This window comes from Dasania sp. GY-MA-18, from assembly GCF_024734385.1.
GTDB lineage: Bacteria > Pseudomonadota > Gammaproteobacteria > Pseudomonadales > Dasaniaceae > Dasania > Dasania phycosphaerae.
Window position 1 is genome coordinate 55,755 of sequence record NZ_JANHAP010000013.1, and the last position, 40,745, is coordinate 96,499.

The window sequence follows — 40,745 nt, forward strand, 5'->3', positions numbered from 1 at the left end:
TTGATTATGGTCTTGCGTTGTTACGTCTTGATGACGCTAGTGCCTCTACGGGCGGCAAGGGGGGCGATTGTACGCACTTTGCTTTAAATTGAAACGGTAATATTCACAATATGAAAAATAATTCTAATAGCGCTTATTCCCATTCCCAGCGCAAAGGTTCGCCAAAATCGTCATAAATCATTTTTTTGCGGGGGCGGCGGTTGGTTTTGGGTTTGGCGCTGCTGCTTTTGGCTTTTTTGCGCTCTTCCAGGGCTGCCACCACTTCCGGCACATAGGTGCGTTCGGCTTTAGGTTCTTGGAAGGGGGCGTTGTCAGGTTTAAGAGGGCCATAGCTGGAAGGGCGGCCACTGATGCCAGAGGCTATCTCAGCCACTTCTCCGCCTTCGCGTAAAAAGTTACTGATCTGCTTTTCCATTTCACTGCGTATATGGGCTTTGCTAACGGGCTTTTTCACTACGGTTGCCAGAGTTGTTTGCGGGCCAGCCACACAGTGTAATAGCTGGCTGAGGCAAGGTACAGTGCTATCAGCGCAGAAACCAGCCAAGCTGGGCTGGAATATTGTTGGCAGTGGCTTATAGGCTGGGCTCTGGGCTGTTTTCACGTTGCTGCACAGCCCACAGGGCGGCGTAGTGGCCCTGCAGCTTAAGCAATTGCTGATGCTGGCCCTGCTCGACAATTTTGCCCTGTTCTAACACGATAATGCGGTCAGCATCGACAATAGTGGAAAGCCTATGGGCTATCACCAAACTGCTGTGGCCTTGGGCGGCGGCCTGCAAGGCTTTTAATATGGCCTGTTCGGAGTGGCTGTCCAGTGACGAGGTGGCCTCGTCAAAGGCCATAATAGGCGGGTTTTTTAACAGGGTGCGAGCTATGGCCACGCGCTGTTTTTCGCCGCCGGAGAGCTTGAGGCCGCGCTCGCCCACCTGTGTGTCGTAGCCCTGCGGTAGGCTGGCGATAAAGGGAGCGAGGTGGGCCAATTGGCAGGCCTGCTCAATTTGCTCATGGCTGGCTCTGGGTAGGCCATAGCGTATGTTTTCATAGAGGCTATCGTTAAATAACACGGTGTCCTGCGGCACTATGCCTATGGCTTGGCGCAGGGATTGCTGGCTGACCTGGCTGATATCCTGCCCATCTATGCTTATGCTGCCACTGGTGAGGTCGTAAAAGCGAAACAGCAGCTTCACCAACGTGGACTTACCGGCACCGCTGGCGCCCACTACCGCCACCTTCTCGCCGGGTTGTATTTCAAAGCTTATGCCCTGCAATATGGGGCGGTCGGGGTTATAGCTAAAATACACGTCTTGGAAGCGTATATGGCCTTGGCTGACCACCAGCTCAGTAGCCTGCTCGGCGTCTTGTACCTGTGCTTGCTGGCCTAAGAGGGCGAACATTTGCTCTATGTTGGTCATAGAGCTTTTGATCTCTCTGTAAACAAAACCCAGGAAGTTAAGCGGTAAAAACAGCTGCATCATAAAGGCATTAACTAGGGTGAAATCCCCCAGGCTCATTTTGCCCTCAGTCACCTGTTGGGCTGCCAGCCCTATCATCAGGGTTTGCGCCACCGCTATGATTAGGGCCTGGCCACCATTGAGGGTAAATAGTGATAGCCGATTTTTGCGCCTAGCCGACTCCCACTCGGCCAGCGCGTTGTCATAGCGCTGGGCCTCGTAGTCTTCATTATTAAAGTATTTAACCGTTTCATAGTTGAGTAGGCTGTCCACTGCCCGGGTAGTGCTGGCGGAATCGGCCTGATTGGCCTCGCGCACAAACTGGGTGCGCCATTCGGTGGCGACTATGGTGTAAACAATATACAGGCTGACGGCGGCGATAATAATCAGCGAAAAGCCTATGCCGTAATTGACCAGCAGCAGGCCGGCTATCATTAAAATCTCTACCAGAGTGGGGAAGATATTAAATACAAAAAAGCGCATTAAAAAGCTAATGCCGGTGGTGCCGCGCTCTATATCCCGTGATAGGCCGCCGGTGCGGCGGTTGAGGTGAAAATCTAAATCCAATTGGTGTAGATGCTGAAAAACTCGCAAGCCTATGCGGCGCATAGCGCGCTCGGTAACGCGGCCAAAAATCGTATCGCGCAGCTCGCTAAACAGCACATTGGAGAATTTGGCGAGACCAAAGGCCAGTACCAAGGCCAAGGGCAGGGCGATGAGCTGGGCATCGCTGCCGCGTTGCACATCTAAAGTGTCTACCAAATCTTTGAGTATAAAGGGGCCGTAAACATTAGCGCCCTTGGCCGCCAGCAGGCAGCCTATGGCCAGTGCAATACGGCCCTTATAAGCAGCCAAATAGGGCCAGATAGTCAGTAATATCTGCCAGTTAAAACCTTTGAATTCTGCCTGTGGGCTAGTTTCTAAATGTCGCATAGGGGCCTGTTGCTGGTTGGATAGCTGGCTGCTTGGTAGCCAAAACTCGGCTAGTTTAGCGTTAAACCGTAGCTTTGTATTGGCACAGCAACAGCCCTGCTATTGCAGGCGGCAGTGGCGCTAAGTTTATGATAAGCTGTGCGGCCTTTTTAATGACAGATTGAGTAAATTTTATGTCTGATACCTATACCAGCGTTGAACAGCGCGCCAGCTACGGCGTAGGCCGTCAAATGGGCGACCAGCTTGCCTCTAACCCTTTTGATGGCGTTGATGCCGACGCGGTTGCCGCTGGTCTTATCGATGCTCTAGCTGGCAAGCCTAGCGTTGTTTCGCAAGAAGACTTGAGCGCGGCTTTCCAAGAAATTACCCAGCGTATGCAAGCTAAAGAAGCTGAAAAAGCTAAAGAGTTTACCGCTGAAGGCGAAGCCTATTTAGCCGAAAATGCCAAGCGTGATGGCGTAACGGTGACTGAGTCTGGTTTACAGTATGAAGTATTAGTAGAAGGTACTGGCGACAAGCCTAGCGCCAGTTCTACTGTGCGCACTCACTACCACGGTACTTTAATTAACGGTCAGGTGTTTGATAGCTCGGTTGAGCGTGGCGAGCCTGCTGAGTTCCCCGTTAACGGCGTAATTGCTGGCTGGACTGAAGCCCTACAATTAATGCCTGTGGGTTCTAAGTGGAAGTTATCACTACCTTACAACCTTGCCTACGGCGAGCGTGGTGCCGGTGGCGCGATAGGTCCTTACGCTACCCTAGTTTTTGAAGTTGAGTTGCTAGATATCGTTGCTTAATTACGGTAGCTAGTAGTAAGTCCCTAGTCTCTAGTTTATAGAGCTAGCGACTAGAGACTTTTGACTACTTACTATTTTTTCTATGCCTGTTTTATATTCCTTTCGTCGTTGCCCCTATGCTATGCGCGCGCGTTTAGCCTTGCTTGCCGCGCAGCAAACGGTAGAGCTGCGGGAAGTGGTATTGCGGGATAAACCTGCGCAATTGCTAGCCTGCTCCCCCAAAGCCACTGTGCCGGTGTTGCAGTTAGCTGATGGCCAGGTGATAGACGAAAGCCTGGAGATAATGCTTTGGGCATTAGCGGCCCACGACCCCGCTGGTTTATGGGCGACTAAGCGCAGTGAACAGATCGAATGGATTACTCGCAACGATGGTTTTTTTAAAGCTGCATTGGACAGGTATAAATACCCTAACCGCTATGCGCAGGATTTCTCCCAACTGAGCTTGTTGCAAATAGAGCAGCAGCACAAACAACAGGCGGAAATTTTTATAAATGAGTTAGAGCAGCGCTTGCAGGCCAGCGCTTATTTATTTGGGCCCAGTATTAGCATGGCTGATATAGCGATCCTGCCTTTTGTGCGGCAATTCGCTTTTGTTGATAAGGCGGGTTTCGATCTAGCGCCTTACAGCAACGTGCAACATTGGTTGCAGCAATTTTTACAATCAGAATTATTTGCCGCTGTGATGTTTAAATATCCACAGTGGCAGCCAGGTGATGAGCCAATTATTTTTGCTCCCTAATAACAACACTTTTAGATAAGAAAGAAGTCGCTATGTGGTTTAAAAATTTATTAGTTTACCGTTTTACCAAGCCTTTTACCGAAACAATAGAAAGCTTGGAAGTTGCCTTAGCAGAAAAAGCTTTTAACCCCTGTGGCAGCCAAGAGCTTAGCAGCTATGGTTGGGCAGCACCTTTAGGCAAGCATGGGGACCTTTTTACCCACACCGCCAATGGTTTTATTATGTTGTGCGCGCAACGGCAGGATAAGGTTTTGCCCGCAGGCGTTATTAACGAAGCGCTGGCTGAAAAAATAGAGCAAATACAAGCGCGCGACGGCCGCTCGGTGGGGCGCAAAGAGCGGGTAGATTTAAAAGATGAGGTGATGTTTGAGTTGCTGCCCAAGGCGTTTACCCGCTCATCAAGGCAGTATGCCTATATAGATCCACGCGAAGGTTTACTCATTATTAATACCGGTGCCGTGAAACGCGCAGAAGAGTTTATGAGTTATTTGCGTGAAACCATAGGCTCTTTACCGGTTATTGCTGCCACCGCTAAAAACTTACCGCAACATGCCATGACCCAGTGGGTATTAGAAAATACCCCGCCCGCTAAATTTGAGTTGGGTGGTGAGTGCGAGCTGCGTGATAAGGCAGATGAAAGCAGTGTAATACGTTGTAAAAATCAGGACTTGGGCTCTAAAGAAATTAATAATCATTTGGCTGCTGGCATGTGCGTCAATAAATTAGCCATGAGCTGGCAGGGCGGCATCGATTTTATCGTCGATGACCAGCTGGCAATTAAGCGCATTAGCTTTGGCGATCTGATTCAAGAGCAGGCTGAAAAGCAGGATGCCGATGATGCCGCCGCTCAGTTTGATGTGGACTTTAGTATTATGACTTTAGAGTTCGCCAAGTTTATTAAAGATCTCTACGGCGCTTTTGGTGGCGAAGATTTATCAGAGCTGGATGATTAGCCGCTAGGCTAAGGCCGTCATACTAAGTGTCGCTTTTGACTTGATTTCTACCCGCCAGCTTTGCTTTATATAGGGCTTTGTCGGCACGGGCTATCAGTTGGTCGATATTTTGATCGCTGTGGTTGGCCTGTGCTACGCCGCAGCTGGCGGTAATATGGATAGCCTGGTTTTTGACTTCCACATCAATTTCGCTAATTTTTTGCAGTAATCGTTGAGCCTGTTGGTTGGCGGCGTTTAATTGGCTGTCGCTAAGGCAAATTAAAAATTCCTCTCCCCCTAAGCGTCCGACAAAGTCGGTTTGCCTTTGGTTGCTTAGAAGTTGTCTGGCAATTAATTGTAAAACCAAATCGCCTATGCCGTGGCCGTGGTTATCATTCACCTGCTTGAAATGGTCTACATCCAAATAAATCAGTGACAGCGGGGCTTGGTAACGCTGGTAGCGATCGAATTCATGTTGCAGGCGCTGTAGCAGACGGCTGCGGGAATAAACCTGGGTGAGATTGTCGTAATCGGCTAGTACACGTAGCTGCTCCTGCGACGTGACTTGTTTCAGTAAGGCCTCAATAACGGCGGCAAACTCGTCTATCAGGCTGGTTTGTTGTTGGTTAAATTTTCCGGCAACTGTATTGAGTGCGCAAAAGGTGCCAAAGGGGCTGCCGTCAGGCCAGTTTATGGGTACGCCATAATAGGCAATCATGCCCAATTTAAAATCTGGCGTGTCATGCCATTGTGGATCGTCAAAAGCGTTATCTATGTGCAGGGCCTGCTGCTGGCTAATTACGGTTTCGCAATAAACCCCAGAGCCTAAAGGCACATTATCGCTGCTGTGAAAGGGGCTGTCTGCCGAGTCTGAGGCAGTGATGACTTCCATGTTGTCGCTATTTTGCCGCATGATCAGGGTAGAGGGCACTTCACAAACCTTGCCGACCAAGTTGGCTATCGCTTGGCAGGCCTGCATTACGTCGGGATAACTGCGTATATCAGGATTGCTCATAATCTTGCTGACTGCTTAAACATGTACTGCTTATTGTTAAGCATAGAGCGAAAATGGCTGTTTTGCTGAAAATAATCATAGCGCCGAAAGTCCTGGCCCAATAAAAAAGGGCCTATATAGAGGCCCTTTAAGACTAGCGGTGGTGCTTACAGTAAGGCGGCTATTTCACTGAGCAGCTCTTTATCTTTAACAGGCTTTACCATATAGCTCTTGGCACCCTGGCGCAGGCCCCACTGGCGATCTGTTTCCTGGTCTTTGCTGGACACTAAAATAATGGGTATATGGGCTGTGGCGCTGGCCTTGCTGATTTGGCGAGTGGCTTGAAAGCCATTTAAGCCAGGCATGACTACATCCATTAATATTAGGTCGGGCTTTTCGCTGCTGGCCATCTTTACGCCGCTTTCGCCATTGTTGGCGCTGATTACTGAGTGACCGTTTTTTTCTAATATGCTGGACAGCTCTTTTTGATCTATAGGGGAGTCATCTACGATTAATATATTTGCCATATTGTTACCTTGTACGCCATCTGCCTATACGGCGGCTGGTTTTATTATTATTGCTGTTGGTTGCGGGCTGATTGTCAACCTAAGGCTAAGCTGGCTCAGCTCTGGGCGCCAACCTCTGTTAGTATAGACATCTTGCACATTAAGAAAACCCCCTCACTTAGTATATTTAATTGAACCCTGAATGAAACAAGCTGTATTTACCCAAGGCTCTACCCTTAAACATATACTCATAATGACCGGCGCTAACACCGTGGGCTTGATTACCCTGTTTACTGTGGACCTGATTGATATTTATTTTTTAAGCCTGTTAGGGCAAGAGAAAATGGCGGCTGCAGTAGGGTTTGCCAGTGCCTTATTGTTTTTTATGACCTCGCTAAGCATAGGCCTACAAATTGCTATGGGGGCTTTGGTGGCTAGGGCCGAGGGCCGCAATGATAGAGCTTTGGCGGGGCGTTACTGCAGCAATGTGATGTTATTTAGCGCATTGATTGCCGCGGCGCTGTGCTTTCCCGTATGGTTATTTGCCGAGCAGTTATTGCGATTTTTGGGGGCGCAGGGCCATACCCTGGCCTTGGCGCTGTCCTATTGTAATATTTTGCTGCCAGCCACGCCGCTGTTGGCTGTGGGTATGTGCGCCGCTGCCTCACTGCGGGCGCTAGGTGATGCCCGCAGAGCAATGTATGCCACCATGGGCGGGGCGCTGATTAATGCGGTGTTAGACCCTATCTTTATTTTTGCCTGTGGCTGGGGCATAGAAGGGGCCGCCATGGCCTCTTTCGCCGCCCGTATAGGGGTGTTCACCCTGGCGGTGATGGCCATAGTTAAGGTGCATAAATTACCCAGCAAAACCAATAAGGCCTTTTTTAAAGCCGACCTTGCTGCCATTGGGGCTATTGCCGGCCCCGCAGTATTAACCAATGTCGCCACCCCTATAGGCAGTAGTTATGTGCTAAAAATGATGGCGGAATTTGGCGATAGCGCGGTGGCAGGCGCCGCGATTATAGGCCGCATTGCCCCGGTAGCCTTTGTGGCTTTGTTTGCCTTGTCGGGCGCCATAGGGCCTATCATAGGGCAAAATGCCGGGGCTGGGCGTTATGATAGGGTTAGGCAGGTGGTATGGAATGCCATGCTCAGTAACCTGGTGTATGTGCTACTGATTTGGGGACTGTTATTTTTACTCAGTGATAGTCTGGTAGTATTTTTTAGGGTAGATGGAGACGCCGCCGCCCTAATTGGTTTTTACAATTATTATTTAGCGGGCGGCTTTGTGTTTGGTGGCATGCTGTTTATCGCCAATGCCAGTTTTAATAATCTGCACCGAGCCTATTTTGCCACTTTGCTGAATTTTGGCAGAGCCCTATTAGGCACGGTGCCGTTAGTATATTTATTGTCGCAATGGTTTGGCGCTAAAGGCGTGATCGCGGGTGAAGTGGGCGGCGCCGCGGTATTTGGTGTATTAGGTTTTAGTTTAGTGTTATGGCACATCAGCCGTTTAGAAAAAGCTGAGCAAGCCTCAATATAAAAACAGGGTATAACAGAGGTGGCAGAGTGTATTTTAGTTTAGGTGATTTACTGTTACTGGCAGCGTTTATTACTTTGCTGGTGTACTGGTGGCGGGCCCAGGGTGTTAAACAGCAGGCGTTTGCCGCCGTTAAAAAACACTGTAAAGAAATGGATGTGCAGCTTTTGGATGAAGGCGTGGCCTTGCGCGGTTTTTGGTGCAAGCGCGATGAGCAGGGGCGTTTAAAATTATGGCGCTCTTTTGTGTTTGAATTTAGCTCTACCGGTAATGAGCGCTATCAGGGCCGAGTCATCATGCTGGGTCAGGAGATAGAAAAAATAGAATTGCAGCCCCACCGTTTAAACTGAAGCGAAGTTGATTTGCATCAAGGCTGCTTGAGTGCATAAGGCCTACTCTATAACTGTTGAAAATCAGTAGTTTTAGTAGAGAGGAACAAGGCGATGTATGTGGATGATGCGGTAGTAGGCGGTGTAATTATTGTGGTTTTATGCTGTGTAATGTTGGGCTATGTGATTCGTTACGCCTACCAGCACATTAAAGAAGACGGTAATAACGCTTCTTAGCCAACGGTTTCATAGTGCTCACTTATCCAAGCTGCTGGCAAGATAGTCAATAAAGCGGCTAAATAATTGAGCGTGGGATGATACTCCCAGTTTGTTGTTAATATGTTTGCGATGTACTTTTACAGTTTCAAAGCTAATACATAAATTTTGGGCTATAGATTTATTAGAATGGCCCTTTAATACTTCACGAACAATTTCCTGTTCTCGGCTGGTTAATAATTCTGCCCCAAATTGGTGGAAAGCAGTGGCTATGTTTTTGGCCCCATTTTCGTCGCTGGCTTTATTTTGCAAAGCTATTTGCCAGTGCCTGCGGCATATGGCTAGTAAAGTTGGCGCTGCATAGTGTAAGCGCTGTTGCTCGCGTTTGCTCATTCTGCCTAGGCTGCTAAAGCGGTGGCCTATGGAATGAGCTATATAAAAATCCGGTTTTAATTTTAGTAAAACTACGCTCTCGTCTCGCAGCCCTATATTTTTATAATAACGTTTAAAATATTCACTTTGTTTAAAATGATCGGGGGCTAAATCTTTTAGATGATAAACCCCCGAAGGTGCGTCGTTAAAGCAAAACTGCGCGATGGGATCCAGTAAGTATGCACCTTCAGAATAGCTGGGAAAAGTGGGCTTAGCCCATTGCTCAGGCAAGTTGTGATATAAAACGACCGGCCTTTCCTGTGAACATAGTGTGTAGGCAGCTATATGATTGTATTGGGTGATGCTGCAAATTGCCGCCGATAATTGCAGTACAAAATCATCGCAGCCTATCTTATCTACCAGCATGGCCAGTTGTTGATGCCATTGCTCTGAGTTCAGTGTCAGTGTGCCGCTCAAGTTTGCCTCACTTATTATTGTGTTGTTCGCTAACAAATACCCCCCCGACGTTATATTCAAGCTAGCCTAGCTGTGGTCTCCTATGTGTGCCGGAAGTCTTGGGCTTCTATCTAGACATGATAGCCGTATTTAATGCAAATACGGTAGCACAATAATAATGGGGAGCATCTATGTACCAGCACAACAAACCAGCCTTAAAGGCTATAGCTGCAGCGATAGTGAGCAGCGTCGCGTTACAGGCCGGGGCCTACCAGCTTGAAGAAGTTATGGTAACCGCGCAAAAACGCCAGCAAAGCGCACAGGACGTTAGCATCGCGATTACCGCCTTTGGCAGTGAGTCGATTAAAGATTTGGGTATGGAGCAACCCATAGATGTGGCAGCGCAAACGCCAGGGTTATTTATTAAAAATGGTATAGGTGTGGCTAACCCCTACATCAGCATACGCAACGTGGGGCAGTCATTATTTGTGACTAATGCTGCACAACCTGTGGGTATGTACATGAATGAGGTCAATCTGGCTTATACCAGTTTGATGTCACTGCCTATGTACGACATAGAGCGCATAGAAGTGTTAAAAGGCCCGCAAGGCACTCTGTTTGGCCGCAACAGTACTGCCGGGGCGATGAGCTTATTCTCTGCCAAGCCCAGCATGGAGACCGGTGGTGAATTTACCCTGCAGCTAGGCAATAAAAATTTAGTGGAAACAGACGGCTTTATTAATGGCCCACTGGGCGAGACGGTAGCAGGGCGTCTTGCCTTCACTACTAAAAACCGTGATGGTTTTTATAAAAATAAAGCCACGGGTAATGAGTTAGGCGAAGCAGAAATGTGGGCAGCTAGAGGTAGCTTACTGTGGGATACCAGCTCAGCGGTTACCACACAGTTAGTGTTGGAGGCGGTCAAGGATCGCAGTGGTAACACACCTTGGGCGAGCTTTGGTATCGCCGATGTTTCAGACCCACAAACTAATGCCGGTGTTGATTGGGCTGATGCCAATGCCTTTGGCCGTGATGAGGCCTATGGTGCAGGTAACTCAACAGGTTTTGCTGGCAGTAATGCCTGCTCCGAAGACATGACCCGCAAACAAATACAGGCTCTTAACGAGCAGGGGCGCTGTGTTACCAGTACCGGCCACACAGGTGATGGTGATTTGTATGAAGGTGAGTATAGTTTAGAGCCGGTTTACCACCACGACCTATACAGCGCGATGTTAAATGTTAACTACGAAGCCGACACAGTTACCTTAACCTCGGTGACGGGTTACTTGTATTCTGATCGTATCCTGCAAGAAGAGTTTGATGGCACTATCGCCATTAGTGCCGACCAAACGTATACCTCTGTTACCGATGTTTTTTCGCAGGAGCTGCGTCTATCGGGTGATAGTGATAATTATAACTGGGTGGCCGGTATTTATTACGGTGCTGATAAAGTTGATACCAAAGATACTTATGAATATACCGATACTTGGTTTCACAGCAAGTTAGTGGATTTTGTGCAAGAAACAACTACTCATGCAGTATTCGGCCACAGTGAATGGCATTTGGATGAGAGCTGGTCATTGATTGCTGATGCCCGTTATACCGCTGAAGAAATTACCTTTGATGGCGGCACTTTTATCATTGACGTAACCGATGCCGACTTTGATGATTTATTATTTGGCGTGCCCTTAGAAAGTCGTCAGCTATCAACGGCTACCGATAAAGAAACCACCGCTAATGAAATTACTTGGAAGCTGGGGGTAGATTACAAGCCAAATGATGATTGGTTGATCTACGGTTTTGTCAGCCGCGGCTTTAAAAGTGGCGGTTACAATGGTACCTGGACTTCTTCTAATGCCGAGCTGGCCCCCTATGATATAGAAACACTTATTGATTATGAGCTGGGCTTTAAAGGCACCTTAATGGATAACACCCTGCAATTAAACGGTGGTGTATTCTATTACGACTATCAAGATTTGCAGGCCTTTGTGTTAGATGCTAGTGGTGTTTTCAACGTTAGTAATATTCCCGAAACCGATATCTATGGTGCTGAGTTAGAGTTGTGGTGGCGTCCATTAGATGGCTTAGATTTACGTGCTGGGGCATCTTATACCGATGCTGAAATTAAAAAAGTTACCGCCGACCAAGTGGCCAACGGCATCGTGGTAGGAAATACCACAGCCAATGCTGCCGAGTGGATGTTTAACGGTTTAGTGCGATACGAGTGGTCGCCTAGCGAAGGCTATATCACTGCCTTGCAAACCGACTTTAATTATCAAGATGACACTTACTTTACCGTACAAAACACCGCAGCAGCCAGCCAAGACGGTTTTTGGTTAGCTAATGCCAGAGCCAGCTTAAGCCCCGTAGCAGGCAATTGGGAAGTGGCCTTGTGGGTTAAAAACTTGGCTGATAAAGAGTATGTCACTGAGATGTTCCCCGATACTTTGGAGTCGCTGGTTGCGTATAACCCCAGTACACCAAGAACCTACGGTGCGTCATTCACCTACAAGTGGTAGAGCCCGCGTTAGCGCTACACTGTGTTACGGTAAGACCCTAAGTGTGCTGGCATTTCGCCACACACTTAGCTTTAAACCGTTGTGATTTTTATTTGCTAACCGTGAGTTGAGCTACTGATGCTAGAGCCAGGAATAAGCAGTTTATTACCTACCTTAGTGGTGCTTATTAGCGCCGTGCTATTAAAGCGTGCCTTAGAGGCGCTGATTATCGGTGCTTTGGTGGGATTTATAATGCTGCAAGAACATTTGTTTATGGCGGGTTTTTTAAACGCTGTATTGCAGTCTATGAATAATGAAACTGTTAGCTGGATAGTATTAACGGTGGCGATGTTTGGCAGCATTATTACCCTGTTAGTTAAGTCGGGAAGTGCCAACGCCTTTGCGAGCTCTTTGACTCGCTATATTAAAACCGGGCCGCAGGCCTTGTTGGCGACTTGGGGCTTGGGTTTATTAATTTTTCTCGATGATTATCTCAACGCCTTGGCGGTGGGGTCGGCGATGAAAAAAGTCACTGATAAGCTAAAAGTTTCCCGCGAGATGCTGGCCTATGTGGTGGACACTACCGCCGCTCCAGTGTGTATTTTATTACCTTTTTCTACTTGGGCAATTTATGTTTCGGGCTTGCTAGAGTCTAATAATGTCGCGGCTGTAGGGCAGGGTATACACGCCTATATTGGCGCCATACCCTATATGTTATACGCTTGGGTGGCGTTGTTGATGCCGCCTTTATTGGCCACCGGTAAGCTGCCCTTACTGGGAGGGATGCGTAAAGCACAGGCGCGTGCGCAAGCCGGTCAGTCTAAGCCGTCCGGTTTTATTGACGCGCAAGATGAGCATGCTGAAGGTGGGGCAGCTAAAGGCCGCTTTATGCATTTTGTTGTTCCCATGTTGGCTTTAATCGGTTTTACCTGGCTGTTTGATATCGATATTTTAAAAGGGGCTTTTGCCACTCTGGTATTGATTATTGCCATGTATAGCTTGCAAGGTTTAATGAAACTACATGAGATTTTTGACCACTGCATGACGGGGGTTAAATCCATGGTTGAGGTGATTGCCATTTTAATCATGTCTTTCGTCTTAAAAGACGTAAACGATCAGCTGCAACTTACACCTTATGTGATCGATATAGCCACCTCATGGGTTAACCCTCTGCTATTGCCCCTGATTACTTTTTTGGCGCTGGCCATAGTGGCTTTTGCGACGGGAACTTTTTGGGGCCTGTATGCAGTGGCTTTGCCGGTGGTGATTCCCTTGGCTAATACCATGGGGGTGGACGTGTATTTAATGATAGGTGCGGTGATTTCGGCGGGAGCATTTGGCAGTCATGCTTGTTTCTATAGCGATTCAACTATTTTATCGGCGCAGGGCAGTGGTTGCCCGCCTATGAATCACGCCTTAACCCAGCTGCCTTATGCCCTAATGGCCGCCAGTATTACGGCAGTGGGTTTTTTATTATTGGCTTGGCTATAAATTGTTAATGGCTAAGTAAAAAATTGTTTGAGCGGTAAGTTAAACCAGAGGTATTTATGAAAATTGTTTATTCGGATGATCAGCGCTTACATGCCTTGCGCTATGAAATGTCGGGCGGTGAGCCTACCCCTTGTTTTGAAAAGCCTTCGCGTGCCGATATGGTGTTAGAGCAGGTAATTAAGAGAAACTTGGGTGAGGTGTTAGAGCCTAAAGAGTATTCTATAGAGCATGTCACCAAAGTGCATGACTCAGGCTATATTGCATTTTTAGAAAACTGCTGGCCCGCCTGGGAGGCCGAGTTTGGTGCCGCCAATGATGCCACCCCCGAAGCTTTTCCTATGCATGATTTCCGTCATAAAGTGCCGGCGCATATTAAAGGCCAGTTGGGTTACTACTCTTTTGATTTGGCGGTAGGCCTGTCAGCAGGTTCTTGGCAAGCGATTAAAAGCTCTGCCAATGTGGCGCTTAGTGGCGCTGATATTATTGCCAGTGGCGAGCGCACGGCTTTTTCTTTATGCCGTCCTCCTGGCCATCATGCCTCGGCTGAGCAAATGGGTGGTTACTGCTATGTAAATAATGTGGCGGTAGCGGCGCAACACTTACGCGATAAAGGGTATAAAAAAGTAGCGATACTGGATGTGGATTATCATCACGGTAATGGTACCCAAAGTATTTTCTACAATAGGGATGACGTATTTGTGGCCTCTATACATGGCGACCCCGATTATGAATATCCTTATTTTAGTGGTTACGGCGATGAAACGGGTGAGGGAGCTGGACTGGGTTGTAATTTAAATATACCGCTGACTTTGCACACTACCGATTGGGTTGTGTATAAAGAAGCGCTACAGCGCTGTATAGCGGCGATTAAAGAGTTTGATTGCGATGTGCTGTTGATTTCTTTAGGGCTGGATACTTTTGAAAACGATCCTATCTCATCGTTTAAATTAAAGTCGGAAAATTTTACCGAAATGGGTAAGTTAATAGAATCTATGCAATTGTCTACCTTGTTTGTGTTTGAGGGCGGCTATGCGGTGGAGGATTTGGGGGTTAACACCGCCAATGTGCTATTAGGTTTTCAGGAGAGTATGGCCTAACTAGGGCTTAATAATAGCCCTTTGGCAGTAGTGCTATTAGCTAGCGCTAATAGGTTTGCCATCGATAATGGCATTTTGTAACTCTATGCTGCTATCACTACTGCCCTTTTTAAAACGCTGTAAGCGCAAAATAAAGTACTGCCAGTCTTTGGCCAGCCATATCAAGGTGTATTTTTCTTTGCCGGGCCGGTATTGTTTCAGTTTAACTGCCGTAAAGCTGCCAGCGCCCACCTTAATAGTCTCTTCGCCTACTAGCTCTACTTGGTATTGTTTTAAATCGTCACCATCAACCAGTTGATAGCGCTTTTGTTTAAAACCTTGGGGATTGTTGATTAAGTCTAAGCGCAGCTGCATTTGAAAACTGAGTTGATCGTAGCTGGGCTGGGTGAGCGCTAGTGTTTTTTTGTTTCGCTCGCGTTCTTGCACGGTGTTGGCTGCGGGGTCGAATAAGAGTGAGGAATTTTTTTTGCGGCTTAGAGGGTTGTCGTAGTGATAGCTCAGTGGCTGTAGCTGCTTATCTGCAAGAGTAAAAACGCTGCTTTCTGTAATGTGGCTAAACAATACCTGGGTAATATTACTTAGCTGCCACTGGCCGTTATCTTGCTGCCTTAGGCTGCGCTCAAGTTTGAGCTTAAAGCCTTTGCTGTGGGCGAGGTAGTTGGCTTGGTAGGGGCTAATAGTGTTGGCAGCAGCGGGTAGGCTGACAACAACAGCGAGCAGCGCGATTAGCAGGGCGCGCTGCGCTGAAATAAAAAACGGTTTAGGGGTAGGCATGGCCACTGGCACTCAAAGCTGTTTGGTCCAGCATAGCGCAGTTATTGGCAAGTTTTAAGCGGCCTTCTAAAAACCACTGGGCGGCCAGTGGGTAAATTTTGTGTTCGTGAGCTAGGATGCGCTTGGCCAGGCTGCTGGCGTCATCTTGCGGGGTGATGGCTATACGGGCCTGTACGATGGCGGGGCCGCCATCTAACTCTTCGGTAACAAAGTGTACCGTGGCACCGGCTTCGGCATCACCGGCATCTATGGCGCGTTGATGGGTGTTAAGGCCGGGGTACTTGGGTAGTAGTGAAGGGTGTATGTTAAGCAGGCGGCCTAAATAATGCTGCACAAAGCCCGGCGTTAAAATACGCATGAAACCGGCCAGTATGACTAAGTCGGGCTGGTAGTGATCTATGCGTTGGATTAGCTCGGCATCAAAGCTCTCGCGGCCATCAAATTGGGTGTGATCCAAAAGTATCGCGGGTATGCCTGCTTTGGCGGCGCGCTCTAAACCTAGGGCATTGGGGCGATTACAAATCACCGCCTCTATGCTGGCATTGAGTTGGCCATTTTGGGTCGCATCAATAAAGGACTGCAGGTTAGAGCCGCTGCCAGAAATCAAAATCACTAGCTTGCGGCGCTGGCCTTGAGTGTGGCTATTGCTCATGTTGTTGCTTACAGGCCTTGTAGTTCTACCTGTTCTTCATCGCTGTCAGCTTGGGCGACGTGGCCGATAATCCAAGCGTCTTCGCCTAACTCTTGCAGGTAGTTTAAGGCCATTTGCGCATCAGCATTGTCTACGCTAATCACCATGCCCACACCGCAGTTAAAGGTGCGGTACATTTCTACGGAGTCTACATTGCCATTGCGTTGTAACCAGTTAAATACCTCTGGCTGCTGCCAGCTTTGGGTGTCGATTACAGCTTTACAGTCGGCAGGTAATACCCGGGGGATGTTCTCTAGTAAGCCGCCACCGGTAATATGCGACAGCGCATGTACCGAGCACTTTTTCATTAGCGCTAAAATAGACTTAACATAAATGCGGGTAGGGGCCATTAGGGCCTTGCCTAGGGATTGGTCACCTAAGGGGGTGTCGAGGTCGGCATCGCTAACCTCAATAATTTTGCGGATTAAAGAGTAGCCATTGGAGTGGGCGCCGGATGAGGCTAGGCCTATTAGGGTGTCGCCTGATTTAACGGCGCTGCCATCAATTAATTTGGATTTTTCGGCTACACCTACGCAAAAGCCCGCCAGGTCGTAGTCTTCACCTTCGTACATGCCGGGCATTTCGGCGGTTTCACCGCCCACTAGCGAGCAGCCCGATAACTCACAGCCCTTGCCTATGCCTTCTACTACGGCAGCGGCGGTGTCTACATTAAGCTTGCCGGTGGCGTAGTAATCTAAAAAGAATAGCGGCTCAGCGCCAGCTACGATTAAGTCGTTTACACACATGGCTACCAAGTCTATGCCTATGGTGTCGTGTATACCCAGGTCCATCGCCAGGCGCAGTTTGGTGCCCACGCCATCGGTGCCTGAAACCAGTACCGGCTCTTTATAGCCTGTAGGTAACTCACATAAAGCGCCAAAACCACCTAGGCCTGCCATTACTTCGGGGCGACGGGTGCGTTTAGCCACATGCTTGATACGGTCTATCAAAGCGTTGCCTGCGTCTATATCGACACCAGCATCTTTGTAGCTAAGAGAAGGTTTTGAGGATTTTTGATCAGTCATGTAGATAGGCTCGCAGCGAGTTTTTTGGGCGGCGCTATTCTAGCGGATGTTGCCTTCAGTCTCTAGTAAATTACCCCGATATTGGCCCGATTAGTCAGGGGGCGGGCCTATATTTGCTTTCTGTGAGCTTGAGCCTGTGAATTCGCTAATGAAATAATGATACTCTTGTTACAATAACTGCTTATAAATTAAGTTGTTAGCGTAAATGGGCAGCACCATAGCCACAGGTTTTAAGTAATGATGACAAAAATACACGGTAATACTCGGTTTTATACCGCCTGCATAGCGGCCATCATGTTATGCCTGAGTCTATCCACAGCCCATGCCGCCGAGGTGGCGCAGGGCTTGTATAAGGTGGAGCTGGCAGTGGATACACAGTCACGCCGCGACCGCCTGCGCGCTGCTAGCGAGGGGCTAAAAACCGTATTGGTGCGCATATCGGGCCACCACAGTGTGCTGGAAAACGATCAGCTTAGGGCCAAGGTGCGTCAGGCCGAGCGTTATCTCAAACGCTTTAGTTATGCTCGCCAGCCCGTGGCCGACAGCGATCAAGAGCAGTTAATGATAAAAATGGATTTTGAACCCAGCCTAATAGAAGACCTGTTGCGCAGTGAGAGCCTACCTATATGGTCGGAGAACCGCCCCACGGTATTGCTGTGGGCAGTGGTTGACGGCCTAGAGGGCAAGCGCTTTATCGGTGCTGGCGATGAGCGCATAGTCAGCGCCATACAGCAGCAGGCAGCGCGCCGTGGCCTGGTGGTTAAGCTGCCCACTCTGGATTTAGAGGACACTATCGCCATCTCCCCCGAGGATCTATGGCAAATGAATTTGTGGACCGCCCAGCGAGCCGCCGCCCGCTACAAGGCCGATAGCCTATTAATAGGCCGCATGACCGAGCTAAGCAACGGCGAGTGGCTGGGCAACTGGCTGTTTAGCAATCAGGGTGAGCGCAGCGAGATAGAGGGCCAAGCCCCACAACTGAGTGAGTATATAGGTGCTGCCATTGATGTGGCGGCTGATCAACTGGCCAGTAAATACGCCATAGTGCCGGTAAAAATGTCAGAGGACGGGGTGGTTATTAGGCTTACCGGCATTAAAGACTTTCGCGCCTATGCCCGCGCCGTCGCCTATTTGCAACAGCTCTCGGCAGTGCGTTATGCCAACCCCATTTATGTAGAAAACCAACAGCTATTTATACACCTGATTGCCGATGGCCAATTAGAGCAATTAGAGCAAACCTTGGCTTTAGGCAAAAAGTTAGAAAAAATCGCGCCACTGGACAGCCTGCAAGCAGGCAATTATCCCTTAACGCAATTGAACTACCACTGGCCAGCGCAGTAATAGGCTAAGTACTCACAAAACAAGGATTGAATATGAGCGACCTACAGCGTTTGATGTTAGCCGCAGCGGTATTGCTGGTAGCCGTACTGGTGTATTTACTGCACCCTATCTTAACGCCCTTTTTAGTGGGGGCATTATTGGCCTATATGGGCGACCCCTTAGCTGATAGGTTAGAGCGGCTGCATTTGAATCGTACCGTGGCGGTGTGTGTAGTCTTTGCGGTGTTTTCTATAGTGGTCGCGACCGTGTTATTAATCACCCTGCCCATGATAGGCCGGCAGTTAGATATTTTAATTACCCGCATACCCGAGTGGCTGCATGGCCTACAAGAGTTGTTACTGCCCTTTTTGCAGCGCACGTTCAACTTGCCCGCAGGCGGTTGGGGGTTTGAAGAGTTGCGCGAAAACATAGGCGGTGATTTAAAAGGCGCGGGCAATATAGTTGCTGTGATATGGCAGCGGGTGGCAGGTTCTAGCGTGGTGATTATCGCCATGGTGGCTAATATATTATTAATCCCGGTGGTGACTTTTTATTTGCTGCGCGATTGGGATTTGCTGATTGCAAAACTACGCGAGTCCCTACCCAGAACTTGGGAAACTAAAGTGGTAGACGTTAGCTCGGAATGCCACGAGATTTTAGGCGCGTTTGTACGTGGCCAATTAATGGTGATGTTAGCGCTGAGTATAATTTACAGTATAGGTTTAGGCATAGTTGGCTTAGACTTAGCGTTATTGTTAGGGCTGTTGGCGGGTTTAGCTTCTATAGTGCCTTACTTAGGCTTTATTGTGGGTATAGTCGCGGCCAGCGTGGCAGCCTATTTTCAGTTTAATGAATGGTTGCCCTTACTGTGGGTGGCGCTGGTATTTGGCGTAGGGCAGGTGTTAGAGAGCGTATTGCTTACCCCTTTACTCGTTGGCGATCGTATAGGCCTGCATCCAGTAGCGGTTATATTTGCAGTCATGGCCGGTGGCCAGTTAGCAGGTTTTGTAGGCGTGCTATTGGCCTTGCCGGTGGCCGCAGTGATTATGGTTTGGTTAAGGCACTTACACGCTCACTATAAAAGTAGCGAGCTTTACGATGTGGCTAAGCCATAACGGTTTTTTCTTTAATGAGTTTATCAATGAGTTTTTTATACGAGCAGCTGCCCCTGGCAGTTCAGCTAAGAGATGATGCCACCTTTGAGAATTTTTACGCGGGCGGCAATGGCTTAGCGGTTAATGAAATTAGCCGTCAGCTACAAAATGGCGAGCCCTATATTTTTCTATGTGGGCCTAGCGGTAGTGGCCGCAGCCATTTATTACAGGCAGCCTGCCATCATGCCGACCAGCAAGGCCATGCCTCGGTATATTTACCGCTGGAAGAATTAAGCCACTACCCGCCGGAAGAGCTATTCGCAGGTTTGGCGGCGTTGCCTTTAGTCTGTTTGGATAATATCAGCCAAGTCTTGGGTGATAGCCGTTGGGAAGAGGCGCTGTTTCATTTATTTAACCAAATGCGCGAAGCGGGTAATTGCCTATTAATTGCCGCCGATAAAGCCGTGGCGGATTTGGCCATTAGCATGCCCGACCTGGCCTCACGTTTAGGTTGGGGTGCTTTTTATCAACTCAAACCCTTGGATGATGAGCAGCGCATCGCGGTTTTAAAATTACGTGCTGAGCGCCGCGGTGTAGAGTTAAACGATGAGGTGGCGCAATATATTTATAAGCGCTGCCAGCGCGATATGGATGCACTGTTAAAAACTCTTGCACAATTGGATAGAGCCTCACTGCAGGAGCGGCGCAAGTTGACCATTCCTTTTGTGAAAGAGGCTTTGCACTGGTAGGGCTGCCTTGATACAGCGATAGGATATAAGGGTATTACATGAGTGATAATAAAACCCAGCTACCCCAGCAGCGCGGCCCTTGGTTAAAGCTTACTAGCCAGCAGGTATACGATAACCCCTGGATTACCCTGCACCACGAAACCGTGCGCACCCCCGGTGGCACTGAAGGTATATACGGCAATATTCATTTTAAAAATCGCGCTATCGTCATCGTAGCCGTGGATGACGAGGCTAATACCTGGCTGGTAGGCCAGCACCGCTACACCTTAGATAGTTTTAGTTGGGAGCTGCCCATGGGCGGCGGGCCATTAACAGTAGAGCCTTTACTAGCTGCCCAGCGCGAACTTAAAGAAGAAACCGGATACAGCGCCCAACACTGGCAGCAAATTATGCGGCTGCATACTTCTAACTCGGTAACCGATGAAGAGGCCGTGGTTTTTTTAGCCACCGGCCTGCAAGCCGGTGAGCAAGCCTTAGAACCTAGCGAGGGTGATTTAGTCGTTAAAAAACTGCCGCTCAGTGAGGCGGTGACTATGGCCATAAACGGTGAAATTACCGACGCCTTATCGGTGGCGGCTTTGTTAGCGGTGGATAGGCTGCTAACCAAATAACATTAGCCTACTCGTATTACTGAATGCGAATGTAGTAATCATATAGTCAGTATGTGAGCGGGCGTTGGGCTTTGTTATTATCGTGTTGTTGATGGCTGTATCCCCATATTTACTAGCAGCTTATTAACTACTTCATTGAATGATGCTTTGTTCAGTGTCTCCTTAGACGCAAGGTTTTTGCTGTTATATTTCTGCGTCTATTTTTGCCCTAGCGCTGCTAGGGCTTTTTATTAATTGTTTAAACGTGGCGGTCTTAAAAAGGGATGTTGGCCTTGTTTAATATATCAATTAGCGGTGCTAATTCATTTTCTACATGCTTCCACTTGCCTATAGAGCTGTTATAGATAGGCTGTCTCACTTGGCTGGCGCTGGCAGTTGCTACGCCGGTTTTTAAGCTATGAAAGTCTAGGCATTGTTGCTGCCATGGCAGTTTGCAAAACTGTAATAATTCGCTAGTGGTAGCTTGCGTGTCATGAACTAAGTCTTCGTAGTTAACAGTAATTAGATTATCGGGTCGGCATTGCTGCCAATGAGTCATTAGCTTATACCAAGCCACATAATAGTGCCCTAGGTCTTGCAGGCAATATGAATAGGGGTAGACCTGAGCAAACAATGTTTTATAAATGGCATAGCAGGCATCTAAAGGGTGACGCTGTACAAGTATGATTTTTGCTTGTGGTAAGGCTTGGGCAATCAGGCCTAGATATAAATAATTAATCGGCATTTTATCAATGAAATGTTTACTGTGACCTGTTCTAGGGCGAGTGCTGGCAAGGTAAGATTGCCCCAATGCTTGCCAGTTAAGTTTGCAAGCCAAGTCAACTGATAGCTGTTTATTGAGCTTGATTCCTGGGTTTTGTTGGCTCAATGCCTTGATTAAAACCCCCGAAAAGTTTTGTAGTTCACCGGCGGCAAAAACATCTGTGTGGCTGGCAATAATTCTTTCTAATAAAGTTGTTCCCGTACGAGGCAGGCCCATAATAAACAGGGGTTCTTCTGTTTCATAGCCGGCAGTGAAAGTGTCAAACTTATCCGAGCTAAAAGTTTTTTGTATATGCCTCATCGTGGCTATATCACTTGCTACGTTATAATTAGAGCTGTTTCTCCGTAATTGACTGCCACGTTTTAAATAATCAAATGCCTGTTGGTATTCGCCTATATCTTCCAGCTCTTTGGCTAGAGCGTAACAAAGTTGCATTTCATGTTGTTGGCTGAGCTGTTTACTTAGTATTGTTTTAAGTTGTTCTATATGGTTTTTATCTTTGCTCTGCTTACGTATATGGCTGCGGTTATACAGCATGGTTGCATTGCCTGGCGCTAAGGTTAACGCTTTATTAACTATTTTTTCGGACTCTAAATAATCCCCTGTATAGCGTAAAGCTTCAGATAAATTAGCTAACATATTGGCGTTGTTAGGGATTAGAGCGGTGAGTTTTTGGCAGCAACTCAGATAGCTATCCAATTCACCACTGGCATGAAAAAGCTCCGATAGCATATGCCAGTAAATCGGATCATTATGTTCTTCTTGTAGCAGCTTCTTGGCTATTAATAGCGACCCAGTGAATTCCCCTAAGTGCAACAGGCAGAGCGCTTTACCCGCAAGAGCGGTTAAATGCTGGGGTTTTTGCAGTAAAATTTTTTGAAAGTTTTCAAAGGCTAGGGGGTAAGATTTGGCCAGTAATGCAATATAGGCGCGGGTGAAATAAGTCTCAGACCATTGAGGTGCTAGTTGTGAAAGTTTATCTAGTAATTTATAGGCTAACTTGTGTTGGTTTGCATGTAAGTGTTGCCATATAGTTAAATACAGCTCATTTGCTGTTGCTTGCTGCTCCATAGTCATCACCTAGGTGGATTTATAAGATAAAAAAACGCCGGCTATGGCCGGCGTTGTTTATATTGTGTAATGCCTTGTGCTAAGGCTTAGAAAGAGTAAGAGCCAGCTAGGCCTACAGTGCGTGGGCGACTAATATTAGCTCTTGCGCCCTCTCTGCCCCACTGTAGTTCGGTTAGTTCACCAGTTATACCTATTTCATCGGTAATGTTGTCAACAAACAAACGCACGTTCCATTGATCGCTGGTCAATGACACATAGGCGTCCCACAAAGTGAAGGCATCGACTGATACGTTTTGGTCATCAATACGGCTTTCAGATTTTCCTCTATAGGTACCACCAAGGTGATAGGCTACATCCATACCGTTTTCTAAAGGTAGGGTATAGGTTGCTCCCCAAGAGGCCGATTGTTTAGGGCTTTGCGGTAACTGCATACCTTCTTCGACGATAAAGGTTGTGTAATTATTCAGCGTGGGATTAAGAGAGACTAACTCTGCCTTGGCGTAGGTGTAACTCGCGCTAATAGATAAATTGTCACTGACGTTGCCCTCAATTTGCGCTTCTATACCTTGGCTTTCGGCGTCGCCAGCGTTAACTACACAGATAAGCGCCAATATTCCGCAGGTAGAGTTTAGCTGTATATCTTTCCAGTCTACATAAAAGGCTGCTACGGTGTAGTTGTAGTAGCGATCGATATTACCTTTAATACCTAACTCATAGTTGGTAGTGTGGTCAGAGTCATAGCGTCTGGCTTCTTCTTCGGTGATTGCGCCACCTAAGGCGTTAGCACCACCGCGACGGAAACCTTCGGTAACCGTGAAGTAAGTCATAGTATCTTCGTTGATGTCATAAGATGTATTGAATTTAAAGAGTGCATCTTTTTCTTCAAACACCTCATTGCCGCCAAATACTAATCCAGGTACATAGGCTAAGCCTGATACTGCGTCAGAAACATACTTTTGATCAAACCAACGGCCACCTAAAGTTACCTGCCACTCATCGGTAAAGTGATAGGTTAGCTCACCATATATGGCTTTATCTTTAAAGTTGTTGTCAGTTAAAGCTAGGAAGGCTAAATCTTTGTTACTTTCAGTAATCGCGAGAGGGCCATTGTTAGCATAAACACCAAATAATGATCCGTATCCACAAGGTACGCCACCAAAGGGGCCGCCATTGTCAAAACAAGCATTAGCGTAATCGGTATAACCGAAATAGCTATCTTCTATACCTATCTCTGAATCCTGGTCCATGTAGAAAGCACCTACGGCCCAGTCTAAATTAGTTTCTGATTCAGACACTAAGCGTACTTCAGCAATGTTTGCTTCTTCGTTCCAAATAGATAATTCACTCACGAAGGGGCGAGGGCCGCTGCCGTAGTAGTCATTGTAAAAAGAAAAGTTTTCATACAGAGCGGTTTGGTCAGAAATACCAGAGTTTTCTGACTCATAAGTAGAAAGGCTGGTTGTTAAGGTGGCGAAACCTAAATCATATTCAACATCCAAGGAGGTTAAATTACTCTCGCCTTCATAGGTTTCTAGCATGATAACCGGGCTATCAAGTTTTTTACTTGTGGCACCAATCATTTGCGAACCGCCTGAGGTGGTTTTTTGATAGTGATGCGCTAGGTTGATGGTGGCATTATCGGTTTGCAGCATAAAGTGTATGCGTGCATTTTCTATATCCGAATCATTAACATCATCTTTGCTAGTAAATAAACCTGGGCTGTTAACTATATCGCTAGGGTCAGCGAGTAAGGGGGCACCATTGCTATCCAATTGGTATAAGCGGTTTTGATCAACAAAACCAGCTTGGTCTTCTTTGCCCAGGTTAATTCTTACTGCCAAGTCATCAGCTAGAGGGATGTTAAGCATTAAGTCAGTTTTCCAGCCTAAATCGTCGCTGTGGTTGACTTGATTTATTTCACCGCTGATTTTCGCTTCGAATTGATCGGGGTTGGGTTCACGCTGTATATAACGCAAAGTGCCGCCTAGTGAACCTGATCCATATAGCGTACCCTGAGGGCCACGCAAAATCTCTACGCGTTCTATGTCAGTCAATCGTATATTGGTAAAGATGGGTGTTTCATTAATATAAGTAGAGATAACTGGCACATTGGTGTTGGGGCGGTTGGCGCGTGCATCTTCAGCATTGATACCTCTGATAACCAAGCCGCTAGAAATTAAACCTGCACGTGCGCCTCTATCTGAAAATGTTAAGCCGGGTACTGCGCGGGATAGCTTAGTTAAATCGCTTACCCCTTTGGCCTCTAGGTCATTACCGGTCATGGCAGAAATATTATACGGCACGTCTTGAACCGATTGAGTTTTCTTGGAAGCGGTAACTAGCAGCTCCTCTAATTGTGCTGCGTTGGCGCCGGTGGCTGTGATACCAGCACTTAATAAGGCAATGCTGACGCCAAGTATGTGTTTATTATAGGTCTTGTTCATGCATACTTCTCCTGAAGTTTTCTACTAGGTTGTGAAATATATTTGTTAACTGAAACCACCAGCTGGCTAAAACATATCACTCATAAAATAAAGTCGCATACTGGGTTTTAAATCTATGTATTTAAAAATTAGGGGGTATTGCTGATAGCCTCAAGGCGCATGGCCAGTGGCCTGTGATTGATATTTTTTGTGAGCGTTTACTAATTTTTACCAGGGGTTTGGCTGCGCTCTATTTAGTTGGTTGTTGTATTGGAGGCGGTTAGTGGGGTGACTTTCTGGTTTTGCAATGTATGCACAAGAAACCGAGTATGTATCGAGTTCTGTGTTCTTGTTACGCTGATTTTCTCAAGGTTTTGACTAAAAATTTTATAACAAGGGCTGGCAATGTATTACCAGAAGAAATTTTATATTAATGGTGAATGGGTAAACCCTATCAGTTCAGAGACATTGGCAGTGGTTAACCCTGCTACAGAGCAAGAAATAGGTTCAATCGTACTGGGTAGCACTGAGGATGTTGATAAGGCCGTAGCGGCTGCTAAACAGGCTTTTCAGTTGTATGGCCAAACCAGTGTGGGTGAGCGTGTGAGTTTGTTACAGCGCATTATAGAGGCATATCAAGACCACTATGATGAGATTGCCCAAGCCATTAGTGACGAAATGGGTGCGCCTATTGGTTTTGCTAAGCAGTTACAGGCCGACGCCGGTGTTGGCCACTTGGCAGCTGCGCTGGAAGTGCTTAAACGCTACCGCTTTGAAGAAGTGGTAGGGGATAGTGTGGTTTATAAAGAGCCCATCGGGGTCTGCGGCTTAATCACGCCTTGGAACTGGCCCTTAAATCAAATTGCTTGCAAGGTGGCGCCAGCCTTGGCAACAGGTTGCACCGTGGTATTAAAGCCTAGTGAAATCGCGCCACTAAGTGCAACTGTGTTTGCTAAGGTAATGGATGAGGCCGGAGTGCCAGCAGGTGTATTTAACTTAGTGCATGGCGATGGCAAAGCTGTGGGTACGCGTTTATCCAATCACCCTGATGTTGATATGGTTTCATTTACCGGTTCGACGGCAGCGGGTATACAGGTAGCAAAAACGGCAGCCGATAGTGTAAAGCGTGTGGCTCAAGAGTTGGGTGGCAAGTCGGCGAATATAATCTTGGCTGATGCGGATTTAACTAAGGCAGTTGAGGACGGAGTGCTGGAGTGCTTTTTAAATACAGGGCAGTCCTGTAATGCGCCTAGCCGTATGTTAGTGCCAGCCCATTTACATGATGAAATTGTTGCTCTGGCGCAGCAGGTAGCTGACAGTTTGGTGATAGGTGATCCCAGTGATGAGGCGACCACCATGGGGCCGTTAGCCAGTGAGATGCAGTTTAATAAGGTGCAGCAGTTAATCGCTAAAGCTATAGAGCAGGCCAGCCATTTAGCCTATGGCGGATTAGGCAAGCCACAAGGTTGTGAGCAAGGTTATTTTGTTAAACCCACCATTTTCTCTCATGTTAGCAATGATATGTTGATCGCTCGTGAAGAAATTTTTGGGCCTGTACTGGCGATTATGCCTTACAGCGATGAACAACAAGCGCTAGACATTGCCAACGATTCGCCCTATGGCTTATCAGGCTATATACACTCGGGTGATACAGATAAAGCACGGGCCATGGCGCGGAAATTACGTACAGGTATGGTGCATATCAATGGTGCGCTAGCTGACTTTCAGGCCCCTTTTGGTGGCTACAAGCAGTCGGGTAACGGCCGTGAGTGGGGCGTTTATGGTTTTGAGGATTTTGTCGAAGTTAAGGCCGTTATGGGCTAGTACTAACCACAACTAATAGGTGAAGTATGGACAGTAAACAACTTACACGCAGGCGCTTTATGCAGGCGTCGGGCAATATGGTGGGCTGCGCTTGGCTGACATTGAGTTTGCCGGCTATAAGCGCTGCCAGCCAAGAGGCTCAGGCGGCAAGAAATAATAATGCTGGCTATAGAGTACTAACGCCCGCGCAAGCTGTAGCGGTAGATGCTGTGGCTGCACAGATTATCCCATCGGATGATAGTCCAGGAGCGCGAGAAGCCGGGGTTGTTTATTTTGTCGATAACGTGTTGCAAAACGAGCAAGCGCATATCGCCGATATTATTAAAGATGGCGCGCAGGCTTTAGATGCTCAAGCTAAAAAATTACACGCTAAGGTGTTTATAGCTCTGGCTAATGATCAGCAAATTGCCTTATTGCAAAGTATAGAAACAACACCATTTTTTGAGTTGCTTCGGTTTTTGACGCTATGCGGTATGTTTGCCAGTCCTTCTTATGGCGGCAATAAAAATAAGGTTGGCTGGGATTTAATAGGCTTTAAAGATCAAGGTTATTGGCAATCCCCGTTTGGTTATTACGACGCGCAAGTATTAAAAATCAAGGGGTAAGTTTTATGGCCAACACACATCACAGTCACCAAGGTGCAGCGGCAACTGCTGTTAGCGGCAATAAATTTTCTACCACAGAAGAAGTTGACTTTGTCATCGTAGGTTCTGGTGCCGCAGGCGGCATTATGGCTAAAGAGTTATCAACCGCCGGTTTTAATGTAGTAGTGTTAGAGCAAGGCAAGCGTTATGGCCTAGGGGACTTTTTACCCCACGATGAATGGATGAACTCTGTTAATCAAAAAATGATGGGGGGCAGCTTAGCTGATACCCCGCAAACCTATCGCGAAACCGAAGATGAAGAGGCTAAAGAGTTATCTTATAGGCCTTTGATGTATGGCCAAATGGTGGGTGGTAGTAGTGTGCTTTATGGCGCTAATTTTTGGCGATTTCACGAAGTGGATTTTAAAGAACGCAGTTTATTGGGGCCTATCAAAGGCACTGGTTTTGCTGACTGGCCTATAGATTATCAAGAGCTAGAACCCTATTACACCAAGGTCGATTGGGAGATGGGGGTTTCTGGTGAAGTCGGCCCCTTTGATCCACCGCGTTCCAAAGATTACCCCATGCCACCACTGCCTATTAAATCCTCAGGGGTGTTGTTAAAAAAAGCGGCTGAAAAATTGGGTTTAAAACCTTTTGCTGCGCCTATGGCGATTAACTCCACCGCGTTCAATAATCGTGCGCCCTGTATGCACTGTGGGTTTTGTTCTGGCCATCCTTGCGAAATGGGTGCTAAATCCTCGTCGCTCTCCACTATGTTACCGCTGGCTGAGGCCACGGGGCGCTGCGAGATCCGTTCCGAAAGCACCGTGTTTAATATAGTGACTAACAAACAGGGTCGTGTGACCCAGGTACAGTATTGGGATAAAGACGGCAACGAGCAGGCTCAGCGCTGTAAGGCCATGGTGCTAAGCGCTAATGGTGCAGAAACGCCACGCTTATTATTAATGTCGGCATCTGAGAGCCACAAAAATGGTTTAGCCAATAGTAGTGGGCTGGTAGGAAAATACTTAATGCTTAACGCAGAGGCGTTAAACTGGGGTGTGTTTGAAGAGCCATTAAATGAGTATAAAAGTGTACTCACTACCCAAGTAATACACGATTTTTATGATGCTGATCTATCTAAAGGCTATTACGGCGGCGGTGGCATAGATGCCAGAGCTTTGCCTAATACGCCTATAGGTTTTGCCTTAGACGGTTTGCCGCCTGAAGCACCTAAGTGGGGCGCGCCTTATAAAAAAATGGTGGCACATAACTTTACCCGCACGCTGACCTTATTTAGTCATCTAACCTCACTGGCTATGGAGAGAAATAGCGTCTCCTTAGATCCTAAGATTAAAGATAAGTGGGGTAGGCCTGCGATACGTATGACCTATCAAGATCACCCCGATGATTTAAAAAACATGGCTTTCTTTTCTAATAAAGCATCAGAATTATTAGATGCTGCCGGCGCTGTTACGCAATGGGGTACACCTATAGAGCCTACTCGTATTGCTGCGCATTTATTGGGGACTTGCCGTATGGGTGATGACCCTGCTACCTCGGTAGTTGATCGTTATCATCGATCACATGATGTAAAAAATCTCTTTATTTGTGATGGCAGTAGCTTTGTGACTTCAGGGCGTGGTCAGCCTACGATGACTATTATGGCGCTGGCATTTAGGGCGGCAGAGCATATTGTGCGGTTTGCTAAAAATAACGATATTTAATGCGATAAATGAGGAATATATGAAAGTTTTTCTTTTTATAACACTGATGCTGACAGCTGCTAGCACTATGTTGCAGGCACAAACGACAGGGCAAAATGCTAGCTTGCCTCAGGTGGAATATGTTGCTGCCCAAGGGCTGCCGTTTTCCGATGTGGTGCAGGTAGGCAACATGCTCTATCTATCTGGTCAAATTGGTTATGATAATAAGTTAGATGGTTTGGTTGCTGGTGGTATTACGGCAGAAACTCAGCAGGCCATGGAAAATATTAAACAGCTATTAATCGCCCGTGGCTCATCTATGGATAAAATTATACGTTGCACCGTTATGCTGGCAGATATGAGTGATTTTGCAAAAATGAACAGTATCTATGTAAGTTTTTTTGATAAGCACTACCCAGCTAGAAGTACTTTTGGCGTTAATGGTTTGGCTTTAGACGCAAAAGTAGAAATTGAATGTAGCGCCACTCTGTAGTTTTTGGCCTAGGTTTAAAGCTTTTTTAAAATCAGTGGTTTTTTGCACTGAGACCAAATGTTCACAGTAGTTATTTAATAGGATTTGTAATGGAAAAAATGTCAGGTGGCGAAGCAATCGTCCAATCTCTTATAGCTAATGGTGTCGATACGGTATTCGGTATGCCGGGTGTGCAAGCCTATGACGTTTTTGATTCATTAGGGCGTCACCAGGATAAGGTAAAAACCATATCGGTGCGAAATGAACAAGGTGCAGGCTATATGGCCATGGGCTATGCCAAATCCTCAGGTCGAGTGGGTACCTACTGCGTAGTGCCCGGTCCAGGGGTACTTAATACTGCCGCCGCATTAAGTTCGGCCTACAGCGCTCACGCGCCAGTATTATGCCTTACTGGCCAGATACCATCCGATGGTATTGGCTTAGGGCTAGGGCATTTACATGAGTTGCCAGATCAACTGGCAACATTAAAATCTTTAACAAAGTGGTCCGAACGCATTAACCATCCTTCGCAAGCACCAGGCTTAATTGCCGAGGCTTTTGAAAAACTAAGTACTGGCAGAATTCGACCTGTAGCTCTAGAAACCCCTTGGGATGTAATGGACAGTTCTGCGGCTGTAGATATCAAAGCCGCTACCCCCGGGCCACGTTACCAGTCAGAAGAGGTGGATCTCGATACGATTGCCGAGGCGGTTGAACTTATTCGCAATGCTAAAAACCCCATGATTGCAGTAGGCTGTGGTGCAATCAATGCAGGGCAAGAAGTATTAGCTTTAGCGGAACGGTTACAAGCGCCAGTGGTTTCTCACCGCAGCGGCCGAGGCATAGTGGCCGATGATCATATACATGGTTTTAATGGGGTACAAGGCTATGAATTGTGGCCACAAACAGACCTATTGATTGGTATAGGCAGTCGCTTAGAGTTGCAATACGATCGTTGGGTAGATATGCCTAAAGGCATCAAAATCATTCGTATAGACATAGATCCAGCTCAGTTTTTCCATCGTAAACCCGATGTCGGCATAGTCGCCGACTCAGTTATTGCATTGACTGAACTTAACCGCAGCCTGGAAAATAAAGGCGTTTCTTTTAGTGATAATACAGAGCGTCTACAAGAGGCTAAAGCTGCAGCTAATAAAAAAATCTATGGCATACAGCCACAGGTAGATTATTTGCAAGCCATACGCGAAGTGATGCCCAGAGATGGTTTTATTTCTGAGGAGAGTTCACAGGTAGGCTTTAGCTCTATTTTTGGTTTCCCTATTTATGAGCCACGCACCTTTGTAACCTGTAGCTATTCGGGAAATTTGGGTTATGGTTTTCCCACAGCTCTAGGCGTAAAAGTTGCTAACCCTGATAAAGCGGTAGTAGCGATAACTGGCGATGGTGGCTTTATGTTTTGCGTTAATGAACTGGCTACTGCGGTTCAATTTAAAATTAACCTCGTGACCTTAGTTTTTAATAATAACTGTTGGTATAACGTACAGCGTGATCAAACCGCCATATTTGATGGTCGCCAGCATGTTTCTGATTTGGTAAATCCTGATTTTGTAAAAATGGCGGAAAGCTTTGGCGCAACAGGTTATAGAGTGACTAGCCCAGATGCCTTGAAGAAGGTCTTGCTAAAAGCTTTTGTGGAAGACGGCCCTGTAGTGATTGAAATCCCTTGTGATAAAGGCAGTGAGTCTAATCCATGGCCATTATTACTGCCGGGTGCAGATTTATAAGCTAATGCAAATAGGGTAAGCAACATGGCGATTACACGATTAGAAAAAAGTGGCCGCATGAGCCAAGTGTCCATACAGGGCAATATGATTTACTTGGCGGGGCAGGTGGGGCAAGGTGATTCTATTACCACGCAAACCTTGGATGCGCTCAGTGAAGCTGAGCGTTTACTTACCCTAGCGGGTAGTGATAAATCGCACATACTATCGGCAACTATTTGGCTGGCGAACATGGATGATTTCGAGGCAATGAATGTTATTTGGGATGCTTGGGTAGACCCAGAACACCCACCTAGCCGCGCCTGCGCTGAGGCGAAGCTGGCAACGCCAGAATATTTGGTCGAGTTTATTTTTGTAGCCGCCAAAAAGGGCTAGTCGTTTGCTGCAGCACTTTAAAGCCGCACAAATGCGGGTCGGTTATAACTTGCATAGTTATTAGTGGTGTTAGCTTTGAGGCCGATTTGTGCCGGTGTAGTCGATAATAATGGCTGCAGCAGCCGTCAGTAAATTGTAGCTTGTAAGTCTGTGGTGCGGCTATAGAGGATTTGACTACCGCTTTTTTTCAAACACAGATATCAAATTGCTCGGTGGTGTCAGTCGTTATCAGGCTGCGAATCACGCAGAGCCTACCTTAACCAAGCCAAAAATCATGTAAGCGTAAGTTTGTTGTAATGTGTAGATCTAAACTTGGCTATGTAAGCACTGGTTTATCCTTGTTATGGTTTTACTGACTCATACTTTTATTAATGTTGTTGAGATTTTAGAAAAATCTTATTAGTGGAGATTAAGCCGTGAATGCTTCAGTGTCTGAATCCAAGGAACAGGTACACCATATTTTCGATGAGCTGAGAGCCGATATCGAACATTATTTTACTGAAATCTGGCAGTGTGCAGAGTTGCCGTGTCTGGAGTTTGAGTCAGTACGCATATTGGGTGAGTGGCTGCAAAAAGAAGGTTTTAGCTTAGAGCGCAATCTCAGTGGGGTGCCCACCGCATTTGCCGCAACGTGGGGGCAGGGTGGTTCTACGGTGGGTTTTTTTGCTGAATACGACGCCTTACCAGGGGTGGATAACGCCGCGACGCCTTATAGAAAGCCACTGGGTAGCCGTGCTGGCCATGGCTGTGGCCATAATCATATAGGTGCTGCCAATATAGGTGCTGCGATAGTCGCTAAGCGCTATTTAGAGCGAAATAATCTACCCGGCTCTATACGGGTAATAGGCTGCCCGGCAGAAGAAATTGTTTGGGGTAAGGTGGCAGTATTAGAGCGTGGTGGCATAGGCAAGCCTGACGTATTGTTAACCTCTCATGGCGACTACCAAAATGGTGCCATGTCTCGCCCTTGTCAGTCCGTGTTTAGTGGCGAGGTGCGTTTTTATGGTAACTCGGGTCACGCCGGTATCTCTAGCCAGTGCAGCGCGATGGAAGCTTTGCAAACCGCTATGCAAACCATTACCCGGGCGCAGCATGAGCATTTTCCTGATGCCACCATACGTTCAATTATTCGTCGTGGCGGTGATTGCCCTACGGTGGTGCCTAGTGAGGCGGGGATTTGGTTTTCTACCCGCTCTGATGTGTATAGCCGGGCACAGGATGCTTACAATTTTGTGATGGAGGTGTGTGGCCGCGTTGCGGAAGAAAATAATCTGGTTTTGAACCGAGAGTATATATCTGCATCCCATGGCTACCTGCCCAATGATAGTTTAGGTGAGTTACTGTACCGCAATATGGAAATTGTAGGCCCGCCACAATGGAGTGATGAAGATGTTGCCTGGCAGCAGGAGCTGGTAAAGGCTGTGCGCCCCAATGGCGAATTTTCGCTAGATAGGAGCATTGCTTATTATCAAGAAGGGGTAGACTACTACGGCCAAGATGATGGCGAAGTCAGTTGGCATATACCGTTGGGCCGGGTCAACTGGGCGGTACCTGAAGAAGTCCCCATACACCATTGGTCATATACCGCCTTATCGGGCCATAAGGCCGGGTTTGCAGGGCCGTTAATGGCTTCTGAAACCTTGGCAATGGCAGCAGTAGAGCTATTCCACGATAGCAGCCTCATTGATCAGGCCAAGGCGGAATTACAGCAGCGCACAAAAGGTCAGCAGCGTGCACTGCCGAAAGTGGGGGCGTTTGAAGCGCTAGCCCAAACCCCTGAATTATTTTGGGACGGCAGTTGGATGGATGAAATGTGAGCAAGAGCTTAAGCGCCATAGCCCAATCAATAGCTCTCTATCGCGATGAGCCTATACCGGTTATTTTGCTAACTGGCTTTTTGGGCGCCGGTAAAACCAGCTTTATCAAAAACTACCTCAGCCAGGGCAATGCTCAGGACACTGCGGTGGTTGTGAATGAATTTGGTGAGATAGGGCTGGATCATCTTATCTTAGAAACCGTTAGCGACGATATTGTATTAATGCAAAACGGCTGCCTGTGCTGTAGCAGCGCTGACGATTTAGAATTGACGCTAATGTCGCTGTACGAGCGTAGAGAGCGGGCAGCGCTGCCGCGCTATTCACGGGTAATTATTGAGACCAGCGGTATCGCCTCGCCGGAGCCTATACTGGCTCAGCTTAACTCGGATGCGTTGAAGCTTTCGCCCTATCGCTACCAGGGTATGATCACTATAGTGGATGCGCACAACTTTCTAAGCGCCCACCAAGAGAGCCTAGAAGCTAGAATGCAGTTACTGTATGCCGATAGGGTGCTGATAAATAAAATAGAGGGGGAGGCAGCCACTAATATCAATGAAATTCAGGCGCTGTTAACGTCGGTTAAAGGCGAGCCCGGCGAGCTGCTTGCCCAGACAGATGATGCTATTGGCCGGTATATAGAGCAGCTGCAGCCCAGCCTGCAGGCGCAGGCTTTAGCAAGTTCAACAGATCAGCATAGCCACCCAGACCACAGTCACCCCGAGCAGGTTTTTTCCATCTCTTATAAAACTGACAGGCCCATAGCATTGCAGGCGCTGCTGGATTTTATTGATCAGCGTTTGCTCAAGGTTGACTGTGAAGTACTGCGTATAAAGTTGTTAACCCCCAACCCCAATGGCAGTGGCCAGTTATTTTTACAAACAGTGAGAGAGCGTTGGTTCCCCCAGCAATTAATTAGCAACGCATCGGATGCTACTGGGTATAGCAGCTTGGTTGTTATAGCGAAACAATCGGCCAAAGTACGTATAGAGGCCGAGCTGGCCGACTTTTTTAATATTGCTAGTGAGTAATTGTTTGGGTATTGGCCTATGCTAAAAGACACGCAAGCGCTAAAGTTATGTTCTGTGGCCCGAGCGCGGCTGAGTTGATTAAAATTCATAGGGTATAAGTATGCTGGGTAATATTCACGACGTAGACCTTAAACTACTAAGAATTTTCTATTCTATTTATGAGTGCGGAGGCTTTACTCAGGCGCAGCTAAAGCTGGGTATGAGCCAATCCAATATCAGCGCGAAAATGTCGCAGTTGGAGGGGCGCATGGGCGCGCGCTTATGTGAGCGCGGAAAATCAGGCTTTATGCTCACTGCAGATGGTGAGATGGTAATACGTGCCACCGAAAAATTATTTCATGCTCTAGATGAATTCAAAGAAGAGCTGGCTACAACTGGCACAGAGTTAAAAGGTAAGCTGGATTTAGGCGTAATGGATAATGCCATTACCAATCCCCATTCGCATATAGATATGGCGCTGGGTAACTTTTTAGAAAGTGCACCGGCGGTGCGTTTAAATGTTTTTATCGGTGACCCTGTAGATTTAGAAGTGCAGGTGCTAGATGGCCGCTTAGATCTAGTCATTGGCTTATTTAATAAAAAGCATGAATCACTGGAGTACACCCCGCTGTACTCAACTCGCCATGCCCTGTTTTGCGGGGACAGGCATAAATTTTTTGGCATGAATGATGACGACATCACTGATGAAGACTTAATTGATGCGAAGTATATAGATCGGGGTTATCTAGAATCTATTGATGAATTTCAACTAAAAATTGAGCTACTAACCAGCAACTCACATTCCCAATATATAGAGGGCCAAGCCTTACTGGTGCTATCAGGTAAACATATTGCAAGCCTGCCTATACACTATGCCCAGCACTGGGTGGACAGCGGCCAGATGCGTATGCTGAAACCCGAACAAACCTTAGTTAAGGCTGATGTTTTGGCGGTAACAAGAAATAGAAAGTCCCTGCCGGTAGTGGCTGAGCGCTTCTTAGCTGAGCTGGAGTTTTGCCATTCGCCCTCCGACTTTTTGGATTAGTAGTTACCATTCTACCCTTCAGCTCAGTTAGCTGATCTATATTCAAATATATACATTACTTTTCTGATATTCAGCCAGCCGCTCCTATCACTCATAATAATTGCTTATTCATGCGCTTAAACCCGCTACCACTAAGCGCAGCCTTATTAAAGAGAGAGTGAATGAGCAGTTTCCTTACTAGTGTGCGTGGTTATATTCCAGCGTTGCAGGTCACCCTTGCGGGCTTTATCGGCTTTATCCCTCTAATGACTCTGCCGTTAATGGTAGGGGTGTTGGTCGAATACCAGCAGTACTCACAAAAAGTAGCTGGCACAGTCAGCGCAGCGCAGTTATTTGGCGTGTCTATGGGTATATTATTGTTAAGTCGTTATACCCTGCGCTATGGTTTAAAAAATAATGTATCTTATGCGGCTTTGTTCGTATTAGTGATAGAGATCATTTCGCTAGTATTTGAATCCTTGGCGGCGTTGTATGTATTTCGTTTTTTATCAGGGCTAGGTGGCGGTGTAGTGGCCGGTTGTACCTACACTTGGCTGGGCAATAGTCGTGACCCTGATAGAGGATTTGGTTTATTTTTATTGATTCAGTTTTTAGTAGGGGCATTGTTGTTGTATGTTCTTCCCCTTGGGCTTGAGCGCTTTGGTGCCGATATTATTAAGCTTCCCTTCCTATGTTTTGCGCTATTAGCCATTTTGTTTTCAGCTGCCTTTAAGGGCGGGGATAATAACAACAGTGAGCTCATTTCGTTTAGAAAGATTTTAACGGCCAAAGGAGCCATACCTGCACTGTTGGCCGTAGGCTTGTTTGAGTTGGCTATGTCGCTGGTATGGGCACAGGTTGAGAGGCTGGGCAGTTCATGGCAGCTTAGTGCTGCGGCTATTTCGCAGGCTTTAGCACTGGCTACTTTAGCTGGCTTGCTGGGTGCGCTATTAGTTGTGTTAGTCGGGGTGAAATTAGGCAGGGCGCTATCGATAGCTATAGGTGTAGGCATTATTGTGATGGTGCTGTTGTCATTAGTGACGTATTCACCTTCTTTAATCATCTTTATTATTAGTATGGTGTTATTCAATATTGCTTGGTCTTTTACCGTGCCTTATTTGCAAGGTGTGCAGGCTAGTTTGGGCGCAGGTGCCGGTGTAGTTTGCTTAGGCGCTTTTGTGATTACCGTATCCTTGGCCTTGGGGCCTGCTTTATCTGGTTTTTTAGTGGCGGCTTATGGTTTCTTAGGTGCTGTTATTGCAGCAGTAATATTGTTAGCGCTGTGTTTGTATGCTGTTCGCTGCGCTATTAAGTCTCAGCGAAATCCAGTTGGGTTAAATACCGGCAATGCTGACGTAATAACTGTGCATAAATAAATGAAATGACCTGAAAGCTAGGTTGTATAAGTGAGAGATAAATATGAATGATAAAAAAAGCTCTACCTGGCGCGATCCCAATAGTATGTTCGCCTATTTTGCCTTGGGGTTTATCTCTATGGCGGGTATTTACTATGTCAATATACTACCTGTTTTGGTGGGTACTTTAATTGATGGCTTGGGATTTAGTGAAAGTCAGGCCGGATATATTTCTTCGGCTAATGTTTATGGCGCTTCACTGGGGGCAGTGTTGGCGGTATTGGTTATTAAATCCTGCCCTTGGAAGAAACTTGTCACTTTGGGGTTAGGCGCCTTAGTGGTGATGGATTTCGCTTCGGTTTGGTTATCGTCTTTTGAATTGCTGGTGGCCAGTCGTTTTATTTCGGGGGTCTTTGGTGGTATGGCTGCAGGCTGTGTAATAGGCGTAATGGCGAGGTTGAGTAATCCTACTCGTGCCTACGGCGTTATGTTGATGTGCCATTTTAGCTTAGGTGGTTTGGGTATGTATTTACTGCCTATGTTGGTGCCGTATTTTGGTGCTAAGGGCATGTTTTTATCATTGATGACTTTGGGGGCGATGGCTTTAATAATTACCCAATTTTGTGCAGCTTACCCCATACCCGCCAGCCCCCTTGCTAAAGCAACGGAAGCGGGTAGTACCTCTAGTCGTTATGTTCTAGTCGTGCTGGCATTGATTTCGTTATTTCTTTGCCAGGGCGCAAATATGGAATTTTTTGTGTACCTGCAAAGGTTAGGGCTGTTTATAGGTTTAGAGATGGACTGGGTTAACCTATCATTAGCCATAGGTTTGTGGGTGGGTATAGCAGGTGCGGTGCTGGCAGCGGCGTTAAGCACCCGTTTTGGTAGAGCCTGGTTGATTGCAGCGGCGGCCTTGGTGTCGGCTGCAAGTATTATCGGGTTTCTCTACATTGCTAGTGCGCAGTGGTATTTGATTTTAAATATTACATTGCAAATAGCTTGGGCATTTTTGTTGTCGTATTTATTTGGTATCTGTGCCGATTTAGATGTTAGCGGCCGGCTAGCAGCTTCGGGTGGGGTTATGTCAAAGTTAGGTTTGTCTACTGGGCCGTTTGTGGCAGCCTCCATAGTCAATGGCGAAAGTTATGACTTGATCGTTAAAATTGGTTTTATAGGCATCATACTATGCTTTTTGTGCGCAATTTTACCGGCTATTTATTTGGACAAGCGCAAGCCAATTGTTGCTTGAATAATTAAGCAAAGGTTATCAATTTATCAGTGAGCGCTTATGGCTAAAATTTGTTTATATCACTACCCTGGCGCATGTTCACAGGTGACTATGGTTGCTTTAGAAATCATAGGCCTTGAGTACGATGATTGTGTGATAGATATTTTTTCCGGCGCTCAAAAAAGTCCTGAGTATCTAAAGGTAAACCCCAGAGCAAAAGTGCCAGCGTTGTTAGTCAATGAAGATTTGCTAACAGAAAACAGCGCCATGATTATGTATTTGCATAGCATTTACCCTGGGGCCAAGCTGCTACCTGTGATTAATAGTGAGCTTGAGCGAGCCCGCATTAATGCCGATTTGCAGTGGTGCTCAGGCACAGTGCATCCGGCGGTACGTATGCTGCGTGCGCCTCAACGTTTTAGCCTGTCCGAGCCTTCAGGGGTTTACAACAAAGGCGTGGAGTATGTGCGATTAATATTGGCTGAGCTGAATATGCGCTTAGTCGCAAACTCATGGTGGTATGGCGACGTGTACTCTATGGTGGATGTGTATTTGCACTGGTGTTACGGCATGGCCTTAGAAGCCGGCTTTTCACTGGCTGATTATCCGGCTATTCTCCGCCACGCCGAGCGGGTAAAGCTATTGCCGGGCTATCAGCGCGCACTGGCGCGTGAGCAGCAGGCGGCTAGTAAGGCCGGGTTGGAGCTAGTTGATTAGTACCATAGCTGCCACCACGGGGCTAGGATTCTCTTTGTTTTTCCTGTTTGTCGATTGTTCAGCTCGCAGTCTGTAGGCGGGGTTAAGGCTGTTATCACTTTATGATACAAAGCACTGCTTTATTACCGGCCAAGCTGGGTTCTGGTTATGGGATTTATTTTGCCGGTTTGGCGATAGTTGCTAATGTCGCTTTTGATACGGTGATTAAATATGTATTAGCGTATTTGCCTGTATTAGAGGTAAATTTTTTACGTTGGTTGATAGGTGGAATCATTTTATTACCCTTGGCCTATAGATATGGCTGGTGGCGAGGTTTTAGTATAACTGGCATACATGGTATTCGTATGTTGCTAAATCTTGTTGGCGCAGGTAGCTTTTTTTATACCCTTTCTCAGCTGTCATTGTCTTTGACTGTGGCAATATTTTTTTTAGAACCGCTGTTTTCTATAGTATTTGCCCGCTTACTTTTTCAGGAGCATAACCCTATTCGCCGCTATATAGCGGTGGTCGTAGGTTTCATTGGTGTAATCCTCATGCTGGATATAGGCCCTGTGGCTATAGGCACTGAGCCACAGCCCATAGCGTGGCTGCCAGTGTTATTGGGGCTAGTCGGGGCGGCCAGCTGGGGGTTGATGAATGTACTAACTCGACATTATGGCCGTGATATTTCTTCGGGGGTGTTGATGTTTTGGCTGGCGGTATTAACCGCTATAGGGCTTGCACCCCTTGCTTGGATGGTATGGCAAACACCATCGCTGCTGCAGATTGCTTTAATTTCCTTAGCTGCCGTATTCGGCTCCTTGTATAACTTTAGCTGGGCTCAGGCTTTTAAAACGGTTTCGGTAGCTACTTTAGCAGCCGTTTTTAATTTGTATTTGCCTTTGGCAGCCTTAGCGGGCTGGTTATTTTTTGCTGAATTAATGAGCCTGCAGATGATTGCTGGCGCAGTAATGGTGGTTATGGCTATGATAGTTGCTTGTTATTAGCGGCTAGGCGATTATGCGCTAAAGGTTGCGCTTATTTTTAAGACTGTGGTGGGGTATAGCTTACCGCCACTATATATAAGTCTCTTTCACCTTCCGGTGTTTTGAAGATGACTTCGTCATCTATGCTTTTGCCTAATAAAGCCCGCGCTAGCGGCGAGTCCATACTCAGTTTGTTTTGGCTTAAATCAAACTCATCGGGGCCTACGATGCGGTAGGTGTTTTCCTTACCCTGTTCATCTTCAACCGTGACCCAGGCACCAAAAAAAACTTTGCTTTGGTCGCTGGGCTTGTCGTGTATTACTTTTAAGTTTTCTAGGCGGTTGGTTAAAAAACGTACCCGGCTATCAATTTCGCGCAAGCGCTTTTTGCCGTATATATAATCACCGTTTTCAGAGCGGTCACCATTTTTAGCCGCCTCATGTACTACCGAGGTCACTTGCGGGCGCTCTATCTTCCAAAGTTGAAACACCTCATCGCGCATGGCTTTTTCACCTTCGGGGGTGATGTAAAACGAGCCTTTGGGGCGGGGTGGGCGGTAACGTGACATAGCAATTATTAACTTAAAGAGCCCAAAGTTGGGGCGGGTTGTGTTGCGCTTATTATTAGAAAGCGATGAGTGCTTGTAAAGCTTTTACTGTGGTGGTGGGTATACGGTAGGGTGGGAAGCAAGGTAGCTGCCTGCAAGACACGCCGTGAATATGTCCCTATACCCAAAGCACTCGCTACGCTCATGGGGCAGGCTCTACCCAAAGCACTCGCACGCTCATGGGGCAGGCCCTAGGCTAGGCGCTGGCATCCATGCCAGCGACTGTCTTGCAAACAGCTACCTTGCTTCCTTGCATATCGCGCTTCGTAAGGGGGGGTAAAAAAATAAGATTAAATAAGAGGGCAGTGTTAAATTGTTGGGGCTTAGTAAGCGCCGCATCAACCACACCTATATTTCCTCGCTGATCTGATATTGCAAATAGTTATTTGCAAAGATTAGCGGGCCATTTTATAGTTATTTTCGGTTCAGGATGAACCTACTGCAAGGAAGGTA

The 40,745-nt window shown here is 47.1% G+C and carries 36 protein-coding genes; 25 read left to right on the plus strand and 11 right to left on the minus strand.

Annotated features, from left to right (window positions below; translation table 11 throughout):
• Positions 1-133: 133 nt before the first annotated feature.
• Both NO559_RS14850 and NO559_RS14855 read right to left on the minus strand, forming a co-directional pair.
• Positions 134-601, minus strand: a complete 468-nt coding sequence (locus NO559_RS14850; protein ID WP_258332660.1) for a hypothetical protein — start codon at positions 599-601, stop codon at positions 134-136.
• The gene (locus tag NO559_RS14855) at positions 573-2,381 is read right to left on the minus strand and encodes an ABC transporter ATP-binding protein/permease (protein WP_258332661.1); all 1,809 of its coding nucleotides are present in this window, start codon (positions 2,379-2,381) and stop codon (positions 573-575) included. Before NO559_RS14855 ends, NO559_RS14850 begins: the two co-directional genes overlap by 29 nt.
• Before the next feature lie 173 nt (positions 2,382-2,554).
• On the opposite strand from NO559_RS14855, the gene NO559_RS14860 reads away from it, so the two are divergent.
• From NO559_RS14860 to rdgC, 3 genes are all read left to right on the plus strand, one after another.
• Complete coding sequence (locus tag NO559_RS14860) at positions 2,555-3,175, plus strand: FKBP-type peptidyl-prolyl cis-trans isomerase (RefSeq protein ID WP_258332662.1); 621 nt, start codon at positions 2,555-2,557, stop codon at positions 3,173-3,175.
• An 82-nt stretch (positions 3,176-3,257) separates the two neighbouring features.
• The gene (locus NO559_RS14865; RefSeq protein WP_258332663.1) at positions 3,258-3,914 is read left to right on the plus strand and encodes a glutathione S-transferase; all 657 of its coding nucleotides are present in this window, start codon (positions 3,258-3,260) and stop codon (positions 3,912-3,914) included.
• Between the two features lie 32 nt (positions 3,915-3,946).
• Positions 3,947-4,867, plus strand: coding sequence for a recombination-associated protein RdgC (rdgC, locus tag NO559_RS14870; protein WP_258332664.1), 921 nt, complete (start codon positions 3,947-3,949; stop codon positions 4,865-4,867).
• Positions 4,868-4,889: 22 nt separating this feature from the next.
• Here rdgC and NO559_RS14875 read toward each other — a convergent pair whose 3' ends face one another.
• Both NO559_RS14875 and NO559_RS14880 read right to left on the minus strand, forming a co-directional pair.
• A complete protein-coding gene (locus tag NO559_RS14875; RefSeq protein ID WP_258332665.1) occupies positions 4,890-5,861 on the minus strand; it encodes a sensor domain-containing diguanylate cyclase in 972 nt (323 codons plus the stop codon).
• Positions 5,862-6,007: 146 nt separating this feature from the next.
• Positions 6,008-6,367 (minus strand): PleD family two-component system response regulator, encoded by a 360-nt coding sequence (locus NO559_RS14880; protein WP_258332666.1) that lies wholly within the window; start codon positions 6,365-6,367, stop codon positions 6,008-6,010.
• Positions 6,368-6,548: 181 nt separating this feature from the next.
• On the opposite strand from NO559_RS14880, the gene NO559_RS14885 reads away from it, so the two are divergent.
• Together NO559_RS14885 and NO559_RS14890 are read left to right on the plus strand one after the other, a co-directional pair.
• Positions 6,549-7,889, plus strand: coding sequence for an MATE family efflux transporter (locus tag NO559_RS14885; protein ID WP_258332667.1), 1,341 nt, complete (start codon positions 6,549-6,551; stop codon positions 7,887-7,889).
• Between the two features lie 26 nt (positions 7,890-7,915).
• Positions 7,916-8,236, plus strand: coding sequence for a DUF3301 domain-containing protein (locus tag NO559_RS14890; protein ID WP_258332668.1), 321 nt, complete (start codon positions 7,916-7,918; stop codon positions 8,234-8,236).
• 234 nt (positions 8,237-8,470) lie between these two features.
• Here the strand turns inward: NO559_RS14890 and NO559_RS14895 are convergent, their stop codons facing one another.
• Positions 8,471-9,280, minus strand: coding sequence for a helix-turn-helix transcriptional regulator (locus tag NO559_RS14895; RefSeq protein ID WP_258332669.1), 810 nt, complete (start codon positions 9,278-9,280; stop codon positions 8,471-8,473).
• Positions 9,281-9,450: 170 nt separating this feature from the next.
• Between NO559_RS14895 and NO559_RS14900 the strand changes: the two genes are divergently transcribed.
• The 3 genes from NO559_RS14900 (at position 9,451) to NO559_RS14910 (ending at position 14,345) form a co-directional block, all read left to right on the plus strand.
• Positions 9,451-11,778, plus strand: coding sequence for a TonB-dependent receptor (locus NO559_RS14900; protein WP_258332670.1), 2,328 nt, complete (start codon positions 9,451-9,453; stop codon positions 11,776-11,778).
• A gap of 117 nt (positions 11,779-11,895) precedes the next feature.
• Positions 11,896-13,248 (plus strand): Na+/H+ antiporter NhaC family protein, encoded by a 1,353-nt coding sequence (locus tag NO559_RS14905; protein ID WP_258332671.1) that lies wholly within the window; start codon positions 11,896-11,898, stop codon positions 13,246-13,248.
• A gap of 56 nt (positions 13,249-13,304) precedes the next feature.
• On the plus strand, positions 13,305-14,345 hold the full coding sequence (locus NO559_RS14910; protein WP_258332672.1) for a histone deacetylase family protein: 1,041 nt from the start codon (positions 13,305-13,307) through the stop codon (positions 14,343-14,345).
• 36 nt (positions 14,346-14,381) lie between these two features.
• Here NO559_RS14910 and NO559_RS14915 read toward each other — a convergent pair whose 3' ends face one another.
• From NO559_RS14915 to purM, 3 genes are read right to left on the minus strand one after another with little or no spacing between them, the layout of a single operon-like run.
• A complete protein-coding gene (locus tag NO559_RS14915; protein WP_258332673.1) occupies positions 14,382-15,119 on the minus strand; it encodes a DUF3108 domain-containing protein in 738 nt (245 codons plus the stop codon).
• Entirely contained in the window at positions 15,106-15,771 is a 666-nt protein-coding gene (gene purN, locus NO559_RS14920; RefSeq protein ID WP_258332674.1) for a phosphoribosylglycinamide formyltransferase, read from the minus strand. Before purN ends, NO559_RS14915 begins: the two co-directional genes overlap by 14 nt.
• Before the next feature lie 8 nt (positions 15,772-15,779).
• On the minus strand, positions 15,780-16,835 hold the full coding sequence (gene purM / locus NO559_RS14925) for a phosphoribosylformylglycinamidine cyclo-ligase (protein ID WP_258332675.1): 1,056 nt from the start codon (positions 16,833-16,835) through the stop codon (positions 15,780-15,782).
• Positions 16,836-17,072: 237 nt separating this feature from the next.
• Here purM and NO559_RS14930 point away from each other — a divergent pair, with 237 nt between their 5' ends.
• Genes NO559_RS14930 through NO559_RS14945 form a run of 4 tightly spaced genes read left to right on the plus strand, consistent with a single transcriptional unit; the run spans position 17,073 to position 20,609 of the window.
• A complete protein-coding gene (locus NO559_RS14930; RefSeq protein WP_258332676.1) occupies positions 17,073-18,176 on the plus strand; it encodes a DUF2066 domain-containing protein in 1,104 nt (367 codons plus the stop codon).
• A 32-nt stretch (positions 18,177-18,208) separates the two neighbouring features.
• Positions 18,209-19,270: an AI-2E family transporter gene (locus NO559_RS14935; RefSeq protein WP_258332677.1), complete on the plus strand. Its 1,062-nt coding sequence runs from the start codon at positions 18,209-18,211 to the stop codon at positions 19,268-19,270.
• Positions 19,271-19,296: 26 nt separating this feature from the next.
• Positions 19,297-19,998 carry a DnaA regulatory inactivator Hda gene (hda, locus tag NO559_RS14940; RefSeq protein ID WP_258332678.1) on the plus strand — a complete coding sequence of 234 codons (702 nt, stop codon included), beginning with the start codon at positions 19,297-19,299 and terminating at the stop codon, positions 19,996-19,998.
• Positions 19,999-20,036: 38 nt separating this feature from the next.
• Complete coding sequence (locus tag NO559_RS14945) at positions 20,037-20,609, plus strand: NUDIX hydrolase (protein WP_258332679.1); 573 nt, start codon at positions 20,037-20,039, stop codon at positions 20,607-20,609.
• A 253-nt stretch (positions 20,610-20,862) separates the two neighbouring features.
• Here NO559_RS14945 and NO559_RS14950 read toward each other — a convergent pair whose 3' ends face one another.
• Together NO559_RS14950 and NO559_RS14955 are read right to left on the minus strand one after the other, a co-directional pair.
• The gene (locus NO559_RS14950) at positions 20,863-22,443 is read right to left on the minus strand and encodes a tetratricopeptide repeat-containing sulfotransferase family protein (protein ID WP_258332680.1); all 1,581 of its coding nucleotides are present in this window, start codon (positions 22,441-22,443) and stop codon (positions 20,863-20,865) included.
• 86 nt (positions 22,444-22,529) lie between these two features.
• Entirely contained in the window at positions 22,530-24,887 is a 2,358-nt protein-coding gene (locus NO559_RS14955; protein WP_258332681.1) for a TonB-dependent receptor, read from the minus strand.
• 384 nt (positions 24,888-25,271) lie between these two features.
• On the opposite strand from NO559_RS14955, the gene NO559_RS14960 reads away from it, so the two are divergent.
• The 13 genes from NO559_RS14960 to NO559_RS15020 all read left to right on the plus strand — a co-directional run bounded on the left by NO559_RS14960 (position 25,272) and on the right by NO559_RS15020 (position 39,706).
• On the plus strand, positions 25,272-26,690 hold the full coding sequence (locus tag NO559_RS14960; RefSeq protein ID WP_258332682.1) for an aldehyde dehydrogenase family protein: 1,419 nt from the start codon (positions 25,272-25,274) through the stop codon (positions 26,688-26,690).
• Positions 26,691-26,716: 26 nt separating this feature from the next.
• Complete coding sequence (locus tag NO559_RS14965; RefSeq protein ID WP_258332683.1) at positions 26,717-27,295, plus strand: gluconate 2-dehydrogenase subunit 3 family protein; 579 nt, start codon at positions 26,717-26,719, stop codon at positions 27,293-27,295.
• Between the two features lie 5 nt (positions 27,296-27,300).
• Positions 27,301-29,004, plus strand: a complete 1,704-nt coding sequence (locus NO559_RS14970) for a GMC family oxidoreductase (RefSeq protein WP_258332684.1) — start codon at positions 27,301-27,303, stop codon at positions 29,002-29,004.
• 19 nt (positions 29,005-29,023) lie between these two features.
• A complete protein-coding gene (locus tag NO559_RS14975; RefSeq protein WP_258332685.1) occupies positions 29,024-29,476 on the plus strand; it encodes a RidA family protein in 453 nt (150 codons plus the stop codon).
• An 89-nt stretch (positions 29,477-29,565) separates the two neighbouring features.
• The gene (locus NO559_RS14980; protein ID WP_258332686.1) at positions 29,566-31,200 is read left to right on the plus strand and encodes a thiamine pyrophosphate-dependent enzyme; all 1,635 of its coding nucleotides are present in this window, start codon (positions 29,566-29,568) and stop codon (positions 31,198-31,200) included.
• 24 nt (positions 31,201-31,224) lie between these two features.
• Positions 31,225-31,572 (plus strand): RidA family protein, encoded by a 348-nt coding sequence (locus tag NO559_RS14985; RefSeq protein WP_258332687.1) that lies wholly within the window; start codon positions 31,225-31,227, stop codon positions 31,570-31,572.
• Positions 31,573-31,988: 416 nt separating this feature from the next.
• Positions 31,989-33,389: a M20/M25/M40 family metallo-hydrolase gene (locus tag NO559_RS14990; RefSeq protein ID WP_258332688.1), complete on the plus strand. Its 1,401-nt coding sequence runs from the start codon at positions 31,989-31,991 to the stop codon at positions 33,387-33,389.
• Positions 33,386-34,417 (plus strand): GTP-binding protein, encoded by a 1,032-nt coding sequence (locus tag NO559_RS14995; protein WP_258332689.1) that lies wholly within the window; start codon positions 33,386-33,388, stop codon positions 34,415-34,417. The genes NO559_RS14990 and NO559_RS14995 overlap by 4 nt, the downstream gene beginning before the upstream one ends.
• A 100-nt stretch (positions 34,418-34,517) precedes the next feature.
• Positions 34,518-35,441 carry a LysR family transcriptional regulator gene (locus NO559_RS15000; RefSeq protein WP_258332690.1) on the plus strand — a complete coding sequence of 308 codons (924 nt, stop codon included), beginning with the start codon at positions 34,518-34,520 and terminating at the stop codon, positions 35,439-35,441.
• 161 nt (positions 35,442-35,602) lie between these two features.
• Positions 35,603-36,796 carry an MFS transporter gene (locus tag NO559_RS15005; protein ID WP_258332691.1) on the plus strand — a complete coding sequence of 398 codons (1,194 nt, stop codon included), beginning with the start codon at positions 35,603-35,605 and terminating at the stop codon, positions 36,794-36,796.
• A 43-nt stretch (positions 36,797-36,839) separates the two neighbouring features.
• Positions 36,840-38,024, plus strand: coding sequence for an MFS transporter (locus NO559_RS15010; protein WP_258332692.1), 1,185 nt, complete (start codon positions 36,840-36,842; stop codon positions 38,022-38,024).
• A gap of 39 nt (positions 38,025-38,063) precedes the next feature.
• Entirely contained in the window at positions 38,064-38,720 is a 657-nt protein-coding gene (locus tag NO559_RS15015) for a glutathione S-transferase family protein (protein ID WP_258332693.1), read from the plus strand.
• A 101-nt stretch (positions 38,721-38,821) separates the two neighbouring features.
• Complete coding sequence (locus tag NO559_RS15020; protein ID WP_258332694.1) at positions 38,822-39,706, plus strand: DMT family transporter; 885 nt, start codon at positions 38,822-38,824, stop codon at positions 39,704-39,706.
• A gap of 37 nt (positions 39,707-39,743) precedes the next feature.
• Here NO559_RS15020 and greB read toward each other — a convergent pair whose 3' ends face one another.
• The gene (gene greB / locus NO559_RS15025; protein ID WP_258332695.1) at positions 39,744-40,253 is read right to left on the minus strand and encodes a transcription elongation factor GreB; all 510 of its coding nucleotides are present in this window, start codon (positions 40,251-40,253) and stop codon (positions 39,744-39,746) included.
• Positions 40,254-40,745 lie beyond the last annotated feature (492 nt).

Excerpts from the sequence above, each read along its gene's own strand:
- NO559_RS14865 (WP_258332663.1), top strand. The coding sequence starts at position 3,258 with ATGCCTGTTTTATATTCCTTTCGTCGTTGCCCCTATGCTATGCGCGCG.
- NO559_RS15005 (WP_258332691.1), top strand. The coding sequence starts at position 35,603 with ATGAGCAGTTTCCTTACTAGTGTGCGTGGTTATATTCCAGCGTTGCAG.
- NO559_RS14910 (WP_258332672.1), top strand. The coding sequence starts at position 13,305 with ATGAAAATTGTTTATTCGGATGATCAGCGCTTACATGCCTTGCGCTAT.
- NO559_RS14885 (WP_258332667.1), top strand. The coding sequence starts at position 6,549 with ATGAAACAAGCTGTATTTACCCAAGGCTCTACCCTTAAACATATACTC.
- NO559_RS14930 (WP_258332676.1), top strand. The coding sequence starts at position 17,073 with ATGATGACAAAAATACACGGTAATACTCGGTTTTATACCGCCTGCATA.
- NO559_RS14880 (WP_258332666.1), bottom strand. The coding sequence starts at position 6,367 with ATGGCAAATATATTAATCGTAGATGACTCCCCTATAGATCAAAAAGAG.
- NO559_RS14945 (WP_258332679.1), top strand. The coding sequence starts at position 20,037 with ATGAGTGATAATAAAACCCAGCTACCCCAGCAGCGCGGCCCTTGGTTA.
- hda (WP_258332678.1), top strand. The coding sequence starts at position 19,297 with ATGAGTTTTTTATACGAGCAGCTGCCCCTGGCAGTTCAGCTAAGAGAT.
- NO559_RS14855 (WP_258332661.1), bottom strand. The coding sequence starts at position 2,381 with ATGCGACATTTAGAAACTAGCCCACAGGCAGAATTCAAAGGTTTTAAC.
- NO559_RS14935 (WP_258332677.1), top strand. The coding sequence starts at position 18,209 with ATGAGCGACCTACAGCGTTTGATGTTAGCCGCAGCGGTATTGCTGGTA.
- NO559_RS14950 (WP_258332680.1), bottom strand. The coding sequence starts at position 22,443 with ATGGAGCAGCAAGCAACAGCAAATGAGCTGTATTTAACTATATGGCAA.
- NO559_RS14985 (WP_258332687.1), top strand. The coding sequence starts at position 31,225 with ATGGCGATTACACGATTAGAAAAAAGTGGCCGCATGAGCCAAGTGTCC.
- NO559_RS14900 (WP_258332670.1), top strand. The coding sequence starts at position 9,451 with ATGTACCAGCACAACAAACCAGCCTTAAAGGCTATAGCTGCAGCGATA.
- NO559_RS14975 (WP_258332685.1), top strand. The coding sequence starts at position 29,024 with ATGAAAGTTTTTCTTTTTATAACACTGATGCTGACAGCTGCTAGCACT.
- NO559_RS14955 (WP_258332681.1), bottom strand. The coding sequence starts at position 24,887 with ATGAACAAGACCTATAATAAACACATACTTGGCGTCAGCATTGCCTTA.
- NO559_RS14960 (WP_258332682.1), top strand. The coding sequence starts at position 25,272 with ATGTATTACCAGAAGAAATTTTATATTAATGGTGAATGGGTAAACCCT.
- purM (WP_258332675.1), bottom strand. The coding sequence starts at position 16,835 with ATGACTGATCAAAAATCCTCAAAACCTTCTCTTAGCTACAAAGATGCT.
- NO559_RS15015 (WP_258332693.1), top strand. The coding sequence starts at position 38,064 with ATGGCTAAAATTTGTTTATATCACTACCCTGGCGCATGTTCACAGGTG.
- NO559_RS15010 (WP_258332692.1), top strand. The coding sequence starts at position 36,840 with ATGAATGATAAAAAAAGCTCTACCTGGCGCGATCCCAATAGTATGTTC.
- NO559_RS14970 (WP_258332684.1), top strand. The coding sequence starts at position 27,301 with ATGGCCAACACACATCACAGTCACCAAGGTGCAGCGGCAACTGCTGTT.
- NO559_RS14875 (WP_258332665.1), bottom strand. The coding sequence starts at position 5,861 with ATGAGCAATCCTGATATACGCAGTTATCCCGACGTAATGCAGGCCTGC.
- purN (WP_258332674.1), bottom strand. The coding sequence starts at position 15,771 with ATGAGCAATAGCCACACTCAAGGCCAGCGCCGCAAGCTAGTGATTTTG.
- NO559_RS14915 (WP_258332673.1), bottom strand. The coding sequence starts at position 15,119 with ATGCCTACCCCTAAACCGTTTTTTATTTCAGCGCAGCGCGCCCTGCTA.
- NO559_RS14980 (WP_258332686.1), top strand. The coding sequence starts at position 29,566 with ATGGAAAAAATGTCAGGTGGCGAAGCAATCGTCCAATCTCTTATAGCT.
- NO559_RS15020 (WP_258332694.1), top strand. The coding sequence starts at position 38,822 with ATGATACAAAGCACTGCTTTATTACCGGCCAAGCTGGGTTCTGGTTAT.
- rdgC (WP_258332664.1), top strand. The coding sequence starts at position 3,947 with ATGTGGTTTAAAAATTTATTAGTTTACCGTTTTACCAAGCCTTTTACC.
- NO559_RS14965 (WP_258332683.1), top strand. The coding sequence starts at position 26,717 with ATGGACAGTAAACAACTTACACGCAGGCGCTTTATGCAGGCGTCGGGC.
- NO559_RS15000 (WP_258332690.1), top strand. The coding sequence starts at position 34,518 with ATGCTGGGTAATATTCACGACGTAGACCTTAAACTACTAAGAATTTTC.
- NO559_RS14905 (WP_258332671.1), top strand. The coding sequence starts at position 11,896 with ATGCTAGAGCCAGGAATAAGCAGTTTATTACCTACCTTAGTGGTGCTT.
- greB (WP_258332695.1), bottom strand. The coding sequence starts at position 40,253 with ATGTCACGTTACCGCCCACCCCGCCCCAAAGGCTCGTTTTACATCACC.
- NO559_RS14860 (WP_258332662.1), top strand. The coding sequence starts at position 2,555 with ATGTCTGATACCTATACCAGCGTTGAACAGCGCGCCAGCTACGGCGTA.